This window comes from Enterobacter chuandaensis, from assembly GCF_003594915.1.
GTDB lineage: Bacteria > Pseudomonadota > Gammaproteobacteria > Enterobacterales > Enterobacteriaceae > Enterobacter > Enterobacter chuandaensis.
In genome coordinates, this window is the sequence record NZ_QZCS01000002.1 from 229556 (window position 1) to 287226 (window position 57671).

50 protein-coding genes, 1 tRNA gene and 2 pseudogenes (2 of these 53 running past the window's edge) are annotated in these 57671 nt (G+C 57.2%); 26 read left to right on the top strand and 27 right to left on the bottom strand.

The window, feature by feature from the left end:
• Positions 1-249, top strand: partial view of a LysR substrate-binding domain-containing protein gene (locus tag D5066_RS04290; protein ID WP_119915162.1) — the final stretch only. The gene continues 633 nt to the left of window position 1, outside the view; 249 of the gene's 882 nt are visible here — the last part of the coding sequence; its start codon lies beyond the left edge, outside the window; it ends in the stop codon at positions 247-249.
• A 438-nt stretch (positions 250-687) separates the two neighbouring features.
• Entirely contained in the window at positions 688-1143 is a 456-nt protein-coding gene (locus D5066_RS04295; protein WP_047052886.1) for a hypothetical protein, read from the top strand.
• 272 nt (positions 1144-1415) lie between these two features.
• On the opposite strand, the gene D5066_RS04300 is transcribed toward D5066_RS04295, so the two are convergent.
• Positions 1416-2102 carry a retron system putative HNH endonuclease gene (locus D5066_RS04300; RefSeq protein ID WP_244288125.1) on the bottom strand — a complete coding sequence of 229 codons (687 nt, stop codon included), beginning with the start codon at positions 2100-2102 and terminating at the stop codon, positions 1416-1418.
• 64 nt (positions 2103-2166) lie between these two features.
• Positions 2167-3405, bottom strand: a complete 1239-nt coding sequence (locus D5066_RS04305) for an AAA family ATPase (protein WP_119915164.1) — start codon at positions 3403-3405, stop codon at positions 2167-2169.
• 286 nt (positions 3406-3691) lie between these two features.
• Between D5066_RS04305 and D5066_RS23020 the strand changes: the two are divergent.
• Positions 3692-3778 (top strand): annotated as a pseudogene (locus D5066_RS23020) (AraC family transcriptional regulator); the annotation flags it as partial.
• Here the strand turns inward: D5066_RS23020 and D5066_RS04315 are convergent.
• On the bottom strand, positions 3775-4665 hold the full coding sequence (locus tag D5066_RS04315; RefSeq protein ID WP_119915165.1) for an oxidoreductase: 891 nt from the start codon (positions 4663-4665) through the stop codon (positions 3775-3777). The pseudogene D5066_RS23020 and the gene D5066_RS04315 overlap by 4 nt on opposite strands.
• Positions 4666-4770: 105 nt before the next feature.
• On the opposite strand from D5066_RS04315, the gene D5066_RS04320 reads away from it, so the two are divergent.
• Complete coding sequence (locus D5066_RS04320) at positions 4771-5892, top strand: YbdK family carboxylate-amine ligase (RefSeq protein WP_119915166.1); 1122 nt, start codon at positions 4771-4773, stop codon at positions 5890-5892.
• On the opposite strand, the gene D5066_RS04325 is transcribed toward D5066_RS04320, so the two are convergent.
• The 3 genes from D5066_RS04325 to D5066_RS04335 form a co-directional block, all read right to left on the bottom strand.
• Positions 5822-8977 (bottom strand): efflux RND transporter permease subunit, encoded by a 3156-nt coding sequence (locus tag D5066_RS04325; RefSeq protein WP_119915167.1) that lies wholly within the window; start codon positions 8975-8977, stop codon positions 5822-5824. The genes D5066_RS04320 and D5066_RS04325 overlap by 71 nt on opposite strands.
• 9 nt (positions 8978-8986) lie before the next feature.
• Positions 8987-10048: an efflux RND transporter periplasmic adaptor subunit gene (locus tag D5066_RS04330; protein ID WP_119915168.1), complete on the bottom strand. Its 1062-nt coding sequence runs from the start codon at positions 10046-10048 to the stop codon at positions 8987-8989.
• A gap of 71 nt (positions 10049-10119) precedes the next feature.
• The gene (locus D5066_RS04335) at positions 10120-12828 is read right to left on the bottom strand and encodes a cation-transporting P-type ATPase (protein ID WP_119915169.1); all 2709 of its coding nucleotides are present in this window, start codon (positions 12826-12828) and stop codon (positions 10120-10122) included.
• Between the two features lie 478 nt (positions 12829-13306).
• Between D5066_RS04335 and D5066_RS04340 the strand changes: the two genes are divergently transcribed.
• Positions 13307-13555 (top strand): DUF1158 domain-containing protein, encoded by a 249-nt coding sequence (locus D5066_RS04340; RefSeq protein ID WP_041910998.1) that lies wholly within the window; start codon positions 13307-13309, stop codon positions 13553-13555.
• Here D5066_RS04340 and D5066_RS04345 read toward each other — a convergent pair.
• Positions 13541-15109 carry an alpha/beta hydrolase-fold protein gene (locus D5066_RS04345; protein ID WP_119915170.1) on the bottom strand — a complete coding sequence of 523 codons (1569 nt, stop codon included), beginning with the start codon at positions 15107-15109 and terminating at the stop codon, positions 13541-13543. The genes D5066_RS04340 and D5066_RS04345 overlap by 15 nt on opposite strands.
• A 123-nt stretch (positions 15110-15232) precedes the next feature.
• Here D5066_RS04345 and D5066_RS04350 point away from each other — a divergent pair, with 123 nt between their 5' ends.
• Positions 15233-17377 carry a TonB-dependent siderophore receptor gene (locus D5066_RS04350; RefSeq protein WP_119915171.1) on the top strand — a complete coding sequence of 715 codons (2145 nt, stop codon included), beginning with the start codon at positions 15233-15235 and terminating at the stop codon, positions 17375-17377.
• Between the two features lie 73 nt (positions 17378-17450).
• Here the strand turns inward: D5066_RS04350 and D5066_RS04355 are convergent, their stop codons facing one another.
• Both D5066_RS04355 and D5066_RS04360 read right to left on the bottom strand, forming a co-directional pair.
• Positions 17451-17792, bottom strand: coding sequence for a RamA family antibiotic efflux transcriptional regulator (locus D5066_RS04355; RefSeq protein ID WP_028012253.1), 342 nt, complete (start codon positions 17790-17792; stop codon positions 17451-17453).
• A 32-nt stretch (positions 17793-17824) separates the two neighbouring features.
• Entirely contained in the window at positions 17825-18928 is a 1104-nt protein-coding gene (locus tag D5066_RS04360) for a RomA family MBL fold metallo-hydrolase (RefSeq protein ID WP_119915172.1), read from the bottom strand.
• A 191-nt stretch (positions 18929-19119) separates the two neighbouring features.
• On the opposite strand from D5066_RS04360, the gene D5066_RS04365 reads away from it, so the two are divergent.
• From D5066_RS04365 to nfsB, 3 genes are all read left to right on the top strand, one after another.
• Entirely contained in the window at positions 19120-19710 is a 591-nt protein-coding gene (locus D5066_RS04365) for a TetR/AcrR family transcriptional regulator (RefSeq protein WP_080327983.1), read from the top strand.
• A complete protein-coding gene (locus D5066_RS04370; RefSeq protein ID WP_080327984.1) occupies positions 19700-20068 on the top strand; it encodes an MmcQ/YjbR family DNA-binding protein in 369 nt (122 codons plus the stop codon). Before D5066_RS04365 ends, D5066_RS04370 begins: the two co-directional genes overlap by 11 nt.
• A 120-nt stretch (positions 20069-20188) precedes the next feature.
• Entirely contained in the window at positions 20189-20842 is a 654-nt protein-coding gene (gene nfsB, locus D5066_RS04375; RefSeq protein ID WP_119915173.1) for an oxygen-insensitive NAD(P)H nitroreductase, read from the top strand.
• A gap of 27 nt (positions 20843-20869) precedes the next feature.
• Here nfsB and D5066_RS04380 read toward each other — a convergent pair whose 3' ends face one another.
• Complete coding sequence (locus D5066_RS04380) at positions 20870-21472, bottom strand: hypothetical protein (RefSeq protein ID WP_119915174.1); 603 nt, start codon at positions 21470-21472, stop codon at positions 20870-20872.
• A gap of 153 nt (positions 21473-21625) precedes the next feature.
• Positions 21626-22495 (bottom strand): helix-turn-helix transcriptional regulator, encoded by an 870-nt coding sequence (locus D5066_RS04385; RefSeq protein ID WP_119915175.1) that lies wholly within the window; start codon positions 22493-22495, stop codon positions 21626-21628.
• A gap of 107 nt (positions 22496-22602) precedes the next feature.
• Between D5066_RS04385 and D5066_RS04390 the strand changes: the two genes are divergently transcribed.
• Together D5066_RS04390 and D5066_RS04395 are read left to right on the top strand one after the other, a co-directional pair.
• Complete coding sequence (locus tag D5066_RS04390) at positions 22603-24039, top strand: MFS transporter (RefSeq protein WP_119915176.1); 1437 nt, start codon at positions 22603-22605, stop codon at positions 24037-24039.
• A 65-nt stretch (positions 24040-24104) separates the two neighbouring features.
• On the top strand, positions 24105-25349 hold the full coding sequence (locus D5066_RS04395; protein WP_080327991.1) for a mechanosensitive ion channel family protein: 1245 nt from the start codon (positions 24105-24107) through the stop codon (positions 25347-25349).
• On the opposite strand, the gene D5066_RS04400 is transcribed toward D5066_RS04395, so the two are convergent.
• From D5066_RS04400 to D5066_RS04415, 4 genes are all read right to left on the bottom strand, one after another.
• On the bottom strand, positions 25350-26321 hold the full coding sequence (locus tag D5066_RS04400) for a LacI family DNA-binding transcriptional regulator (RefSeq protein WP_119915177.1): 972 nt from the start codon (positions 26319-26321) through the stop codon (positions 25350-25352).
• Between the two features lie 75 nt (positions 26322-26396).
• Positions 26397-27539, bottom strand: a complete 1143-nt coding sequence (locus tag D5066_RS04405; RefSeq protein ID WP_119915178.1) for a Gfo/Idh/MocA family protein — start codon at positions 27537-27539, stop codon at positions 26397-26399.
• Positions 27532-28557: a sugar phosphate isomerase/epimerase family protein gene (locus D5066_RS04410; RefSeq protein ID WP_119915179.1), complete on the bottom strand. Its 1026-nt coding sequence runs from the start codon at positions 28555-28557 to the stop codon at positions 27532-27534. Before D5066_RS04410 ends, D5066_RS04405 begins: the two co-directional genes overlap by 8 nt.
• A 15-nt stretch (positions 28558-28572) precedes the next feature.
• Entirely contained in the window at positions 28573-29808 is a 1236-nt protein-coding gene (locus tag D5066_RS04415; RefSeq protein WP_119915180.1) for an MFS transporter, read from the bottom strand.
• 205 nt (positions 29809-30013) lie between these two features.
• Here D5066_RS04415 and D5066_RS04420 point away from each other — a divergent pair, with 205 nt between their 5' ends.
• Both D5066_RS04420 and D5066_RS04425 read left to right on the top strand, forming a co-directional pair.
• Positions 30014-30376 carry a type II toxin-antitoxin system RelE/ParE family toxin gene (locus D5066_RS04420; protein WP_119915181.1) on the top strand — a complete coding sequence of 121 codons (363 nt, stop codon included), beginning with the start codon at positions 30014-30016 and terminating at the stop codon, positions 30374-30376.
• A complete protein-coding gene (locus tag D5066_RS04425; protein ID WP_080327997.1) occupies positions 30364-30663 on the top strand; it encodes a helix-turn-helix domain-containing protein in 300 nt (99 codons plus the stop codon). The genes D5066_RS04420 and D5066_RS04425 overlap by 13 nt, the downstream gene beginning before the upstream one ends.
• A 316-nt stretch (positions 30664-30979) precedes the next feature.
• Here the strand turns inward: D5066_RS04425 and pheP are convergent, their stop codons facing one another.
• The 5 genes from pheP to D5066_RS04450 form a co-directional block, all read right to left on the bottom strand.
• Complete coding sequence (gene pheP / locus D5066_RS04430; RefSeq protein WP_119915182.1) at positions 30980-32368, bottom strand: phenylalanine transporter; 1389 nt, start codon at positions 32366-32368, stop codon at positions 30980-30982.
• A 102-nt stretch (positions 32369-32470) separates the two neighbouring features.
• Complete coding sequence (locus D5066_RS04435) at positions 32471-34444, bottom strand: PhoX family protein (protein ID WP_119915183.1); 1974 nt, start codon at positions 34442-34444, stop codon at positions 32471-32473.
• 127 nt (positions 34445-34571) lie between these two features.
• The gene (locus D5066_RS04440) at positions 34572-36755 is read right to left on the bottom strand and encodes a TonB-dependent receptor (protein ID WP_119915184.1); all 2184 of its coding nucleotides are present in this window, start codon (positions 36753-36755) and stop codon (positions 34572-34574) included.
• Between the two features lie 152 nt (positions 36756-36907).
• Positions 36908-38128: a cytochrome P450 gene (locus tag D5066_RS04445; RefSeq protein ID WP_119915185.1), complete on the bottom strand. Its 1221-nt coding sequence runs from the start codon at positions 38126-38128 to the stop codon at positions 36908-36910.
• Between the two features lie 88 nt (positions 38129-38216).
• Positions 38217-38293, bottom strand: a tRNA-Arg gene (locus tag D5066_RS04450).
• A 278-nt stretch (positions 38294-38571) separates the two neighbouring features.
• Between D5066_RS04450 and D5066_RS04455 the strand changes: the two genes are divergently transcribed.
• The 3 genes and pseudogenes from D5066_RS04455 to fimZ all read left to right on the top strand — a co-directional run bounded on the left by D5066_RS04455 (position 38572) and on the right by fimZ (position 41457).
• On the top strand, positions 38572-39270 hold the full coding sequence (locus D5066_RS04455; RefSeq protein ID WP_119915186.1) for an EAL domain-containing protein: 699 nt from the start codon (positions 38572-38574) through the stop codon (positions 39268-39270).
• A gap of 24 nt (positions 39271-39294) precedes the next feature.
• A pseudogene (locus tag D5066_RS04460) lies at positions 39295-40012 on the top strand (helix-turn-helix transcriptional regulator).
• 812 nt (positions 40013-40824) lie between these two features.
• Positions 40825-41457, top strand: coding sequence for a fimbria biosynthesis transcriptional regulator FimZ (gene fimZ / locus D5066_RS04470; RefSeq protein WP_045328457.1), 633 nt, complete (start codon positions 40825-40827; stop codon positions 41455-41457).
• Between the two features lie 51 nt (positions 41458-41508).
• Here the strand turns inward: fimZ and sfmF are convergent, their stop codons facing one another.
• The 6 genes from sfmF to fimA all read right to left on the bottom strand — a co-directional run bounded on the left by sfmF (position 41509) and on the right by fimA (position 47520).
• Entirely contained in the window at positions 41509-42030 is a 522-nt protein-coding gene (gene sfmF / locus D5066_RS04475) for a fimbria assembly protein (protein WP_119915187.1), read from the bottom strand.
• 9 nt (positions 42031-42039) lie between these two features.
• Entirely contained in the window at positions 42040-43047 is a 1008-nt protein-coding gene (fimH, locus tag D5066_RS04480) for a type 1 fimbria D-mannose specific adhesin FimH (protein ID WP_119915188.1), read from the bottom strand.
• On the bottom strand, positions 43040-45601 hold the full coding sequence (locus D5066_RS04485) for a fimbrial biogenesis usher protein (RefSeq protein ID WP_119915189.1): 2562 nt from the start codon (positions 45599-45601) through the stop codon (positions 43040-43042). Before D5066_RS04485 ends, fimH begins: the two co-directional genes overlap by 8 nt.
• A 14-nt stretch (positions 45602-45615) precedes the next feature.
• Positions 45616-46308 carry a type 1 fimbria chaperone FimC gene (gene fimC / locus D5066_RS04490; RefSeq protein ID WP_119915190.1) on the bottom strand — a complete coding sequence of 231 codons (693 nt, stop codon included), beginning with the start codon at positions 46306-46308 and terminating at the stop codon, positions 45616-45618.
• A gap of 34 nt (positions 46309-46342) precedes the next feature.
• Positions 46343-46888 (bottom strand): type 1 fimbrial protein subunit FimI, encoded by a 546-nt coding sequence (gene fimI, locus D5066_RS04495; protein WP_119915191.1) that lies wholly within the window; start codon positions 46886-46888, stop codon positions 46343-46345.
• Positions 46889-46956: 68 nt separating this feature from the next.
• Positions 46957-47520, bottom strand: coding sequence for a type 1 fimbrial major subunit FimA (gene fimA / locus D5066_RS04500; protein ID WP_080328009.1), 564 nt, complete (start codon positions 47518-47520; stop codon positions 46957-46959).
• A gap of 310 nt (positions 47521-47830) precedes the next feature.
• Between fimA and folD the strand changes: the two genes are divergently transcribed.
• The 5 genes from folD (at position 47831) to D5066_RS04525 (ending at position 52337) form a co-directional block, all read left to right on the top strand.
• Positions 47831-48697 (top strand): bifunctional methylenetetrahydrofolate dehydrogenase/methenyltetrahydrofolate cyclohydrolase FolD, encoded by an 867-nt coding sequence (gene folD / locus D5066_RS04505; protein ID WP_119915192.1) that lies wholly within the window; start codon positions 47831-47833, stop codon positions 48695-48697.
• Position 48698: 1 nt separating this feature from the next.
• Positions 48699-48911 (top strand): ribosome-associated protein YbcJ, encoded by a 213-nt coding sequence (gene ybcJ, locus D5066_RS04510; protein WP_045356450.1) that lies wholly within the window; start codon positions 48699-48701, stop codon positions 48909-48911.
• Positions 48912-49142: 231 nt separating this feature from the next.
• Positions 49143-50642: a PTS transporter subunit EIIC gene (locus tag D5066_RS04515; RefSeq protein WP_039273257.1), complete on the top strand. Its 1500-nt coding sequence runs from the start codon at positions 49143-49145 to the stop codon at positions 50640-50642.
• Between the two features lie 83 nt (positions 50643-50725).
• Entirely contained in the window at positions 50726-51742 is a 1017-nt protein-coding gene (malI, locus tag D5066_RS04520; RefSeq protein WP_119915193.1) for a Mal regulon transcriptional regulator MalI, read from the top strand.
• Between the two features lie 73 nt (positions 51743-51815).
• Positions 51816-52337 (top strand): metal-dependent hydrolase, encoded by a 522-nt coding sequence (locus D5066_RS04525; RefSeq protein WP_080328013.1) that lies wholly within the window; start codon positions 51816-51818, stop codon positions 52335-52337.
• Between the two features lie 87 nt (positions 52338-52424).
• Here D5066_RS04525 and cysS read toward each other — a convergent pair whose 3' ends face one another.
• On the bottom strand, positions 52425-53810 hold the full coding sequence (gene cysS / locus D5066_RS04530; protein ID WP_119915194.1) for a cysteine--tRNA ligase: 1386 nt from the start codon (positions 53808-53810) through the stop codon (positions 52425-52427).
• Positions 53811-53985: 175 nt separating this feature from the next.
• Between cysS and ppiB the strand changes: the two genes are divergently transcribed.
• From ppiB to mnmH, 5 genes are all read left to right on the top strand, one after another.
• Positions 53986-54480 carry a peptidylprolyl isomerase B gene (gene ppiB / locus D5066_RS04535; RefSeq protein ID WP_000256009.1) on the top strand — a complete coding sequence of 165 codons (495 nt, stop codon included), beginning with the start codon at positions 53986-53988 and terminating at the stop codon, positions 54478-54480.
• Positions 54481-54483: 3 nt separating this feature from the next.
• Positions 54484-55206, top strand: a complete 723-nt coding sequence (gene lpxH / locus D5066_RS04540; protein ID WP_119915195.1) for a UDP-2,3-diacylglucosamine diphosphatase — start codon at positions 54484-54486, stop codon at positions 55204-55206.
• Positions 55207-55325: 119 nt separating this feature from the next.
• Positions 55326-55835 (top strand): 5-(carboxyamino)imidazole ribonucleotide mutase, encoded by a 510-nt coding sequence (gene purE / locus D5066_RS04545; protein WP_119915196.1) that lies wholly within the window; start codon positions 55326-55328, stop codon positions 55833-55835.
• Positions 55832-56899 (top strand): 5-(carboxyamino)imidazole ribonucleotide synthase, encoded by a 1068-nt coding sequence (gene purK / locus D5066_RS04550; RefSeq protein WP_119915197.1) that lies wholly within the window; start codon positions 55832-55834, stop codon positions 56897-56899. Before purE ends, purK begins: the two co-directional genes overlap by 4 nt.
• A gap of 84 nt (positions 56900-56983) precedes the next feature.
• Positions 56984-57671, top strand: partial view of a tRNA 2-selenouridine(34) synthase MnmH gene (mnmH, locus tag D5066_RS04555; protein WP_119915198.1) — the 5' portion only. The gene runs 383 nt beyond the window's last position; 688 of the gene's 1071 nt are visible here — the first part of the coding sequence; it begins with the start codon at positions 56984-56986; its stop codon lies off the right edge, out of view.

Sequence of the window (57671 nt, forward strand, 5' to 3'; positions counted from 1 at the left end):
TGCGAGCGGGCCGGAATAAACGTGCAGCGCGCATTGCAGTCGTCGCAGCTTTCGTCGTCCCTGAGCATGGTCTCCGCCGGCGGCGGGTTCGCGCTGGTACCGAAATCCATGGCGGCCATTTCGCCGCCGAATGTCACCTATCACGCGCTGAGCTCACCGGAGCTTTATACCGATATCGCGCTCTGCTGGCGGCGCTTCGAACGTTCGCGAACGGTGAAGCGGTTTCTGGCGATGATGAGCGAGGGGTAGCTACGGTGCGGCTGTGCCCGGCGGCGCTGCGCTTGCACGGGCCTACGGTTCGTGTCGCGGGTTGGTTGGCTTGTTCGCGGTTTTGTAGGCCGGGTAAGGCGTAGCCGCCACCCGGCAATGCCCTTCTGGAAGCCGCCTCGCAAACTTTTAAGCAACCTTATGTAATTCAGGGTTATCCCCTTTCCTTCCTTTTTTCACCGCCGTAAAGTGCCTGCGTTGCGGTACATCCGTAACCGGGCGTAGGAACCCGTATAACATGGCACGACAATTATTTTTGTCGCGACAGCGCTCATCCCGTTAAAATACGGTCGCGCTGGCGGAGCAACCGAAAGGTTGGCCGCTTTGTCATGTGCGGTATTCCTACCTCCGTCAGCGCTACCACCCATGAGCGTAGGAACTTATGTGGTGGTCTGGAGTATGTTTAAAAAGGAAAATCACATGACAACTATCCCTTCCCTGTCTTACGCGCTTTCTGAGGAAAGTGCTGTTCATCATCTTCTCCTCCTGCAACTGCCTGAGTCTGCGGATCTCTTTGAACTGGCTGACGCCTGCACTGCGTATGTGAGCGTGCTGGTTGAAACGGACGACACAGTGACATTCACCACGCTTTGCGAGCGACTGCTGGCTGCGCTGAAGCGGCTGCGCGAGTGCTGTGACTCAGAACTTCCGCCGTATCTGGTTGAACGGCTCATTGCCGGGGAAAAGATCGCCTCCTGCGTGCCGGAATGCTGGCAAGAAACGGCGCTACAGGTGGACTATGCCGTGGCGTTAACGCTGGCAGTAATGGGCGGGACGTTGCCTGCGAGCGTGGCGAAAGAGCTCACCGGGCTGTTGCATGATATGGTCTGGCTGTTGGCGGAGTTTGTGAAAGAGCCTTATATAACGGCGCACTGAGGCGGGTGATGGGAGGCCGGGGTTCTGCTGGGTAAAAAAGCAGGACTTCGGCCTTACTAAAAGTACAGAGTTGTTTGTTGAATGTCCGTTAAGAGCGAGGAGCAGACGCTAGCACTAATCTTTTAACAATGAAAAAACACTAATAAAGCCATGATATTTCATTGTGTTTATACCTCGTTACTCTGCTTTTAGTTTTCTAATAAAAGCGGAAAGTGAAAGATGTCTTTCCGCAACCCAGCTCTGCCCTACTCCTCAGCCGCACCTAGAGATCTTCACAAGTTTTCGCTAGTGTATTCCTGCAGACGTCGCTTGGCTTCCTGATATATTTCAGAATTAGCGAGCAGATAGGTGCAAAAGTTTGAGAGTCTCGCGCTAGGCTGCGACAGCTCTTCAATCGTGCGTAGCGCATCGTTTATCTTTCCTGCTCGTTTTTGCTTATTTGGTGAAGTACGTGCTAGGTCAAACTCTTCCATTGCCTCACGGATGTCAGCTTCAAAAATGCGAAAGCTTACTAAAATATCTCCTCTTGCCGAAAAAAGTCTTTTGTCCGACAATCCACACACTTCAATGGTTTTTTTTGCAATGTCATGATTGACCCCTGCTTTGGGCTCAATCATTATATCTGTATACGTAAAACAATCACAGGGGTCAAGATCATAAGGGTTTATTATTGGCTGTTGCTGCGTGTCGTGATTAAGTTTTTTGTTATTACATGCCTTACAACTATAAAGGAGGTTTGTCCACTCAAAGGCTTTATTCGTATATATAGATTTTGGATGGAAGTGTTCAACCTCAGCAAAACCAGTTTCTGCAGGGATGCCTTCGCAAAAAGCACATTTATTAAAAGAACTTTCTTTCAGTGTGTTACGTATATCATCATGACGATAATGCTTTAATGCTGCCTCTTTTTCAGGGGCTGGTATTTTCTTGTACTCATTATACTTATCGACCAGTTCCATAATACACTGGGTCCATGCTGCTCGATTGTCACATAAAATCTGTGGTTCAGGTGGTCTAATCAATTTAATCATTTGCTTTTGCCTCCATGCCTGCTATGCGGGTCTTGAGTATGATTAACACCGCATCACCCGGATGGCTGATAGATTCAAGGCGGGCGTAGTTTTCTTTGAGAGCATCAAGGTTATTCTCCTTGATGTTTTCATAGCAAGATTTCACCAGCATTTCATAATCTTTATTGTCAAGACTTATCACGCCCATTAGCTCAGTCAAAATTAAATCGGTACTCCAACCTGAATATGCTTTATCCGAAGTTTGAAATTCATATATTTCATCCGGATATGATGGTGGAAGCATGATAATTTCATTTTCTTTCGCTGAGGCTAAAAGATGGGGAGAGTGAGTTGTCACAATGAATTGTATATTAGGGAATATTGCCGCAATGCCTTGCCTTACAGTCAACTGCCATTCCGGGTGAAGGTGATTGTCCAGCTCATCTATTAGCACAGTTCCACATGCTGTTGTTACATCTCTTTCACCTACTGGTAAGCAAGCTTCTATCCATTCAAATATTGCAATAATAATGTATAAAATGGCCTGAAACCCTGATGAAAGTTCCTCAAGGAAGCATTCTTTTCCATAAATTGAAAATACAGGCTCAAGATCACGACCCGTCTCTAAATACTGAAATTCACTGTTGAATGGCCCAATTATTGGTAACGATTTGATCAAGTGCTCCCAGTTTGCCTTTTCCTCTTCCGCCCAAGATTTATCAATAACAAAGTATCGATTAATTAGCCATTGCTTTATGTCTCGCGAAGAATTATTGTAAAGAGAGTTTAATGCATTATTACAATACTCGTTAATGCTTCCTTGGCTGTCTTTCTCTCTGGTAACACCGTTTATGGTTTTATAGGCAATTTTTCTCTGTGCACCGATAACTAAGGGCGGTAGTTTGTATCTAGTTTTAACATCACTAACATGTAATGACTGACGACCCTCTTCAGAAGGCGGGGTTATATAAATGCGTAGCTGGTCACCTCTATATTTTTTGGCTCGTAAAAACCCCGGACCTAAACCGAATCTATATCTTTCATCATATTCGCTTACATCTATCCAGTACTCACTATCATCTTGGTGCCTGGAATATTCACCATTCCAGTTTAAACAGTGCGCAATGGCTGCAAGAATAGATGTCTTACCGCAACCATTAGGGCCTGTGATAAAGTTAAACCGGTCATTAAATTTAACATTAACTTCAGGAAATCGTTTAATGTTTTTAACATGCAATCGTTCTATCGGCATTATTCATTCCTTAAATGATGTAACAAATTAATATAATAAAAAATCAAAGATACGATATATCTTAGAAGTTCAATCGCAACATTTTACACTAAACCACGCCTTAATGTCTGGGTGGAAATGACAGAGAGCGTTGAATACTATGTGGTCTTTGTGACTCAACAAGTTTGATATGAATCTGCGTTATGTTGATTAACAGGACTAAAGTTAGCAACGTCCGCTTCTGGCACAGAGCGGACATTCATATTCATCACCCTTCCTCTCTATCGGCCCGCCGCCACTCTCAGGTATGAATGCGTTCATCACCATGTTCCGAAAAGCGATGGGCAGCACGCCCGCCCACTACTTTGCCGAACGGAAAAACAGCGGCCGTTAGCCAGGCCCCTCGCTCCCCGCCGCCAGCAGCGGCACCACTACCTCGCTGATGGGCACCGAAATCCCGTGCTTACGGCCGTAGCGCTGAATCACGCCGTTGCGGATATCCCACTCCATCGGGCGATCCGCCTGACGGTCGGCGAGGATCGACGTGCCAAGGTCCTCAGGCGCACGCTGGAAGTTCGCCATGATCTCCTGGGCCACCGCATCGTCCAGCGTCGCCCCCTCGGCGCGGGCGACGGTAAGCCCCTCGCGCAGGTAAGCCAGCGCAAGCTCGGTGATATCCTCGCGCCTGAACATCCCTGCGCGGCGGTTGGCCAGCACCATCAGCCCGGCGACCGCGTTTTGCAGCAGCTTGCGCCAGGCGACGGTGGCGAAGTCTGCCGAGAGCTCAACCGCGCAGCGCGTACCGCGAAGCGCCTCAACCACCCGCTGCGCCTGCGGCACGTCCGGCAGCGTCAGGCGCGGCTTCGCCCGCAGCCACACGGAGGCATCCGGCTCGCGCTGGGCCGGGAACCAGACCACCGACGGCAGCACCGTCGCGCCATTGACCAAAGGCTCAAGCTGGGCTTTTTGCTCCACGCCGTTTTGCAGCGCACAGACCACGGTGTGTTCATCGCACAGGGCCCGCAGCCATCCGGCGCTGTCGACATTTTGCGTCGTTTTTACCGCCACAAAAACGAGATCGACGGGGCGCGTAATGACGGACGGATCGGTCAATACCGGACCGGGCACGACAGTTTCGCCCTCGTCGTGGCGCAGGCGCAGTTCCGGATGCGCAGTGCGTCCGCACAGCAGCGGCGTGCGGCCCGCGTCATGCAATACCGCGGCAATGGTGGTCCCGATTGCGCCAGGCCCAATCAGCGCAATCACTGGATTGTCAGACATGGTTAACTCCCCTTTTCGCTAAGCCTGCTAACAGTTATACCACCCTGAAAAGTGAGCGCCACGTCGTTGTCTATACTCAACACACAACAGACAACGGAGTGCGCCATGCCTTTACCTGATTTTAAGTCCTCTGAACCTTTTACCCTCGGCATCGAACTCGAACTGCAGGTGGTTAATCCGCCGGGCTACGATCTGAGCCAGGACTCGTCCGCCCTCATCGCCGCCGTCAAAGACGAGATCAAAGGCGGCGAGGTTAAGCACGACATCACCGAAAGCATGCTCGAAATCGCCACCGGCGTGTGCCAGACCATCGACCAGGCGGCGGCGCAGTTCTCGGTGATGCAGCAGAGCATCCTGCGCGCAGCGGCGGAGCAGCATATCCAGATCTGCGGCGGCGGAACGCACCCGTTCCAGAAGTGGCAGCGGCAGGAGGTGTGCGACGACGAGCGCTATAACGTCACGCTGGAGCGCTTTGGCTACCTGATTTTGCAGGCGACGGTGTTCGGCCAGCACGTGCACGTCGGCTGCCGGACCGGGGATGACGCCATTTACCTGCTGCACGGCCTGTCGCGCTTCGTGCCGCACTTTATCGCCCTGGCGGCCGCCTCGCCGTACATGCAGGGCACCGACACAAAGTTCTCCTCGTCGCGGCTCAACATCTTCTCAGGGTTCCCGGATAACGGCCAGATGCCGTGGGTTAACAGCTGGCAGGAGTTCGAGGGGCTGTTCCGCCGCCTGAGTTCAACCAGCATGATCGACAGCATTAAAGATCTGCACTGGGACATCCGCCCCAGCCCGCACTTCGGCACCGTGGAGGTGCGGGTGATGGATACGCCGCTGACGCTCGGCCACGCGATTAACATCGCCGGGCTTATTCAGGCGACGTCCCACTGGCTGCTGACCGCGCGGCCCTATAAGCATCAGGAAAAAGATTTTCTGCTCTACCGCTTTAACCGTTTTCAGGCGTGTCGCTACGGGCTGGAGGGGATCCTGACGGATGTGCACACCGGCGAGCACAAAACCGTGGCGGAAGACATTGCCTGGCTGCTGGAGCAGGTTGCGCCGTCGGCCGAGAAGCTCGGTGCGGCGAGCGCGATAAATGAAATTGCCCTGCTGTTAAAGCAGGGCAAGAGCGAGGCGCAGCGCATGCGGGAGTTTATTGCCGACGGTGGCTCGCTGATTTCTCTGGTGCAGAAGCACTGCGAGCTGTGGGCGACGAGTCCGTAAGGCCGTGGCCCCACTCGCGCAGGCGCTGGAACAGCACGAACAGCGCGGGGATAAACATAATCCCCACCACCGTCGCCACCAGCATGCCGCTGAACACCGTGGTGCCGATGATGCGGCGGCTCTGGGCACCCGCCCCGGTCGCCAGCATCATGGGCAATACGCCGATGATGAACGACACGGCGGTCATCATCACCGCGCGGAAGCGGCGCGATGCCCCTTCCCGCGCGGCATCGACAATCTCCATCCCGTCCATCCGCCGCGCGCGGGCGAACTCCACGATAAGAATCGCGTTTTTCGCCGCTAACGCGATCAGCAAGACCAGGCCAATCTGCACGTACACGTCGTTGGCGTAGCCCGCCATCCATAGCCAGAGCAGCGCCCCGCCGATGGCGAACAGCACCGAAAGCATCACGCTCGCCGGGAGCGTCCAGCTCTCATACTGGGCGACGAGGAACAACCACGCCATCACCACCGCCGCCAGCACGATCCATATCGCCTGATTGCCGGTCTGCTGCTCCTGATACGACATGCCGCTCCAGGCGTAGTCGTACCCGGCAGGCAGGCTCTGCGCCAGAATTTCGCCCATCGCCGCCATCGCGGTGCTGCTGCTTACCCCTTCCGCTGCCGAACCGCTTACCGATACCGACGGGAACTGGTTGTACTGCTGAATAAATGGCGCGCCGACGGTCGGCGTGATGGTGACGAGGTTGCTCAGGCGCACCCGCTCGCCGCTGTTGCTGCGCACGAACAGCTCGCTGATTTGCTCCGCGCGCTCACGCCACTGCATTTCGTTCTGCATTACCACGTGGTAGACGCGGTTGTTGACGCTGAAATCCCCGGCGCGGGTGCCGCCGAAGGCGGTTTGCAGGCTGCTGAAGATACGCGACACCGGCACGTCGAGCCGGGCCGCACGCTCGCGGTCAACGGTTAACGTCAGCTGCGGCACGTTGCTGCTCCAGGTGGTGAACACGCGGCTCAGCTGCGGATGCTGGTTGGCTTTTGCCAGCACCTCACGCGTGACGCGCTCCAGCTCCGCCGGGCTCTGCCCCGCCTGCGCCTGAATGCGCAGGTCGAAGCCAGAGGCATTGCCCAGCCCCGGCAGCGTCGGCGGCGCGAAGGTCATGATGGTCGCTTCCGGCAGGGCCAGCAGCTGGCGCTGCAGGGTGCCCATCACTTCATCCAGCGGCGGGCGCTCGCTCCAGTCTTTCAGCATGATGGAGATAAACGCGCCGTTCGACGCGCTGGTGCCGTTGAGGATGTTAAACCCGGAGACCTGAATCACGTCTTCCACCGCCGGGTTTTTAGCGATCAGCTCGCGCGCGGTGTTCATCACCGCTTCGGTGCGCTCCAGCGAGGCCGCCTCCGGCAGCTGGACGCTGGCGAAGAAGTAGCCCTGGTCTTCCTGGGGCAGGAAGCCTTTCGGCATCGACATAAAGCTGAACGCCACCACGACCGCCGCGCCCGCGGTGGCCAGCAGCGCCAGCCACGGACGCAGGTTTAATACGTTCACGATGCGGGTGTAGAAACCGCGCGTGGCGTCCAGCCCACGGTTAAAGGCGCGATAGACTGCTGCAGGTTTCTCCGGGCGCGGGCGCAGCAGCATCGCACACAGCGCGGGCGTCAGGGTCAGCGCCACCAGGCTTGAGAGCGTGACGGCGGTGGAGAGCGTCACCGCGAACTGGCGGTACAGCTCGCCGACAATCCCCGGCAGGAGCGCCACCGGCACAAACACTGCCAGCAGCACCAGCGTCGTCGCGATGACCGGCCCGGCAATCTGGCGTAGCGCCAGCGCGGTCGCCGCCGTGCGGCTCTGCCCTTCCGCGATCAGCGTTTCGACGCTCTCCACCACCACGATGGCGTCATCCACCACCATGGTCAGCGCCAGAATAATGGCGAACAGGCTCAGCGTGTTGGCGGAGTAGCCGAGCGCGTAGAGCACCGCAAAGGTGCCCACCAGCGATACCGGAATGGCGAGGGCGACAATCAGCGTCGCGCGCCAGCTTTGCAGGAACAGGGATACCACGACTACAACGGCCAGCATGGTCAGCGCCAGCGAGACGCCAATCTCTTTGATGGTGGCGGCAACGAACGAAGTGGTGTCGAATTTAACTTCATAGACCAGGTCGTCCGGGAAGCGCGTCGAGAGGCGATCCAGCTCCGCGCGCACCGCGTCGGCCACGCGCAGGGCGTTAGCGGACGGCGTAGGATAGATGCCGAGGTAGGCGGAGTCATGCCCGTTCAGCTGTGCGCCGGAGCTGTAGCTGCGCGAGCCAAGCTCGATGGTGGCGACATCCTTCAGGCGCACCAGCTGACCCATCTCGCCCGCACGGATGATGATGTCGGCAAAGTCTTCGGCCTGGCTTAAGCGCCCCAGCCCGTTGATGGTCAGGGTCTGCTGCTGGCCGTTAAACACCGGCGGCGTGCCGACCTGGCCTGCCGCCCCCTGCACGTTCTGCTCGCGCAGCGCCTGCGCCACGTCGTCGGTGGTGACGTTCAGGGCGTTCATGCGGTCCGGACGCAGCCAGATGCGCATGCTGTAGTCGCGCGCGCCAAACATCTGCACCTGCCCGACGCCCGGCAGGCGTGACAGCGCCTCACGCACCTGGGTACTGGCGTAGTTGCTGACGAACAGCGGCGTATGGGTGTTGTTCGGTGAGTAAAGACTTACCCCCATCATCAGGTTGGTGGCGCGCTTGCGCACCTGCACGCCGTTTTGCTGAGCCTCGGTTGGCAGCTGCGCCAGAGCCTGCGACACGCGGTTCTGCACGTCGATGGCGGCGAGGTCCGGGTCGGTGCCCGCCGCAAAGGTAATGTTCAGGCTGTAGCTGCCTTCGTCCGAACTCGTGGACTCCATATAGAGCATGTGATCCACACCGTTCAGCTGGGTTTCCAGTGGCGTGGCGATGGCCTCCGCCACGTCAGACGAGCTGGCGCCCGGCCAGCTGGCAGACACGTTTACCACCGGCGGCGTGATCTGCGGGTACTGCTCCACCGGGATAATCCTCAGCGCGATGGCCCCCAGCAGGGTAATGACTAGCGCAATCACCATCGCGAAACGCGGGCGTTTGATGAAAAACGTCAGCATGATGGCTCCTTAATTGAGTATCTGGACGGCAGCGCCGGGCTGCACGCGCTGCGCGCCGTCAGTAATCGCTCGCTCACCGGGCTTCACGCCTGAGGCAATCTCGAACCGCTGGCCGATCTGCCCGGTGACCTGCAGCGGACGCCTTTCGGCCTTGCCGTCGGCGTTAACCACCCAGGCGAAGAACCCGGCGCCGTTCTGCTGGACCGCGGTGGCGGGTAGGGTCAGCACCGGCTGCTCGCTGGCCGGGCGCAAATACACGTTTACGTTGCCGCCGGGCAGGAGCTGATGACGCGGGTTGGCAAACTCGGCGCGCAGCATCACGCTGGCGGTCTGCGGATCGATGCGGTTGTCCACGGACGTCAGCTCGCCGCTGACGTGCTGGCCGTTGCTGTCAATGAATGCCTGCCAGGCCTGCTTCATGGCACTGATATCCGCATGCTGTCCGGCTTTGGTGGCAAATGCGCCCTCTTCCAGCGCAAAGGCGATGCGAATGGGATCGAGCTGCACGACCTCCACCAGCACGCCGCTGGCAGGATTCACCAGGCTGCCGACGTGGAACTGGCTGTGCCCCACGCGGCCGTCAATCGGCGAGGTGATGCGGGTGTAGTTCAGCGTGACGCTGCGGGTATCGAGCCGGGCTTTCGCCTGCTCCAGTGCGGCGCTCGCCACGTCCCGCTGCATGCGGGCGTTATCCACGTCGTGACGGCTGATGGCGTTGCTGCTGCCCAGACTTTCAAAGCGGGAAAGCTGCTGCTGCGCCTGACGCAGCGTGGCTTCGGCGCTTCTCACTTCGGCCTGCGCCAGGCGCAGGGCGGCGCGCGGCTCGGCGTCGTCCAGCTCGAACAGCACGTCGCCTTTTTTCACGTACTGCCCGTCGCGGAAGTGGATTTGAGTGATCACGCCTTCCGTACGCGCGCGCAGCTCAACGGTGTGGATAGCTTCGACGCGGCCCGGGATCTGGCGCTCGGCGGCATGGACGGTCTGCTCCACGGCGGCGACGCGAACGGGAATGGCGGCGAATGCGGATTGCAGCGTGCAGGCGAGGAGTGCGAACAGGAGCGGGAGTTTCATTACGAAGTACCTCAGTGTTTTCCCCTCACCCTAACCCTCTCCCCAAAGGGGAGAGGGGTGTGGGGTCTTTGTTATGCAGCCTTACGGAACCTGCGGGTCAGTCGCTTCTCGATTTCGACGACGAAGAACATCACGCCCGCCACCGCCAGAGTCACAAACCAGTAGCGCAGCGGTAGCGCTTCGGTACCGAACAGCATCTGCATAAACGGCAGGTAGATAATCGCCGCCTGGAGCAGGAACAGCACGCCCGTCACCAGCCAGATCCCTTTGTTCGCCAGCAGGCCGCGGTTCAGGGAGAACCCTTCGGTGTTGCGGCAGTTAATCATATACACCCACTGGGCGCAGACCAGCATCTGCAGCAGCACGGTGCGGATGAACTCCGCGCTGTGGCCGCGCGGGGCCAGCCAGGCTTCCAGCGCAAAGGCGGCGATGGCAATCATGGTGCCGACGAAGGCCACGCGCCACACGGCGTAGGCGTCCATCACGTGCTGCCCGGTCTGGCGCGGCGGACGGCGCATGATGTTGTGCTCTGCAGCCTCAAAGGCCAGACCGAAGGAGAGCGTGGCGGAGGTGGCCATGTTCATCCACAGAATCAGCACTGGCGTCAGCGGAATAATGTTCCCCGCCAGCAGCGCAATCACAATCAGCAGACCCTGCGCCAGGTTGGTCGGCATGATAAACAGAATGGTCTTCTTCAGGTTGTCGTAAACGCGACGCCCCTCTTTCACCGCGCTGGCGATGGTGGCGAAGTTATCGTCCGTCAGAACCATGTCCGCCGCCTCTTTGGTCACCTCCGTCCCTTTGATGCCCATCGCGATGCCCACGTCCGCCTGACGCAGCGCCGGGGCGTCGTTCACGCCGTCACCGGTCATGCCGACGATTTCGCCTTTGTCCTGCAGCGCTTTCACCAGGCGCAGCTTATGCTCCGGGCTGGTACGGGCGAAGATGTCATACTTCACCGCCGCTTCCGCCAGCGCGGCGTCGTCCATTTTCTCCAGCTCGTAGCCGGTGACCGCCTGCTCGCTGTTGGTGATCCCCAGCATCTGGCCGATGCTCATCGCCGTCTGCGGGTGATCCCCGGTGATCATCTTCACGCGGATCCCCGCCTGCTGGCAGGCGTTAATCGCATCAATCGCTTCCGGACGCGGCGGATCCATCATCCCGGCGATGCCGAGGAAGATCAGGCCGTGGCTCAGGTCATCGTGGGTCAGTTCCTGCTCGCCGTTAGCCGGCTTAAACGCCGCGGCGACCATGCGCAGCCCCTGACGCGCATAGCGCTCCATCTCGCTTTCCCAGTTCGCGCGGTTGAAGGCTTCCGCGCCGTTGCGGGTCTGCTGCTGAGCGCAGAGGGCGAATATCACATCCGGCGCGCCGGTGATCAGGATCTGCTCCTCACCGCCAATCTGGTAGTGGGTGCTCATGTACTTATACTGCGAGTCGAACGGGATCTTGTTGATAAGCGTGGTCATGACAGGCTCGAGGCTGGCCTTCGCCGCCAGCACCTTCAGCGCCCCCTCGGTCGGCCCGCCGGTGATGCCCCACAGGCCGCGCTCGTCCTGAATCAGCTGGCTGTCGTTACACAGGTCGATGGTGCGCAGGTACTGCTCCAGCACGGTGCCCGGCTGGATCTGCACCGGCTCGTCGCTGCCTTCCAGGTAGATGTTGCCCACCGGCTCGTAGCTGTTGCCGTCCACGCGGTAGCAGGCGTCGGCGGTGATGATGGCTTTTACCGTCATCTCGTTCATGGTCAGGGTGCCGGTTTTATCCGAGCACACCACGGTCATCGCGCCCAGGGTTTCAACCGTCGGCAGCTTGCGGATAATCGCCCGCTTGCGCGCCATCGCCTGTACGCCCAGAGAGAGGATGATGGAAATAATCGCCGGCAGACCTTCCGGTACGGAGGCCACCGCCAGGCTGATCAGAGAGAGCAGCAGTTCGCCCATTGGGATCTCGCGGAACACCAGGCTGAAGACGAACAACGCGGCCATCATCGCCAGAATAATGGCGAAGATCGCTTTACCCAGCTTGTCCATCTGCACCAGCAGCGGCGTGCGGTGCTTTTCGATACCCGCCATCATCTGGTTGATGTGGCCGAGTTCCGTATCTTTACCGGTCGCCGTGACCACGCCGACGCCGCCGCCCGCGCTCACGGTCGTTCCGGAGAAGACCATATTGGTGCGGTCGCCCAGCGGTAATTCACCGCTCAGCGGATTCGTGTGTTTATCCACCACGGTGGATTCACCGGTCAGAATCGCCTCTTCCACGCGTAAATTATGCGCTTCAATTAAACGCATATCCGCCGGAATACGATCCCCCGCACGTAATACAATAATATCGCCCGGGACTATTTCAGTCGTCGGTATAGTTTCATGGTTGCCGTTACGAATAACACGCGCCTCGCTGGAGAGCATATTGCGAATACTCTTCAGAGATTTTTCCGCGTTGCTTTCCTGAATATGGCCAATTAAGGCGTTGATTACCGCCACGCCCAAAATAACCAGCGTATCGACCCAGTGGCCCATTACCGCCGTTAATACCGCGGCGGCCAGCAGGACATAAATCAGGACATCGTTAAAGTGGGCAAGAAAACGCAGCCAGCCCGGCTTGCCTTTTTTCTCCGGTAACGCGTTCGGGCCCTGTTTCTGCAGACGCGCCTGCGCTTCTGTACGGTCCAGACCGCTGGCCTGGCTCTGCACGTGGGTAAGCACCTGCTCTGCAGTCTGCTGGTATGCCAGCCCGCCGGAAGGCGGCACGTTCGAGGACAATTTTTTTTCGGTCATCGTATTTTTCCTTCAATATCCGGTGAACAGAAGCCTGAAATCCTTTCTGGCTTAAATAAATTGATTTTAATGTCTTGCGGTTAAAATTGATCTACCGCAATATATTTACTGCTGGGTTATTCAGAATTGATTAAAATTATTTCGACGCGCTGATTTTTACAAAATATTTCTAAACCAACGCTAAACGAGGGGGAACCATGTTTGGTATTTATCGCGGACGACGCCTGGCGTTATACATTGTCGCAGCCATTGTTATTGCGACGTTAATTGGATACAGCACATATATGTTTGTAAAATTATTTTCGTGATAAAGACGTTTATTTACATAACGCGATATTAATATGAATGTCGGGTCGTGTTTTGTTATTTATTCGCAAAATAATACCTGCGTTTTATTCAATTACGCCTGAGTGGCTGATATTGCTTTACGTTACAGGATGCCGGACAATGACATTTTTAACTGACGATTAACATTACGATGAAACACCCGTTAGAATCGCTGCTGACTGCGGGGGGCATTTTATTGATGGCCCTGATCTCTTGCTTACTGCTGCCCGCGCCGTCGCTGGGTCTGGTGCTGGCGCAGAAGCTGGTTCAGACCTTTCATATGGTCGATCTCAACCAGCTCTACACCATTTTGTTCTGCGTGTGGTTTTTACTGCTCGGCGCCATCGAATTCTTCATCCTGCGTTTCGTCTGGCGCCGCTGGTTTTCACTGGCGTCGTAGGCCGGTAAAGTCGCGCATGCCGTGGATCAGCGCTTCACACCAGGCCGCATAGTCGTGGCCGCTGGATGAGGGATGGAAGCTGACGCGGTACCCTTTCTCGCGCAATACCCGCTCGAAATCCTGCGTGGTGCGATAGATCCCCCCGCCCGGCCCCGTGGTTTCAAACTTTCCGGCCTGCAGCCAGAAGCGGACCGGATACGGCGGCGACTGCTGGTACTGGCGCGTCAGCCAGCCGGGCGCTTCGCCTTTCGGTGCCCACCAGTACGATCCAGAAAGACTCAGCACGTTGCCAAACAGGCGCGGGTAGCGCAGCGCCACCCATGAGGAGGCAATGCCGCCGTAGCTCGATCCCGCCAGCACCGTTTTCTGCCGCTGCACCGCGATGCCCTGCCCGCGTAACCACGGCAGCAGCTCGTGCGCCATAAAGTCGGCGAAATCCGGGTTCGGCGGCAGCTCGTTGCCGCGACGGGCGTGATCGAGGCTGTCGATAAACACCACGTTGACGGGCGGGAGATGGTGGCGGCCTATCAGGCCATCCAGCACGTTGGCAAAATGGTACTCGTCCTGATAAACCTGCCCGTCGAAAAGGATAAGCGTCCAGCGCGCAGGCTGCGTGCCACGCGGTTTGTAGATCGTCACCTCGCGGGAATTACCGAGGATTTTACTGGCGATGCTCTGGCGGCTTAACGATCCGTGGCGCAGCGGCTGGGCCGTGGCCTGCACGGAGCAATAGCGTGCCGGGCTGAGATCGAGCAGCGAATAGCGGTTCCAGCGATCCGCCTTCTGTTGACCAAAGGTGTTCGGGTTAAGCGGATCGGCCTGGGCGCTTACCAGAATCGCGCGGCGTTGGTCGCGTGAGGTCCCCTCAACGATCGGCACATCGGGCGCGAGCTTGTACTGCATCACCGTGTCGGCGGGCACCACGTAGCTGCGAAACCAGACGTCGCTGTTGCCAAGGCGAAACAGCGGATCGTGATCCCCCGCCGGGGAGCCGAGAATAAAGACGTTATCCCGGGCGCCGCGCCACAGGAAGGTGACGCGCTTATGTTCTGCGTCTACCGGCTCCACCATCGGCGTTCCTTGCTGAATCTGTGCCTGCCAGAAGGCCTCGGTACTGCCACCGGCAACCACCGTTTTTGCCAGCATCTGAAGCGTCGGGCTTTCAGGCGTCAGCATCTGTACGCGCGGCAAAGCGGAAGTTTCTTTCATCCGCCACCGAAAGCGCCAAGGCTTACCCGCTTCACCGCGCAGCATCAGAGAGGTACCCTGCTTCACCGGCAGGGCAAACAGCAGCGTGTGTTCGCCATCCGCTGGCCCGCTTTCGATCAGCGTGCGGATGTTTTGGTTTTGCCCGTCCAGCAGACGCGCGTCCGTCACGCCGTTGAGCGTGGCGGAAACATAATTTTCACCCAGTTCAGGGAGTAAAAAGCAGACTTCACCGCTGGCATCAAATTTTCCCTGAATGTCTCCCCGCAGGGAGGACTGCTCGCATACTGCCGCCACGGCGGGCAGCGCCCCCATCCCTACCAGCAACCCACTCCATACCCTCTTCATTACCGCTTGTTCCCAGACGAAATTTGTTACCAACGCTAATGCAAATGGTAATAATTTGCAATATCATCTAGCGCGTTTTACCGGTGTTTTTATGGCGATAGCAACCAAGGATGTGTATAAAACATGTTTAAAAATAATAAGATAATGCAGCTCTGGCTGCTGAGCCTGGCCACGGCCAGCGTGGCAGTACAGGCAGAAACCACTGAAGAAACCATTACGGTGACGCAGGGAATGAGCCAGGAGCCGACCGCGCCCGTGAAGGGGATTGTGGCGACGAAAACCCTCTCTGCGACAAAAACCAGCGCGGAGATCGTTAAGACGCCGCAGTCGGTCTCGGTGATCACCCGCGATCAGATGAACATGCAGGACGTGACGTCCGTATCGCAGGCGCTGCGCTATTCGGCGGGCGTGTTTACCGAGTACCGCGGCTCATCGAACCGTAACGATGAGGTATTCGTGCGCGGCTTTAGCTATGTGCCGAAATTCCTCGACGGCCTGAGCTTCGGCGCTACGGCCTCGTCCCAGACGGGCGCAATTGATCCGTGGTTACTGGAGCGCGTGGAGCTGGTACGTGGTCCGGCGTCGGTTCTGTTTGGCCAGGTGAATCCGGGCGGGTTAATCAGCATGACCAGCAAACGTCCAACCGCGGAGCCTATTCGCAACGTGCAAATTCGCACCGGCAATAACGATCTGGCAGAAGCCGCGTTTGATTTCGGTGGCAGGCTCAGCGACGATGGCCGCGTGCTGTATCGCGTGAACGGTATTGCCCGCACCCAGCATAATCAGGTGGACGATTATAAAGAGACGCGGATGGCGATTGCGCCTGCCATCACCTGGTACCCGAACGACCAGACCCGCTTTACGCTGCTGACCAGCTACCAGAAGGATCCGGATGCGGGCTACCGCAACTTCCTGCCCGCCTACGGCACGGTTAAAAGCGTCGACGGGAAATACATCCCGCGCGACTTTAACGTCAGCGATCCAAATTACAACCAATCCTGGCGCGAACAGACAACGATCGGCTACGAGCTGGAGCATCAGTTCGCCGACGACCTCACCTTCCGCCAGAACGCACGTTACGCCGCTATCAGGCAAAAATACCGTTACCTCGTTTACGCCAGCAGCACGGCCAACAGCCCGGTATTAACGCGACGCGCGCAGCATGAAGAACGCACCACCAACGAGTTCGGCCTGGATAACCAGCTGGAGTACCTGCTGGAGACCGGCAGCGTCGGCCACACTCTGCTCAGCGGGTTCGACTACAAGACCAGCAAAGATAAACAGCTGCTGGCACGCGGGAGCGGTTCGCAGTACAACCTCGACTGGACGAACCCGGTGTACGGCGTGAACGTGGATGAAAGCACCTTCAAAACCGCCTCTAACGAGCAGCAAAATCTCGATCAGATGGGCCTGTACCTGCAGGATCAGATGAGCTGGAACCGCTGGGAGTGGCTGGTGTCCGGACGCTACGACTGGAGCGAAGTGCGCACCCGCGACTTCACCGACAGCAGCCTCACGCAGCAGAACGACAGCAAATTCACCTGGCGAACCGGCCTGCTGTACGCGTTCGACGCTGGCCTGTCGCCATACGTCAGCTACAGCACCTCGTTTGAACCAAACCTGCAAACCAACCGCGCGCCGGGCGTTGCGCCCTTCAAGCCGACCACCGGGGAGCAGACCGAGATTGGCCTGAAGTATCAGCCGGTCGATACCACGCTGATGACTCTCGCGCTGTACGATTTAACCCAGGACAACGTGGCGACCTACAACAGCGCCGAAGGCTGGTTCGAGAACGCAGGCAAGGTGCGTTCAAAAGGCGTTGAGGCGGAAATCCACTCCACGCTGATGGACAGCATCAACCTGATTGGCTCGTACACCTACACCGACGCGAAAACCAAAAGCACCACGGTGGCGGGCACCGAAGGCAAAACGCCCGCGCGTATTCCTGCGCATATGGCATCGGCGTTTGCCAGCTATACCGTTCCGGGCGGTGCGCTGAAGAGCCTGACCGCAGGCGTGGGGATGCGCTACATCGGCACCAGCTACGGCGATGCGAAGAACACCTTCAAGGTGCCGTCGGTGGATCTGTATGACGCAATGGTGAGCTACGATCTGGGCGAGATGAACCGCAGCCTGAAAGGGGCGAGCGTGCAGTTTAACGTTAATAACGTGGCGGACACGAAGTATGTGGCGTCGTGCGCAAGCGATACGGCGTGCTTCTACGGGATTGGCCGCACGGTGACGGCGACGGTGAATTATCGCTGGTAAACATGGTGCGATCTGCCCCCTCACCCCGGCCCTCTCCCCAAAGGGGCGAGGGTTAGGGTGAGGGGAATGTATTTCAGTGTGCCCGACTGTGGTTCTCTTTGCGATACGCACCCGGCGGCTGATGGAAGGTGCGGGTAAAGATGCGGGTAAACGTCTGCTGCGATTCAAAGCCGTAGCGCAGGCAGATTTCGTACACGCGTTCGTCAGATTCACGCAGGTCGCGCGCCGCCAGCAGCAGCTTGCGTTCGCGGATGTAGCGTCCCAGACTTTCACCTTTGTATTGCATAAACAGCCGCTGCAAATGCCACTTCGAATATCCCGCGTGGCGGGCAATCTCTTCGATACGTAACGGCTGGTGCAGGTTGTCATCGATCCATTCGACAATCGTATCAATGACCTGAGCGGAAATCGTCATACTGCTCTCCCCCTCTGCTTCTCGGTTCAACATTATTCCCACCACTCGCGAAATTGTTGCGTGCTATCGCTCACCCGGACCGGTTCACCCAGCTCCGGCGTCAGCAGCCGATAATTTTTGTCCTTGCTGGCCCGCGCCAGCTGGATCAGCGGATCGTTCCACGTATGCTTCGCCAGCACGAAACGTCCGTTATGCCCCGGCACCACCGCTTTCGCGTTGAGATCCGCCGAGGCCTGCGCCGTCTCATCCGGCAGCATGTGGATGTACTTCCAATCCTGGTCGTACTGACCGTTTTCCATGATGGCTAAATCCACCTCGCCAAACTGCTCGCCGATGGACTTAAAGTGCGGGCCGTAGCCGGAGTCACCGCTGTAGTAAACTTTCTGCTCTGGCGTGACGAACATAAAGCTGCCCCACAGGGTCTGGTCGCGCTTAATGCCGCGCCCGGAGAAGTGTCGCGCGGGCAGCACGTGCACCGTCAGCGCATCGCCGATCTGCACCGACTGGTTCCAGTCCCGCTCGTCAATAATCTCCGGGTTCATGCCCCAGTAGCGCAGGTGTGAACCTACGCCGAGCGGCGTGACCACGCGCTTCACCTTCGGCAGCAGCGCCCGGATGGTGGCGTAATCCAGATGGTCGTAGTGATCGTGCGAGATAATCAGCAGGTCGATTTCGGGCATGCTCTCCGCGCGCCACGGGTACTCTCCCGCAAACGCTTTATTGAGGAACGAGAACGGCGCGGCGTAATTACCCAGGACCGGGTCGATCAGGATGCGTTTTCCCGCCAGTTGCATATACCACGAGGAGTGGCCGAGCCACACCAGCGTATCCTGCTCCAGCGGCAGGCTGGCAAGATCGGTTTTCACCAGCGGCAGCGGCTGTGCCGGGCGGGCATTTTCGGTTTTACGGGTCAGGAACTGCCACCACGCTACCAGCATATTTTGCTCACCGGTGAAGCCCGGCGTCGGCAGCGTATTGTGGAACTTCCCGTCGCGATAGTGCGGGGAGGCTTCTACACCGGAGAGCTGCTCACCCTGCGGTGGCTGGCCAAATCCGGCGTTCAGAATAAAAGGTAAACTCGCAGCTGAAGCAATAATCATGACAAGCACCACGCAGATGAATAGAGGCTTTTTCATTTCCTGACCCGAGTACGCGACCCGTCCGATGGTTTACGCGGGTTGAACTTGATTATGAGTGAGTAAGCACTCATTATTAGATATGATGAATATATCGTCAAGACGTTTTCGATCTTTGACATTCCGCGTTGCAGCGGTATGAACCACATGCTTCAATACGTTTTTTTACAATTGACAAGGGGGAGAATTGAGTGGCACGTCCGAAGAGTGAAGATAAAAAACAGGCCTTACTGGAAGCAGCAACCGCTGCGTTTGCGCAGTCAGGGATTGCGGCCTCAACGGCGCTCATTGCCCGGAACGCGGGCGTCGCTGAAGGCACTCTGTTTCGCTACTTTGCTACCAAAGACGATCTGCTGAATGCCCTCTACCTGCACCTGAAGCAGGATCTCTGCCACACCATGCTGACGAACCTCGATCGCACCATCACCGAGCCAAAAGAGCATACCCGTAATATCTGGAACAGCTATGTGGACTGGGGCATTCGTCACCCTGTCGCACATGCGGCGATCCGCCAGATTGGCGTCAGTGAAAAACTGAGTGCTGAAACGGAACAGGCAGTGAAAGAGATGTTCCCGGAACTCCATGAGCTGTGCCGCCGCTCGGTGCGTCCGGTGTTTATGTCAGATGAATTTAAAACGTTTGGCGATGCGCTTTTCTTATCGCTGGCCGAAACCACCATGGAATTTGCCACCCGCGATCCGTCCCGCGCCGCTAATTTTAAAGCGCTGGGTTTTGAGGCCATGTGGCGCGGGCTTGCTCAGGAAGATAACGATGGACAGTAAATCCCTGCAGGCGCACGCAAAACGCGTGGCGCTGGAGATGCCTTTCACCGAACACTGCTGGCCGTTCGGCCCGGAGTATGACGTGTTTAAAATCGGCGGGAAAATTTTTATGCTGATGGCCACTGCGCACGGACGCCCCCACGTAAGCCTGAAATCCGACCCGGAAAAATCTTTGTTAAACCAGCAGATTTACCGTGGCGTTGAACCGGGCTATCACCTCAATAAAAAGCACTGGATTTCGCTCTACGGCACCGAGGACATCACGCCTGAACTGGTCACCGACCTGATCGCGGATTCGTGGAATCTGGTCGTCGATAAGCTACCGAAAAAAGATCAAAAGTGGATACGTCCGGCCTGATTGTTCGTTTGTGCCGAACAGTATAACCGCTCGAATCGCACTTATCTTTTGCCGCTTCGCGCGGTAATCTGCTCTCCTTTCGCGCCCGCGCACGGGCGAATTTCATCACCAGGAGTTGTTATGGATATCATTTCTGTCGCCCTGAAACGCCACTCCACCAAGGCGTTCGACCCAACCAAAAAACTGACTGCTGAAGAAGCAGAGAAAATCAAAACCCTGCTGCAGTACAGCCCGTCCAGCACCAACTCCCAGCCGTGGCACTTCATTGTAGCCAGCACCGAGGAAGGGAAAGCGCGCGTGGCGAAATCCGCTGCGGACACTTACGTCTTCAACGAACGCAAAATGCTGGATGCTTCTCACGTGGTGGTGTTCTGCGCGAAAACCGCGATGGACGATGCATGGCTTGAGCGCGTTGTCGACCAGGAAGAAGCCGATGGCCGTTTCAACACCCCGGAAGCCAAAGCCGCGAACCATAAGGGCCGCACCTACTTCGCCGACATGCACCGCGTGGATCTGAAAGATGACGACCAGTGGATGGCGAAACAGGTTTACCTGAACGTCGGCAACTTCCTGCTGGGCGTGGGCGCGATGGGTCTGGACGCCGTGCCAATCGAAGGTTTCGACGCCGCTATTCTCGACGAAGAGTTTGGTCTGAAAGAGAAAGGCTTTACCAGCCTGGTGGTGGTCCCGGTTGGGCACCACAGCGTGGAAGATTTTAACGCCACGCTGCCGAAGTCCCGCCTGCCGCTGAGCACGATTGTGACCGAGTGCTGATTTTGACGGGCCGCTGCGTGCGGCCCGTTACGTTTTACTGATGACCAGCCTGCGATGCGGATGGACATCGCGATCGTTGCCCCAGGCAAAGGCAATCCAACGCTCTTCCAGCTCAGCGTAAGAGTTTACGGGCGTTAACGTCCATGCTTCTCCCACCGTACCGTCTGCCACGCTTATGCGATAGTTCATGGTAAACGCCCAGTCGATCATGCGCAGCCAGAACCGCTGTCCGTCTCCCGTTTGCTCGCTATCCGAAACAACAATGTCGTATTCGCTTAACAGCCACTGGAAAAATAATTGCGGTAATCCGCTTATCACGCGTTCGTGGACGGCGCGTGGCGTACGCCACACCATCACCTGCGTAGCAGCACCGTGGGGAAAGGTAATTTCTTTATGAAACTCAAGCTTGACGGCATAGGCCGTATACGGCTTACCGTCGTCGGTAGTCACGAGACGGTATTCGTCGCCATAACGGGATTTTAAGAGCCGGTAGCCGACAGGCAGCAAAAAACCCGGCAGATGAAAATCCACCGTACCCCGCGCCAGAAACGCTTCGGTATGTTCGACGTTTCGGGAGATAAGGCCGAGTTTTTGGCTGAAGTCAGCGGAATCAATCATCAGTGGCGACATCGGTGGTTTCTCATTCCGTGAGTATAAACGACTTAACATCTCATCGAAATGATGTCGATTCAGTCGGTTGGTTTAATTTAAACCTCACCTTATACCTGTCTCATCGACTTAGCAGTATCGGCAGTGATTCCCTGAAAGCGCCTCGCAAAAAACCTACTTCCCCTGCTCCGCCAGCCATTCCATTGCCCTCTCCCCCGCCTCATCCACCGGGAGATAGACCAGCAACCTCGAGCCGTTTCGCGGTGCGGAGTACCAGTACATCTGCTGCAGCGTAAAATCCCCCAGCTCGGGATGGGTAAACAGCTTGAGCTGGTTCTCCACGCCGCGCACGTCGTTGCGCTGGTGCCACAGGGTTTTGAACTCTTCAGACACCGCAAAGAAGCGCGCCAGTTTCGCTTCCCACAGCGGGTCACCCCGGTGCTCCGCCATTGCCGCGCGGAAATAGGAAACGAAAATCGGCAGCACGTCGTCACGCTTGCCGAGCCGCGCGCGCCACGCTGGGTGGGTGAGGAACAGGTAAATACAGTTGCGGTCTTCCGGCGGGATGTCAATGAAATCAACGCCCATCAGATGCCCGAAGCTGTCGTTCCAAGCCACGATATCGAAATTGGGCTTCTGGATGCTGGCGGGTTTAGGCAACAAAGTATCGAGCAGGCGACGGGTGCCTTCGCTGATGCCCTCGCAGCAGACCGCCTGCGGCGCTTCTCCCGGCGGCAGGCCAGCGAGCACGAAAAGATGCCGGGCCTCGGTTGGCGTGCACTGCAGCGCTTTCGCGATGGCGGCCATCACCGCGCTGGACGGGTTGACGTCCCTGCCCTGCTCCAGCCAGGTGTACCAGGTCACGCCGACGTCCGCGAGCATCGCCACCTCTTCCCGGCGCAGCCCAGGCGTGCGGCGGCGACCGCTGCGCGGCAGGCCGAGACGCTGCGGATCGAGGCTTTCACGGCGTGCGCGCAAAAATGCCCCCAGCTGTTTTCGGGTGTCATCCTGAAGTGAGGTGACGGGTTCAGACATCAAGGCCATAAATCCCCCTGCATGGTAGTGCCAGTACCAGTATAAGCAAGAACTGGTACCCGTTTATCAGATGGTTGATGCTACGACCATCTGATGAATGACGCAATGGAGTTCCCATGAATACGTCTGTTGTTTCACCGGGCCGCGCAGGCCTGATATTGCTGTTAACCGGCCAGATGCTGCCGCTGATTGATACCTCCATCACCAACGTGGCGCTGGATTCCATCACCCACTCACTGCATGCCAGCGCCACCGAGCTGGAACTGATTGTCGCCCTCTACGGCGTGGCCTTCGCCGTCTGTCTGGCGCTCGGCAGTAAGCTGGGGGATAACTTCGGTCGCCGCCGCCTGTTTATGTGGGGCGTAGCGAGTTTTGGTCTGGCCTCGCTGCTGTGCGGCATGGCGGGCAACATTGAGCAACTGCTGGCAGCGCGCATCGTTCAGGGCGCGGGGGCTGCGCTCATCATGCCGCAGATCCTTGCCACGCTGCACGTCACGTTAAAAGGGACCGCTCATGCGAAAGCCATTAGCCTGTTCGGCGGCATCGGCGGAATTGCGTTTATCGTCGGCCAGATGGGAGGCGGCTGGCTGGTGTCGGCGGATATCGCCGGGCTGGGCTGGCGTAACGCCTTCTTTATTAACGTGCCGATTTGTCTGATGGTGCTGGCGCTGAGCCGTCGCTACGTGCCGGAAACCCGCCGCGATACCCCGTCACGTATCGACTGGACCGGCACCGTGCTGCTGGCGATCGTTCTCTGCTGCCTGCTGTTCCCGATGGCGCTCGGCCCACAGTGGCACTGGTCGTGGCCGCTGAAGGCCGCGCTGGTGGCCATTATTCCACTGGCATATTTAATGGTGCTGAACGCGCGCAAAAAAGAACGTGAAGATGCGCACCCGCTGATCCCGCCGCGTCTGATGCAGCTCAACAGCATCCGTTTTGGCGTGCTGATCGCGATGCTCTTTTTCAGCGTCTGGTCCGGGTTTATGTTCTGCATGGCGCTGACAATGCAGACCGGCCTGGGGATGGCGCCGTGGCAGTCCGGGAACAGCTTTATCGCCCTGGGCGTGACCTACTTTATTTCCGCGTGGTTCGCGCCGCGCCTGATTGCCCGCTACAGCACCAGCACCATTCTGCTGACGGGACTGGCGATCCAGATTATCGGCCTGCTGGCGCTCATCGCGACGTTCCGGATTTGGGGCGTGTACAACACCGCGCTGACGCTGGCCCCGGCGACCGGGCTGGTCGGTTACGGGCAGGCGCTGATTGTGAACAGCTTCTACCGCATAGGGATGCGCGATATTCAGCCTGATGACGCGGGAGCCGCGAGCGCCATTCTCAGCACGCTGCAGCAGGCTGCGCTGGGGCTTGGCCCCGCCATTTTCGGCGCGATTTTGCTGCACGGGCTGCAAAATTATCATGGGGATTATACGCAGGCGATCAACCTCTTCCTGGCGGTGGAAACGGGCCTGATGGTTATTCTGGCGCTGGCGACGCTGCGCATGCGTCATCGTCTCTGCCTGCCGGTAGTGAAGGTCTGTGAGGCCGCCAAATAACCCTGTGAATTTGCATAATAGATCCGCAGCCGCCATTATGGGGCTGCATCAATACAGGAGACGTTATGCAGGAATTAATTGCTCAGGTTGAAGAGTTAGGGATTGAAATTAATCACACCACCTCTTTAGTGATTATCTTTGGTATTATTTTTCTTACTGCCCTCATCGTTCATTTTATTCTTCATAAAGTAGTGCTTCGCGCGTTCGAGAAGCGCGCGCAGGCCAGCAGCCATTTATGGCTGCAGATCATTACCCAGAATAAGTTATTTCACCGTCTGGCCTTTACCCTGCAGGGGATAATCGTCAACGTTCAGGCGGTTCTGTGGCTGCAAAAAGGCAGTGAAGCCGCGGAAATGCTCACCACCTGCGCGAAGCTGTGGGTGATGGTGTATGCCCTGCTCTCCTTCTTCTCGCTGCTGGACGTGATTTTCAATCTGTCGCAGAAAATGGCCACCGCGTCGCAGCTGCCGCTGAAGGGGATCTTCCAGGGCATCAAGCTGGTGAGCGCCATTCTGGTAGGGATTTTGATTATCTCCCTGCTGATCGGCCAGTCCCCGGCGATTCTCATAAGCGGTCTGGGCGCCATGGCCGCCGTGCTGATGCTGGTCTTTAAAGACCCGATACTCGGGCTGGTGGCGGGGATTCAGCTTTCCGCCAACGATATGCTCAAGCTCGGCGACTGGCTGGAGATGCCAAAATACGGCGCTAACGGTACGGTGACGGACATCGGCCTGACCACCGTGAAGGTGCGCAACTTCGATAACACCATCACCACCATCCCGACGTGGGCGCTGGTCTCCGATGCCTTTATCAACTGGAGCGGGATGTCTGCCTCCGGCGGGCGACGCATTAAGCGCAGCCTGAATATCGACACCACCAGCATTCATTTTCTCGACGAGCAGGAGCAGCAGAAGCTGATCCAGGCGAAGCTGCTGAAGCCTTATCTGGCCGCCCGACATGAGGAAATTAACCTGTGGAACCAGCAGAACGGTGAGGGAGAATCGGTATTAAACCTGCGCAAGATGACCAATATTGGCACCTTCCGCGCCTACCTGAATGAATATTTGCGCAACCACCCGCGCATTCGCAAGGATATGACGTTAATGGTGCGCCAGCTCGCGCCGGATGCCAACGGGCTGCCGATTGAAATATACGCCTTCACCAACACGGTGATCTGGGCGGAATATGAAGAAATACAGGCGGATATTTTCGACCATATTTTTGCGGTGGTGGATGAATTTGGTCTGCGTATTCACCAGTCGCCAACCGGGAACGATATTCGCTCCTTGGCGGGCGTTATCGCGAAATAATCAGGTGCTGGCGCGGGAAATAAAGCGCCAGTCCATCATGACCCTTTCCGTGGGCGCATCCGGGTTGTCGATCTTATTTAACAGCAAATCGACCGCCTTGCGCCCGATATCCCGCGACGGCTGCTCAATGGTGGTCAGCGAAATCATGTCCGCCAGTTCGGTGCCGTCAAAACCGACAACCGCAATATCCTCCGGCACGCGTAGCCCGGCCTGCTGAATGGCGCGCAGCGCGCCCGCCGCCAGGGTATCGGAAACGGCAAACACCGCGTCCGGTGGATTCTCTTTCAGTAGATTTTGCATCGCGACCATCCCGGCGCGCGAGCTGAGATCGCTCGCGTATTCCACCGCCTGATACTCCAGACCCTTCAGGTGGATCACGCTCTTGTAGCCGCGCTCGCGCAGACGGGCATATTTGTAGCTGAGATCGTGGTTGATCATCGCGATGCGTTTGTGGCCGCCGTCGGCCAGCTGGCTGACCGCGTGTTGTGAAGCGTCCACATCATTGATGCCAACGCAGGAGACCGCGCCCGCATCGGCGTATTCGGCGCACTGCACCCACGGCGCGTTGCCAATTAGCGCGGCCAGTTCTGGCAGCTTCGAGAAGGCGTCCATGGTGATAATGCCGTCGACGATTTTGCCGGAGAGCAGGCTCAAGCCCGAGCGGGAGCGCTCGATATCCGATCCGGAGTTGCAGAGCAGAATGCGGTAGCCGTTTTTCTCGGCCTCTTCTTCAATGCCCTTCACAACCTCGGCGCAAAACGGGTTAGCGATGTTCGACACCATCACCAGGATCATATAGCTGCGGGCGGTGCGCAACTGACGGGCCAACAGGTTCGGCTGGTAGTTGCTCTCCTGGATCGCCTGCAGGACGCGCTCGCGGTTTTTCGCCTTCACGGTGTCGCTGTTGTTGAGCACGCGGGAAACCGTCGCCACGGAGACCCCGGCAAGCTGAGCGATTTTCTGAATTGACATAGCGACGACACATCCTGCGGTTAGCGTTTTGTGCAGGCTACCATAAAATGGTTGCCCGGCGAACCGGGCAACGCGTCATTGCGCCACGCGCACCCAGCGCTGCTGCTGATGGCTTTTCACTATCGCATCAATGATATACATCACGTTTGCGCCGTTGTGAAACGTTGCAAACTGCGGCTTATCCGGCATCGCGCCCGCCTGCACGGCGCGGTAAAACTGCACCATCATATTTTTGAAAGCGTCGGGCCAGCCTTCAATATGCCCGCCGGGGAAGTGGGCGCTGTCGGCAACGTCAGGGTTCATCAGGCCCGGATCGTCGGTGAGCGTCTGGTTGGCCTGCGCGCGATGGCCGATCCACAGCTGCTGCGGATTCTCCTGATCCCACGCCACTGACCGCTCGCTGCCGTTGATCTCAAACATCAGGCGGTTTTTACGCCCGGCGCTCACCTGCGAGACGCTAAAGCTGCCTTTACTGCCGTCGTCAAAGCGGAACAATACCGAGCCGAAGTCCTCGGTAGTAACCGGTTTGTCTTCATACTCCGCCTGCTCGTCGTGGGAGAAGGTTTGATTCCCGCCCTTGCTGGCTCTGCGCGTCGGCCAAACGATGGCGAGATCCGCCATCACCTCGGTAATGCGCCGCCCGGTGACGAACTGCACCGTGTCACACCAGTGGGAGCCGATATCCGCCACCGCGCGCGATGCGCCGCCCAGCGCGGCATCCACGCGCCAGTTGTAGTCGGTTTCCAGCAGCATCCAGTCCTGCAGGTAGCTGCCGTGCGAGGCGAACAGCCGCCCGACGCTGCCCGCACGCATCATACTCGCCGCCTGGCGCACCATCGCAAACTGGCGATAGACAAAGCTGACGCCGTGTACCACGCCCGCCTGCTCCGCCAGCGCCACCAGCTCGCGCGCCTCGTCCGGGGTCATGCACAGCGGCTTTTCGGAAAAGACGTGTTTGCCCGCGCGCAGGATCTGGCGGTTAATCTCCGCGTGCAGGTGGTTCGGCGTGCAGTTGTGCACCACGTGCAGATCGGGGTGCGCCAGCAGTTCCTCGGCGCTGCCGTAGGCATGGGGCACATTCAAGGCTCGCGCCTTTTCCTGCGCCTGAGCCAGCGTGCCGTCGCAGAGCGCCACAACCTGCACAAAACCGAGACGCCGCAGCGCCTCGATATGCGCCGGGCCGATAAACCCGCTGCCGATAACCCCGACGTTAATCATGCTTGCCTCCAGCAGCGAAATCATCAAACGCGCGTCCGGAAACCGGAATGATGTGGCGGCGGATAAATTCGCTGCCTTCCCGCGCGCCGGTTTCGCCGTCCTTCAGGCAGCACTCCCACTCCAGCACCGCCCAGCCGTCATAGTCGTACTGGGTCAGCTTGCTGAAAATGCCCTTAAAGTCGATCTGCCCGTCGCCGAGCGAACGGAAGCGACCGGCGCGGTTGATCCACGGCTGGTAGCCGCCGTAGACACCGCTGCGCCCGCTGGAGCGGAACTCCGCATCCTTCACGTGAAACGCCTTGATGCGCGCGTGGTAGATGTCGATAAAGGTCAGGTAGTCCATCTGCTGCAGCAGCATATGGCTCGGATCAAAGAGAATGTTGCAGCGCGGATGGTTATCCACCAGCGCCAGAAAACGCTCGAAGGTCACGCCGTCGTGCAGATCTTCCCCCGGATGCAGCTCAAAGCAGACGTCCACGCCCTGCTCGTCGAAGGTATCCAGAATCGGCCGCCAGCGGGTTGCCAATTCCTTGAATGCATCCTGAAAACGCTGCTCATTGTGCGGCGGCCACGGGTAGAAAAACGGCCAGGCCAGCGAGCCGGAGAAGGTGGCGTGCGCTTTCAGGCCTAATCTGGCCGAGGCAACCGCCGCCTGCTTCAGCTTTTCCGTCGCCCACGCCCGGCGGGCCGCATCATTACCGCGCACGGACGCGGGCGCGAAGTGGTCAAACGCGTCGCTGTAGGCCGGGTTTACCGCCACGAGTTGCCCTTCCAGATGGGTCGACAGTTCGCTGATGACCAGCCCGTGCGCGGCCAGCCTGGCGGCGATGTCATCGCAGTAGCTCTGGCTCTCCGCCGCTTTCTCCACATCAAAAATATGCGGATGGTTGCAGGGGAGCTGCACCGCTTTGTAACCCTTTGCAGCCGCCCATCCTGCCAGCCCGTCGAGGTTATTAAACGGCGCTTCTGCGCCAATAAACTGCGACAGAAAAATGCCGGGTCCTTTTATCGTCCTCATACCACCTCCTGAACGTTACGCCTTGTCATCGTCATACTTAAACGTGAGAAGGAAAATTAGCGCGATCGCCGCGGCAGCCACCGCCGGGATCCACCAGAATGTCACCCACGCCTGCGGCACGGTCTGCCCGGCCACCAGGCGGTTATAAAGCGCGCCAGAGATCTGCGAGCCGAGCAGCATGCCGATGCCGTAGGTGAACATCACGATCATGCTCTGCGCCTGGCCTTTCACCTTTTCGCCCGCCACGCGGTCGGTGTAGATAAAGCCGACGACAAAGAAGAAATCGTAGCAGACGCCGTGGAGCAGAATGCCGAGGTATAGCAGGATGCGCCCCTCCTCGCTCACGCCCAGTGCGAACATGGCGTAACGCACAAACCACGCCAGCATGCCGATCAGCAGCATGACCTTCACGCCCAGACGGCGGAACAGCAGCGGAATGACCAGCATGAAGAAGATTTCCGACATCTGCCCGAACGACATGGCGGTACTGACGTCGGCAATTCCGGCATCCGCCAGATACGAGGCGGTGTAGGCATAGTAGGTGCCGAGCGGAACGGAGATCAGCATCGCGCAGACGGAGAAGACGAAAAAGTGGCGGGTTTTGAGCAGCGCAAAGGCATCCGCGCAGAAGAGATCGCGCACCTTCACCGGCAGGCCTTTCGCCGGGGCAGGCGTGTGCGGCAACGTCAGGCTGTAAAGCGCCAGCAGCACGGAGCTTATCGCCGCCACCTGGAAGATGGTGACGCTGGACGCCACGCCGGTGACGCCGATGAAAATGCCCGCCACGATCCAGCCGATGGTGCCGAACACGCGTACTACCGGGAAGGTTTTATCCACGTTCGCCAGGCTGTGGAACGCGATGTTATTGGTCAGCGCCAGCGTCGGCATGTAGCAGAGCGTGTAGCCAAACAGCAGGCCAATCAGCAGCGCGCCGTTTTCGGCAATCAGCGCCCCCGGCACAAACCAGAGGATGGCCGCGCCCGCCAGGTGCATCACCGCCATCACCTTCTGCGAGGCGAAGAAGCGGTCCACCAGCATCCCGAGCACGAACGGCGAGAGAATGGAGGCAATTGGGCCAGCGGAGAACGCATCGCCAATCAGCAGAGACATGTTGTGCTGGGTCATCACCAGGCCGAGCGTAACCGACCAGCTACCCCAGATAAAAAACTGCAGAAACATCATCAGCGACAGACGCGGCACCAGCAGCCGGTGCTGCGCTATGGCCTTTTCACTACTTTCAGTTGACACCATGATAAGCCTCACCCGGAAAAAGTAATCGATTACAAAACAGTTCAGATAAAAAGTAATCGATTACAAAATAAAGATCCTGTGGATCGAAACAGATTTGGGAGAGGGGTCACGATAAAGATCGCTGTATGACAAAACGAGGCATTTTGATTGTCGATATAGCCAATAGGCTATAAAATGATACCGCGAGGAAGCTACAGGAGAAACGATGTGGAATGTCGAGACAACGGACAGATTTGACGAATGGTTCTTTGAACAAACAACAGCATTAAAAGAAGATGTACTGGCGACGATGCATATTCTTGCTGAATTTGGCCCGACGCTTGGGCGACCGTACGTAGACACCGTGAAGGCTTCAGCCTATGCGAACATGAAAGAGTTACGGATTCAACATGCGGGAAATCCCATCAGAGCCTTTTTTGCTTTTGATCCCGACCGTAAGGCAATTGTGCTCTGTGCTGGCGACAAAACCGGTTGCAATCAAAAACGGTTTTATAACGAAATGATCACGCTGGCTGACGTTGAGTACAGCAGACATCTGGCGGATAAGGAGGCCATATGGCAACGCTAAAAGAACTGATGGCACAACAAAGCGCGGAAAGTCAGGAGCGTATTGCGGCTAAAGTTGACGTGATGCGCAGAATTGTTGCCCTGAACCAGCTGCGGGAAGAGCTCAATGTTTCCCAGACAGAGCTGGCCGAGGCAATGGGGGTAAAACAACCCACTGTGGCAAAAATCGAACAGCCGGGAAACGATCCCCGGCTTTCAACGCTCAAGCGCTATGTCAGTGCGCTCGGCGGTGAAATGAGCATTGATGTGACGTTACCGAATGGGAAACGGATCGCGTTTCAGATTTGATACTGCACGTTCAAAGCCGGGTGCGGCCTGGTGCCCTCACTCCGGCCCTCTCCCACAGGGCTGAGGGATCCCCAGTAATTTATAAGCAGAAGCAATAACGTTGTTTCAGAACGAGTTAAGTCTTTCAGCGATGCCCTGGCACGTTCACCGGTCATGTCCTAACAGAGCAGCAAGGAACGTGAAGTGAACGGAATGACCACCAGAGCCGTATGTTCCCCCTCACCTCAGCCCTCTCCCTCAAGGGAGAGGGGGTCGTCCGTGCTGGCATTATTTTGTGGGGGAACCCTCAGCCCACAGGGAGAGGGAGAAAAGCAGATCACTTTTTTCGGGATAATTTAAACGCAATAAACAGGAACACCACCCACACCGGCAGCAGCATCGCCGAGAGACGCATCTCCTCCATGGTGCACATCAGCACCAGAATCAGCCCCAGGAATGCAATACAAATGTAGTTCCCCGCCGGGTAGAGCAGCGCTTTGAACTGCGTCTCACGACCCTTTCGGCGCATCGCGGCGCGGAAGCGCAGGTGCGCCAGGCAGATCATGATCCAGTTCAGCAGCAGCGTGGCGACAACCAGCGCCATCAGCAGGCCAAACGCCTCTTTCGGCAGCAAATAGTTAATCAGTACCACCAGCGAGGTGATTGCGCCGGAAAGGAACAGCGAGTTGACCGGCACGCCGCGACGGCTGACGCGGGTAAGGAACTTCGGCGCGTTGCCCTGCACGGAGAGGCCAAACAGCATGCGGCTGTTAGAGTAAACCCCGCTGTTATAAACCGACAGCGACGCCACGAGGATAACGAAGTTCAGCGCCGAAGCGACCACGTTACTGTTCAGATCGTGGAAAATCATCACGAACGGGCTGCTGTTGGACTTCACTTCCACCCACGGGTAGAGCGCCAGCAGTACCACCAGCGAGCCGATGTAGAACAGCAGAATACGGTACACCACCTGGTTGACCGCTTTCGGAATGCTTTTGTGCGGGTCGCGCGCTTCGGCAGCAGTGATGCCAATCAGCTCCAGCCCGCCGAAGGAGAACATGATCACCGCCAGCGACAGGATCAGCCCTTTCCAGCCGGTCGCCAGGAAGCCGCCGTGCTGCCAGAGGTTGTCGATAGTCGCCCGCTCGCCGCCGTGGCCGGAGAACAGCAGCCACAGACCAAAGCCGATCATACCGATAATCGCCAGCACTTTAATCAGCGCAAACCAAAACTCAGTTTCACCGTAAAGACGCACGTTGACGAGGTTAACGGCGTTAATGATGATGAAGAAGGCCGCCGCCCAGATCCACGTCGGCACGTCCGGGAGCCAGTACTGCATATAAATGCCTGCGGCGGTCAGCTCTGCCATCCCCACCAGCACGAACATCACCCAGTAGTTCCAGCCGGAAAGGAAGCCTGCGAACGGGCCCCAGTATTTATAGGCAAAGTGTGCGAAGGAGCCTGACACCGGCTCTTCAACGACCATCTCGCCGAGCTGGCGCATGATCAGGAAGGCGATAATCCCGGCGATAGCGTAACCCAGCAGAACCGCCGGACCGGCCATCTGAATAGCGGGGCCGATACCGAGAAATAGCCCAGTACCGATTGCGCCGCCGAGGGCAATTAACTGAATATGTCGATTTTGCAAACCACGTTGCAGCGTCGGATTCTGATCCGACGAAGCTTCAGCGCTACCATGGCCTGAAGCGGATGACGCGTCTTTCACGCCCTACCCCTGTCTCTTTTTTAGAAGGGGCACGTTTTAACACTTCATGCTGGTGGTAGCAAGCTTAACGCCGGGCCAGCGCATGCGCCCGGCGCGTAAACGTCACGACCCGATGATGCCGCCGTCCGCTTTGGTAATCACCACCGTTGACGAACGCGGGCGTCCGTTCGGGCTGGCGTCCGGCCAGTTGGAGACGGCGCGCGGATTGGCCGGGTCGGTAATATCATCCCCGCCCTCCCCCGGGTGCTGAATGTTGATAAACAGCGTCCGGTTGTCTGGCGTAAACGCAATGCCGGTGATCTCACACCCGCGCGGCCCGGTCAGAAATCGGCGATACTCGTTGGTGCCCGGAATGGTAGCTACCATCTGATTATTGCCCATCCCCTCGTATGCTTTCTTATTGATGGTGCTGGAGGAGACGTCGGTCTGGATCCACAGCACGCCCTGGTGATCGAAAGAGAGTCCATCAGGACTGCCGAATGCCGCGCCCTGCATGGAGCCTTTGGCCTTCGGATCGTCGCCGTCGGTGCGTCCGGCCATCACCAGAATATCCCACTTAAAGCGTGCGGCAGCAGGGTCTGCTCCGTCTTCGTGCCAGTGCATAATATGACCAAACACGTTGTTGGCGCGCGGGTTGGCGGCATCCACCGGCGCCTTCCCCTCTTTTCCGCGATCGCTATTGTTGGTGAGCGTACAGTAGACGCTGCCGCTGGCGTGCGGATCGACGGCTATCCACTCCGGACGATCCATTTTGGTTGCCCCCACCGCGTCGGCCGCCAGGCGGGTTTTAATCAGCAGATCGCCCTGGCTTTCAAACCCTTTGCTCTTATCCAGACCGTTTTGCCCGAAGATAAGCGGCAGCCAGTCGCCGCTCCCGTCCTCGTTGAACCTGGCGACGAACAGCGTGCCGGAGGTCAGCAGCTGCATATTGGCTTCACGGTTCGCGGGATCGTATTTTTTATCCGAGACGAACTTATAGATGTACTCAAACTTCTGGTCGTCACCCATATAGACCACCACGCGGTTATCGGCCGCGAGCGTGACGGCCGCCCCCTCATGCTTAAAGCGGCCCAGCGCGGTGTGCTTGCGCGGCGTGGAGGTCGGGTTATAGGGATCGATCTCCACGACCCAGCCGAAACGGTTGGGTTCGTTAGGGGTTTTATCGACGCTGAACCGCTCATCCACCTCGTTCCAGCGGTAGGATTCATCGCTGTCGCTGATGCCGTAGCGTTTTTCCAGCGGGTTGCGATCGGCTTTTTTGACAAAAATATCCGACCAGTTCTCCTCGCAGGTGAGATAGGTACCCCACGGCGTATGGCCGTTAGCGCAGTTTTGCATGGTGCCCAGCACGCGCTCCCCTTTCGGGTCGGCGGCGGTTTTCATTAAGTCCTGATGCCGCGCAGGGCCGGTAAGCTGCATCGGCGTATTGACGGTGATGCGGCGGGCATAGGAGGACGGGCGTACCACCTGCCAGTCGCTGCCGGTTTTTTTCACTTCCACCACCGACACGCCCATCGCGTTCTGCCCCTTGCGGGCCTTGTCGAGGCTCCAGTTCGCCGTCCCGTCGGTAAACAGCATTCCGTTGTCGATGTATTCATGGTTCAGCGCCAGCAGGCCATGCTCCGGGTTGTGCGCCCCCTGCGGCAGGCTAAACCACGCCATCCCGTCGTGGTGCATGCCCGCCTGCACGGCCTGTTCGTCCGTGGTGTTGCTGGCGTCCGGCTTAAAGGCCGGCATGTTGCCCTTGATCCCCGTCGGCTCACCCCAGCGATAGAACGGGCGGGCAATATAGCCTTCCGGCACCCTGACCGTATCCTCCGTGGAGACGTCAATGCTGGTAAAGCCCAGGGAAACCGCCTTTGCCAGCGCGGAAGGCTTCGATACCGCGGCAACGGCATTTTCGGGTTTGATCAAAAAGGGGAATGAAACGGCAGCCCCCGCCACGGCGCCCATCTGGAGAAAACGGCGGCGGGAGAGGAACATCTCTGCAACCTCGGAGAAAACCGGGTTGGCGCTGCGGTTAGCGATGTCGTCGCGATGTTCTTTTTTAAATACGGATTTGAGGGGTCTGCCCATAGCGGCTTCCTGTCATTGGCCAAGAGGTAAAGAGTTGGCGACCAGTGTAAGAAGCTTTTATTACAATTTTATAACACAGTGACGGAAGGATGGGGGCATCCGTGCCCCGGATAACGAGGTGGAACGCTTAGAACTCGTAGCCAACCGAGACCTTAAAGGTACGCGGTTCGCCCTGAGTGATGTAGGTACCGGAGTCGTCCACGCTGGCCCAGTAGTTCTCATTGGTCACGTTGTCGATGCCCGCGCGCACGGTCATCTGGTTTGCGTTGTGGTTCACCGCGAAGCGATAGCGCATGCCCAGATCCAGCGTGGTGTAGCTGTCGAGCTTTTTGGTGTTCGCCAGGTCAGCATACTGCGTGCCGGAGTGGTTCACGCGCGCGGTCGCCGTCAGGCCGTCAACCGGCTTGATGTCGTACTCCGCGCCCAGCACGGCGTAGAAGTTCGGAATGCCGATCGCATCGTTGCCCTGGTTCACGCCGTTTTTAGTTTTGGTCAGCTCCGCCTGCAGCCAGGTGGCGCTGGCGTTCAGACGCATCCCGAGCATCGGCTCGCCGAAGACGTTCAGCTCCACGCCACGGTTACGCTGCTCCGCATCCAGGCCGTAGTGATTGTTAGCATCGAGGATCGCCGACGGCATTTTGATCTCAAACAGCGCCAGAGAGCCGCCCACGCGCCCGAAGTCCGCCTTCACGCCCACTTCATTCTGCTTAGAATGAACGATGCCGGTGCTCTGGCCGTAGTTGGTGGCGGTGTTAGGTGCGGTTTTGCCCGGCTGCAGCGCTTCGGTGTGGTTAGCGTAGAGGGAAATTTCCTCCCACGGTTTGTAGACCACGCCATAGGTTGGCATCCAGCGGCTGCCGTCGAAACCATCCGCTTCGTTCTCTGCGCCGGTAATTTTGTTATACCCGCGAACGACCACTTTCTGATGGCGCGCGCCTGCGGTGAACAGCAATTTGTCGTCCAGCACGCCCAGCGTGTCGCTCAGCAGCCAGCCCTGGGTGCGGGTGCGCCCGCTGGTCAGCGGATCGCTGTATTTACCGCCGGAGCCGTTGAGGTTGGTGCTGTCCGGCATATCGACGCCGGTGTTGTGGTAGATGTTGGTGATCGGGTTATCCTTCGTCGCCGACATTTTCCACGCGATTTTTTCGTTTTTGGTCATTGCGGAGTACCCGACGTTCACCTTGTGCGAGATGAAGCCGGTGTTGAAGTTACCGCGAATGCCCGCCATGCCGCTGACGGAATCGCTGATACGGTTGGTATCAAGACGGCTGACTACCGCATTACCGCTTTTATCCATCAGCTTCGGCGCACTGTAGATCCCTTCTTCATGCGCGTGCTGCGCACCCAAGCCGGTATAGGCCGTCCAGCTATCGGTGATGTCGTACTCGCTGCGCCACATCCCGAACTCGTTTTCGATGTCGCTGTAGGCCCACTTCTGCGAGAAATTCCGATCGTTTTTCGGCGGTTCAGGCACAAAATCCACCGCCGAGATGTTGACGCTGGTCGGGCTGCCGTGGAAGGTTTTTTTCTGATAGCCGAGGTCCAGCGAGGTGCGGAAGCGGTCGCCTTTATAGTCCAGACCGGTGGAGAGCAGCGTGGTGCGGCGGCGGTCGTTCGGTACGCCGGTTTCCCCTTCACGATGCACGAGGTTCACGCGCGCGCCAAACTGGTCGCTATCTCCAAAGCGACGGCCCGCATCCAGCGTGGTGCCAATCTGGGAGTCCGAGGTGTAGTCCACGCCCACTTTCGCCTGCGGGGTGTCGCCCGCGTGTTTCGGCTCAAGGTTGATCATCCCGCCCACGCCGGAGCTTGCCGCGCCGTTCATCAGCGAGTTGGCGCCTTTGAAGATCTCGATGCGGTCGACCATCTGGGCATCCACCACCTGACGCGGCAGTACGCCGGACAGGCCGCCAAAGGTCATGTCGTCACCGTCAAACTTCAGGCCGCGAATGCGGAAGGTTTCCGCGCTGTTGCCGTACCCCTGAACGAACTGCACGCCCGCGTCGTTGGCGACTACGTCGGCAATGGTTTTCGCCTGCTGATCTTCCACCAGCTTCGAGGTGTAGCTGATGATGTTGAACGGCACGTCCATGGCGTTCTGCTGGCCGAGCATCCCCATACGCCCGCCGTTCGCCACCTGTCCGTCAAGGAAGGCCGGTACCAGTTGGTCGCCACCGGGTTTGAAGTCGCTGGCAGGTGCTGACTGCACAACGATGGTGTCCTCTTTTTTTTCCTCCGCCGCGTAAACGGAATGTGTCGCCGCGCCAACGGCAAGCGCCAGCAGCGTTTTGTGCATGATGGTGTTGTTCATAGTTAACTCATTTTAAAGTGCGCGCAAAAATAGCCCGTTGTCGGGCCTTAGAATGTATTGGGTGCAATGCAAATGAGAACTATACGCATTATCTATGCTTTGGCAAGCGCAAATGAGTGCGTGATAAGGGGGATCGCCTTCGTCATTATCGCTTAGATAATTTTAACCGGCAGCGTCTCCAGCGTGCGGAGAATCAGGCTTCGATTCGACCATTTCGCGTCTCCGTCCAGAGAGATCGTCCCGCGTTCGCTTAAGGCCATCGCCAGCGTTTCAGCCTGACACTGCGCCAGCAGTTGTCCAATACACTGGTGTACACCGGCTCCAAATCCCAGCTGTCGCTGTGCGTTCCTGCGGCCGGGAATAAAGCGCCCCGCCTCTTCAAAGACGCTTTCATCCCGATTCGCCGAACCGAGGCATAACAAGATGTTATCCCCGGTTTTAAGTTCGCGCCCCAGAAACTGCACGGGAGACACAACCCTTCGCCTGCCCATCTGCAGCGGAGACTCAAAGCGCATGGTTTCACTGACGATATCTTTCATCCGAAGAGTATTATTTCTGACGCTTTCCTGTAATTCAGGATGCTGTGCCAGCATATACACCAGGTTTCCGGTTAACGCTTCGCTGGTTTCACTGCCGCCGATAAGCATCGTGACGCAGTCGGTGCTAAAGCGCGCGGCAAGCGCATCCCGATCGCCGCCATATCCTTTCAGAAGGCTGCGATAAAAAAGCGAGTCGTAACCCTGTCTGTGCGCCTGCGCGAGTTGTTGAAAACTGTCATCCAGACGGGAAAGCGCCACGATCAGCCGCTCAAGTCCCTCCCGATCGATGGCGCTGGGATCCAATAAGAGCCGGATGGCATTTTTTTCTTCTTCTACCACCTCCTGCTGCGCTTCCGGCAGGTTGAGCCAGGCGGTAAACAGTTTCCCCCAGAGCGGCGCAGCTATCTGGCGTATACCGTCAAAAGGGCCGGCGGCCGTTAAATCTGCCACCACTGAATGCGACTCCTCAGAAACAAGCCGGGTTAACGCCGCCCAGGATTCGCCGGTAAAAAGAGCCTGCAGCGCCTGACGGTGCGCACGATGCACATTCCCGTCTTCAAACAGCACAATGCCGTACAGAACGCCCCGCAAAGGGGGAGACAGGCTGAAGCACTGTTTTTCCATTTCGGTATGAACATCTTCAGGTATGCCAGAAGAGACAAACGCCCGCTCTTTTAGCGCCTGATAAACATCCTGATAGCGGGTAAGCACCCACGTTTTACCGATTCTCGCCACCGGCTGGTGGTGTCGCATATGGTGATAGACGTTATGAAGATTTTCCTGAAAGACAGGTGAGGCGGGATTAAACCGAAGTGCTTTGTCGACATATGCCACAGGTGAACCCTCATTACAGGATTAATCACCTTTCAGTAAAGCAGGGATGTGTTTCAGTTCAAATATTTCAGAAAAGGGAAAGGCTAAATGGCACGCCCTGTAGGATTCGAACCTACGACCTACGGCTTAGAAGGCCGTTGCTCTATCCAACTGAGCTAAGGGCGCACTGAGAAGAGTGTACTTCGCGGTGGTGAAACGCGAAGAATTATACGGTCAATGACAGGTGAGTCAACGCCTTTTCCGTTTTCAGGGTCAATTACCGCTAGCCGATTGTAAATACGGCTATTTTCTCAGCATTTCTCGCCGTTTCATCGTAAAATTCAGCGCTGCGAAAAGGCTTAGTTGCATTTAAGTAACGCCTGCTGTTTTCCTGAGCGTCGGCCCGTCACACTAGCGTGAGGTTTCCCGGCCGCGTGAAGGCTGACAGTTAACAGGACAATGGAGTGACAGCGCAAAACCTGATCGATACGCCTTCCTGGTTAGACTATTTTTCGCAGGACATCGTCGGCATCAAACTCGAGCCTATCGTCGCCCTCTCCTCACAGCGTCAGGCGGGCGTGGAGGTGCTTAGCATCCTGTCCGCAACCCAGTGCAGCGAAGATTTTTTCCGCCACCAGTCCGCAGGCTGGTCAATGACGCTGCTCGACGCACAGCTTGCGGCATTAAAAAATACCCCGCACGGTAATAACCTTTTTATTAATCTGCCGATAACCGTCCTGACAGAGCCCGCGTCTTTTCAGCGGCTTATCGCTCTGAAAACCGGGCCGCTGAATATCGAACTGGTCGACTCCCTTGTTTTTCTGACGTTCCCTGCCGCACAAAAGCAGAGCGTTATTCAGAACCTGCTGCAACTTAAAGAACAGGGGCACCGTATTTGGCTGGATGACATTGACGAAATCGTCGTGCAGCCGTTTTTATCCTGTCGATTACCGTTAAGCGGCATCAAAATTGATAAGAACGCTTTCTGGCGTTTGCGTGCCACGCCCGCGCTGAGGCAACTGGTTTCACATTGCTTTCAGCTGGCCGGGAAGGTGCTCATCGAAGGTATTGAGACTGAACGCGATCGTACCCTGGCGCTGCAGGCAGGCGCAGATCTCGGCCAGGGGTATTACTGGCCGTCCTGGACATGGCCGGAGGATTAAAACGCCATTTCCAGGAGGGAGACCATGCGAATGACAGTGCGCCGTTACCGGCGGCGGCGTACAGGAAGTGATGCACTGGGATTTACGCACTCGCCTTTTGCTCCCCCCCTTTTTCGACCGACTCGAATTTTTGAGCCAGTCCATCAGCCAGCCTCGCAAAACTGACGCCCCGTTTATCATTCTGGTGACGGAGGATCATTACCTGCGCACCGGCTTTCTCAACGGGCAGTTTCCCCTGAGCAGCTGTTGCGACTACGCGACGCTGGAGGATGCGCTGAGCGCCCAGACACAATGGCCTTCGGCCCGTCTGGTGGTGGATGTTGAAAGCCGTACCACCGGGCTTCTGGAGAAACTGGACCAGCTGAGAAGGCATAGCCTGTATCCACCTTTCCTGACGCCGTGGCTGTTGGTCCGGGCAGATAATTATGACACCCGCCTCTTTTGCAAGGCGGCAGGTCCTTTCCACGTGCTCGAACGCCAGATCAACGCCGCAGGACTTCAGCACAGTCTGATGGACACCCGCCCCCCGCTGGGTTCCGAAAAAGAGTGGTTCTCCCGCAACGAATGGCCCATCCTCCAAGAGCTTGCCCGCGGCAGGACGTTACGTCAGATTGCCCTTCTGCACAATCGCCCCTATAGCCGCATTATCTACCGTCTCAGCTGCATTCTGCTGAAGCTTGGGCTGAGCCATCGCCAGGAATTGTTACACCTTCTTAATAACCTCTCAGACTGCCCGTTTTAATCGATGCCCTAACCCCTTATTTCCTAAAGCGCTTTAGGAATTTACTTACCTTTGTTGTTAATATTTTGTTAAGTTTTAACAATAAAATCGAATTTATAACTATTCCTAATTTATAGGCTTGTACCACGCGAAATGTCACAGAATGAATAAACGGCAGCACTTTCCTCCATCCGTTAAGCGAATGCAGAAGGCGTTAACAAGATGATAATGATGTAAAAACAAGCAGCTTCACTTCACTCTCCTGGAGCGGAAAGCGAAGCAGATAGCATCTTCTCCTGTACGAGTATGGCGCGGCACGGTTACAGCCTGAGGTCTTTCAGATGAAGGCAAGGCAACCTGCGAGAGCAATTTTTCGCCTCGTTGCCCCGGATTCGGGCTGCAAAACAGCCCTCTCTTTTGTTAACAATTAAGCAACATAAAGAGACATCTGTTATTTTTTGTTATTACATAAAGATGAAAAGATGCGGTAAATGGGATAACAGGATATTTCAGCTAAATTTAAAAAGGTAGCCATTCAGATCCAGAAGATAATACAAACCAATAAGGGACGTATAATTTACAGGGTTTTCGGAAAAAACTTACTCTGTATAATAAGATGCGTACCAAATCTGAATAAGAAAAACCTTTTTGCCAACACCAGCCAAATGAGATGACCGCGCTGAGGCACCGTTCTTTTCATTACGTAAACAAGGATGCTTTCGCTCTTTCCAGGGAAATACTACGGTATAGGGATCTGCACTTTATATCCTTCCGGCATTTCGAGAGTTTTACAAAACTCTGCATAACGCTTTTAACAATCTGAGGCATTAAAAATGAAACCGGCATCCGTTATCATTATGGACGAACATCCTATCGTCAGAATGTCGATAGAAGTCCTGCTACAGAAAAATAAAAATATCACAGTCAAGCTTAAGTCTGGCGATAGCCATGAGGTTCTTGACTGTATTCGCAATCATCCTATTGATTTGGTGATCCTTGACATCGAACTCACGGGTACAGACGCCTTCTCTTTACTCAAGAGAATCAGAAACTTAAACAAAGATATTAAGGTTCTGTTCCTCTCATCTAAATCAGAGTTATTTTACGCGGGGCGTGCGATTCGCGCCGGAGCCAACGGCTTTGTCAGTAAGCGAAAAGATTTGGGTGAGATCTACAATGCCGTAGAGATGATCCTGATGGGCTATTCTTTTTTCCCGTCGGAAACGCTGAATTTTATAAACCACCTGGGTTCAGGAAAAGGGATGGCAGTGGATATGCCATTATCGAATCGCGAAGTCACGGTATTACGTTATCTGGCGAATGGATTATCCAATAAAGAGATTGCTGAACAGCTACTGTTAAGCAATAAGACCATTAGCGCGCACAAATCCAATATTTACTCCAAGCTGGGCGTACAAAGCATTGTTGAATTAATTGATTACGCCAAAGCACACGAGCTGCTATAACCTGAATTCACTTCCTGCAGTTTATCCGAGATGCAGGGAGTGCGGTCAGTGCTAATTATAATTAATCATAAAAGTGGCATCCGCATCGGCCCGTCCGGGCTGAGGGTTATCGGCAGTGGCAATATAATTGGCATAGAACGACAGTACCGCATTCCCCTGCGCATCAACCGTGACCGGTTGGCTGGCCTGCTGCAGAGCCAGACGCGTTTTATCCGCATCCCTGATCTCCACAGCGACGTGGCTTGCCGTGCTGGCGTCATTTAGCGCCAGTAAGCCGTTATTGCTCCCGTCAGCTTTACCTGAAAACGTAATCGATGCCGCACCGGGCGGACAGCCGGTCAGCTTCAGCGTGAAGGGCATAGGCTGCGTGCGGCTCCCCGTGGTGTTGAGCTGCTTCGTGGGCCAGGTGCCCAGCGTGACGGTCTTGTCGCTGTCGCTGCCCTCTGCCACGCAGGTGAAATCAACAATATTGCCGTAGAGCCGAATGTTAATTTCGCCCAATGCGGTCTCCGCCCGAGCCTGAGTGCAAAGCGCAAGGAGCGCCACGGTGATAAAACGGATCCCGTTTCGCATATCGGCTCCTTAGTCGTAATCCACGCGCAGGTAGCCGCGCGAGGTGAAACGCCCTTCCGCTGGCTTATTGCCCGTCACGCTCACCGGCCAGACCCGGATCCCCACCTGCGCCTGCGCACTATCGTCGAGACGGAACGGGATTTTGCTCGTCAGGTTGTTAGGCGTGAGCGGTGCCCCGCTCTCGTTGGCAATGATGAACCCCACGTCCGGGTTATCCGAGACCAGCACATTATCAGAGACTTTTTCCGCCTCGACGCGCATCGTCAGCATGGCGTTTGCCTCCACATTAGTGCATTTAATCGCGATGGTTTTGCTCTGTGATGAGACCCTCTCCGGCTTGTTACCCACGCCCGCCTTGCTGAACAAAGAGGCGCCAATGTCGCCGAAATCAAACTCCACCACGTTACCGGCATTAATGGCGCAGCTTTGCGGCACCTGAATGGTTCCGCTGTAACTGATGGTATAGACCGGCGTGGTTAACGGATCGGATGAAGTCGTGGTGACGTAAACGCGGAACATGGTGGCACGCGGGATCACCACCATATTGATAAAACGCCGGGTCACTTTCAGGCGGAAGACCAGGCTGGAGTCCTGCACGCCAAACGGTTTGTTTTTGGAGACATTTGGGTGGCTCCCCATCTGGATATAGCTTTTTGGCGGATAGAACACCCCCGCATAGCTGTCGGTGATTTTCATGGCCCCGTCCAGATAGTCGTTAAGCTTCAGATACTGGTAGCCATCGCTGGTCCCGGTGATCGGGTAATCGGTCACATAGCTACGTTTGGTGGTATTCCCGACGGTGCCCTTCGGGCAGACAGCATTCACGCCCACCCACTGCGATTTTTCGCTGAGGGTGACAATCTGCCCGACCTGGTTATTCGAGCTGTTGAATTTATCCGTCAGGTCGTAATGCACTTCCGTCGGTACGCCCTTTTCGTTGACGCACACGGTGGCGAAAGCCTGTGTCGCGGGCAGGAATGCCAGAAGCGACAAAGCAAAGATATGGATTTTACTCACAGCGGATCCCCTTAAGTGTGATCGCCTGTTGCAGGCTCTGTTCAGGCAAGCTGTACGGCGCACGGCACTGGGACTGCGCCCCGTCGCCCCACTGGACCAGCAGTTCGCCCTCCAGCGGCAGCCCACTCAGGTAAATTTGCCCGTCATCCCCCACCATGCTGGTAACGCCGCTTTTGGTCTCACGCACCACCGCGCCGAACGGTACAGGCTGGTTACCACGCGTCACCGTCAGCAGGGCGCGCACGCCAATGCGGGTGTCAAAGCTGGCGCGGACCAGCGCGCCTTTGGTCGGCACCACGCTGCTCACGTTATTTTCGATATCGGTGTTGTTGCTCATGGTGTTGGTATCCAGCGCCACGCGGTTATAGCGGTAGACGGTGGCATACGGCATCACCGCGTAGCCTCGCCAGTCGGTCTTCACGCCGGTCTGGTTTTCCACGCTGACGCCCGAAGCCCCCGGCGCTTTGATCAGCACGTTGGTGTCGCCCAGCGGCTGGCTGAAGGTAACCCCGTCGGCGTGGCCGACCACCCCGCCGGAGAGCTGCCAGTTGAGATCGTGCTGATCGCGTGAGTAGTTGTAGCCCACGCCCAGCGTGCCGTAGGTCGCCTGCCAGTTGGCGCTTGCGCTTCCGCTTGAGCCATTGGTGCTGGCGTGTCCCTGGGTCACGCTGTAGTTCAGGTTGCGGTCCTCCAGCAGCGTGCCGCTGACGCCGGTTTGCCAGCTTGTGTCGCCATCGCTGTTTCGGCTGGCGGATGCGGTGGCATAGGCGCGGTCAATTGCACTGTCACGGCGATAGCCCTGACGGGTAAAGAGGCTGAACGGCACGGAGACGTTAAACGACGCGATCCGGTCGGTACCGTCTATCCCAACGGATTTGTTCCACGACCATGACAGGGAGTAATTGATCCCCTTCACGCCGCCCGCATAGCCCAGCTGATACCAGAGGTTCGTCTCGTCAGTTCCCCAGTAGGTCTGCTCGCTACCGGAGATATAGACCGAGCCGTAGTCACCGAGGGACTGAGAAACGTTAAGCTGAAAGCGGCCTTTTTTATTCCACGTCAGGTTGTGATAGCTCTGCACGTCAGGAACATCGTTATCGTCCTTGCTGTCGGCGTACTGATAGCCTTCCATTGAGCGCCAGGCTACGTCATCGAGGGTGTAAAAGCCTTTTGTGGAGTAGCGGTAGCCCAGCAGTTGAAAGTTGGTGCCAAATCCGTTCAGCGATTTTGCATAGAGAAAACGCAGCGACTGCCCTTCATGTTTGCTGTCGTCCGCGAGCTGGCTGCGGGCGTGGGTGATATCGACGGAGACCGCCCCCCAGTCACCGAGGTTTTTCCCGGCCCCGACGGCCACTGCGGTATAACGTGATGCCAGCTGCGTGCCGCCATACAGCGTAAAACCGTTGGCAAGACCGGTAATCAGGGTGCCCTGAGTGAAGAACGGCGTGTCCTGATCGCTGTTACCGCTGCGGTAATCCCCCGCCACCAGGTCATATTTCCAGCGTCCTTCACGCTGCAGGAGGGGCACCGTGGAGTACGGCACGGTGTAGCGCTGCTGGCTGCCGTCTTTCTCTTCGACCGTTACCTCCAGGTCACCGCTGGAAGAGGTCGGGTTAAGATCGGTGATGGCGAACGCGCCGGGCTGGACGTAGCTTTGATAGATAACGTAGCCGTTCTGGCGAACCACCACTTTGGCAGGCGTACGGGCAATACCGCGCACGGTCGGGGCGTAGCCCTGCAGGCTGTCCGGGTACATGCTGTCGGACGAGAAGAGCCGCCCGCCGCGAAAACCGACGCTGTCGAAAACGTCGTTCCCGGTGTTGCTGTCGCCCAGCACCAGCTCACTTTTCAGCGGGATAACGGTGCGCTGCGCCCAGGTGCCAATATTCTGCCACTCGCTGCGCCGCTTCCCGTTATTTTGCGTGTAGCGCCATGCGCCGTTGTTACGTAAACGCCAGGCACCGTAGTTCAGCCCGCTCTGGAGGTTCAGATAATAGCTGTCGTCTTCGCTTCCCCGGTTGCCCGTAAAACTGTAGTTCACCAGCGCGGCGGGGATGCCTTCATCCCACTGCTCCGGCGGAATATAGCCGCGGGCGCTGTTCTGCATCGCCACCTGCGGCAGGCTGACGTTCAGACGCAGCGAGGCAAAGTTGAATGCCGTTTCGCTGCCGGGAATGGCCGTGGTCAACGGCACGCACGTTTCGCCCTGTACGTTAGCCAGCTCGGGAAATGCCGCAACGTTGACGCCAAAGCGATCGAGCATCGCGCGCGTAATGCACGGTGACAAACCGCCCGCCACCGGCGGCGTGTTCTCGGCCTGCTCAAAGCGCACGTCCTGGGTGCCGATAAATTCATCGTTACGCCAGATATCCACACGATAAACGCCAGGTGCCTGCTGGTGTCCTTGTTCAAAGCGCGACAAATCCGCCACGCTGGCGGTGTCGTCGGACAAAAAGGCCGGGTTGAAATAGCTTTCGCTCCAGCCAGCCTGTGGCCAGAGCGCTGCCATCAGCGCCAGTGCAACCGGGCAGTAACGCCCCTGGTGGTTTTTCATCGCCCTGACTCTGCTCACAGGTTGACGCTACGCGCCGGTGTAATGGCACCGTAGTCGTTCACGCTCTGCCAGGAGAGCGTGCCGCTGGCACCGGCCGGAAGGATCTGCTGCGCCGAGTTCTTTGGCGCAATCATCAGGTTATCTACCGTCTGCCCGCCCAGCTTCAGATTGACCAGCGTGATGTAATACGGAGAGGCGTTGCTGACTTTGAGATGGTTGCCCACGCGCTCAAAACGCAGCTGAGATAACGCCTCCTCCGGCTGCATCGCCAGGTTGTTCGGGCGCACAAACAGCTTGATGCGCGAGAGGATCGCCAGCTGCAGCACGTTATTGTTTTCCGTTTTCGCTTTGTTCACTGACGGGATCGCCTTCACGTTCATGTAAAAAAGCGATTCGCGATCGGCGGGCAGCGCGGGCCCGGCGTAAATAATACGCAGCGTGTTTTCACTGTTCGGCTCGCTGACGAACAGCGGCGGGGTGACGGCAAAGGTTTTTTCTTTTTGCCCGCTGGCATTTTCGATCCACGCGTTAATTAAATAACGTTCTTGTTTGTTGCTGTTGGTGATCGCCAGCGACGTTTGCTTTGCATCCGCCGGGTAAATAACGCGCGTGGCCCCCAAGGCAATACCGCCGGAAGCATTCGCGCATGCGGAAACCATCATTAAAATAAACGATAAAATCAGTCCTGGTTTAATTAATGTCTTCATCAAAACCGTACCTTTAATAATGTGTTCGCAGGTGTTATGGATAAATCAACGTAAACCAGACATCCGACTGAATATTGCCTGGCACGAGGTGTTCGGAAATAGCCCGATAGCGGGCGCTGAAATGAAACGCGAGCTCGCTGGTATTCACCGGCAACCAGCTGACGGCCGTGGCATTCGGGATAATCTGGCGCTGTTGCTCATCAAAAAGCGCCAGCCCCACGCCGCTGCTGGCAGGCGTTTCTCCTGGCCGCGATGTCGCCAGAAAAACCTGCGGATCTTCCGCGGGCGTTACGCCCTGAAACTGGATCCCCACGGTGCGCGAGACATCTACGCTGCAGTCCAGCAGCCGCACGGTAAAAGGCACGTTAACCGTTGAAAAGCTGCCCACACCGGAAAATGAATTGGTTCGGTACTGTCCCATGTCGATGCGCATGTTCTGGCTGTCGGGCGCCACGGCACAGCCGCCGTTCACCAGCTCACCACGAAGATGCACTTTGCCACCTTCGATCACCACGGTATGCGCCGATGCCGGATAAGCCATCGCGAGGGTTAACAGCAGTAATAGTCCAGTCCTTGTCATCCTTCGTTCCTGGCAGTAGCGTATGACGGGCCTCGTCCCTGAGGCCTGAACATCCCTGTGCGTGGGAATTATTCGTATTTCATTACGAAGGTGGCGTCAGCGTTCGCCTGGCCTGGCGCGGTGGTCGCAGCCGTTGATTTATAACGCGCGGTGAATTTCAGGGTGTTCGTCCCTTCGATCAGCGTCTGCGCCGCAGAGAAGGTCGCGCCGTCCGGGGTCAGCACGCTGGATTTGCTGTCGAGGATCTCGATACCCACGCCTTTCGCGGTGTTGTCGTTGTTACCGGACGTCACGGCCAGCAGGGTTTTGTCGGTCGCGTCGATCTGGCCGGTGAAGGCAACCGCTGCAGTTTTGGCTACCTGCGGGTCGCAATCATTCAGTTCAATGTTGAATGGAATATTAGAAGTGGTGTCGCCCACTTTGGTGAATTTCGCGGTACGATACTGGCCGAGATTAACCGTCTGCTCAGAAGAATCGGTATTTACTGAACAAGCAGCATTAACCAGCTCACCTTTAAAATGCACGGTACCGCCATTTACGGAAACCGGCGTAGCTGGATCGGCAGCATTAGCGGCACCCGCGACCAGGGCCAGTGAAGCAATAACAGTAGAAGCAATGTTGCTGAGTTTCATGTCTATTCCTTTAAAATGTAAATAACCCTTCCCGCGTGAAAGCGGGAATAAGAAATACGTTCAATTGATTCATTGAAAGCTTATTTCGGAGGAGACAAAGTAGCTCAGGATATGAATTTTAAATATGTCAAAACGCTGCCATTTCGCCAGGTCACATCCTAATCCCGCCTAAGAAATTGACCATCGTTTAAGAAGGGTTTTTTCGCCTCACGAATGAAAACTCGTAAAGGGTGACTGACAGCGGCGCTCGCTTCTGACAAAATACAGGCAATCCCCCCTTTCAAACGTTACAGACGGAATCTTCTCTCTGATGGCAGCAAAGATTATTGACGGTAAAACGATTGCGCAGCAGGTGCGCTCTGAGGTCGCGGAAAAAGTGAAGGCGCGTAAAGCTGCCGGAAAACGCGCCCCCGGGCTGGCCGTTGTGCTGGTTGGCAGCAACCCGGCATCGCAGATTTATGTCGGCAGCAAACGCAAAGCGTGTGAAGAGGTGGGGTTCGTCTCCCGCTCTTACGATTTGCCGGAAACCACCACCGAAGCGGAACTACTGGAACTTATTGACACCCTGAATGCCGATAACGAAATCGACGGCATTCTGGTTCAGCTGCCGCTGCCTGCGGGCATCGACAACGTGAAGGTGCTGGAGCGTATCGCACCGGACAAAGACGTTGACGGTTTCCACCCGTACAACGTGGGCCGCCTGTGCCAGCGCGCGCCGCGCCTGCGTCCTTGCACCCCGCGTGGCATCGTGACGCTGCTGGAGCGCTATAACATCGACACCTACGGTCTGAACGCCGTGGTTATCGGTGCGTCCAACATCGTGGGCCGCCCGATGAGCATGGAGCTGCTGCTGGCCGGCTGCACCACCACCGTGACCCACCGCTTCACCAAAAACCTGCGCCACCACGTCGAGAACGCCGATCTGCTGATCGTTGCAGTGGGCAAGCCGGGCTTTATTCCGGGCGAGTGGATCAAAGAGGGCGCGATTGTCGTGGACGTCGGGATTAACCGTCTGGAAAACGACAAAGTGGTCGGCGATGTGGTGTACGAAGACGCCGCCGCGCGCGCGTCTTATATCACCCCCGTACCGGGCGGCGTAGGCCCGATGACCGTAGCAACCCTGATTCAGAATACTTTGCAGGCATGCGAAGAGTACCACGACGTAGAGGAAGCGTAAGATGGCCACATTTTCATTAGGCAAACACCCGCACGTTGAGCTGTGCGATCTGCTCAAGCTCGAAGGCTGGAGCGAAAGCGGCGCGCAGGCGAAAATCGTTATCGCCGACGGGCGGGTTTTAGTCGACGGCGTGGTGGAAACCCGCAAGCGCTGCAAGATTGTCGCGGGGCAAACCGTGAGCTTTGAAGGTCAGAGCGTGACCGTTACGGCCTGAGTCTCCCCTCACCCTAACCCTCTCCCCAAAGGGGGAGAGGGGATCAAAAATCCCCCCACATCCATCGCGGTTAATTATCGATCAACTTCAAATAATCACTATTTCATCTGTTGAAAGGTGAGAATTCAGTTGCGCGTTTTTCACTCTTTCCTCACGATAAGTAGAACGTTCTACTAAAACGTTCTACTTACAATAACAGCGTTTAAAAAGCGCTACTCGGGGGAAATCAGCATGAGTCTGATATCAGGGTTTGTTAAATCGCTGTCTAAGTTATCGATGATTGGTCGCGCCTTAATGCTGCCAATTTCACTGCTTCCCGCTGCGGGCCTGCTGCTGGCCTTCGGCGATAAATTCCACCTGCCGCTGATGATGAACGCGGGCGGGGTTATCTTTGATAACCTGCCGATGCTGTTTGCCATTGGCTCCGCCGTGGGTCTGGCATCGGAGTCCGGCATCGCCGCGCTCTCGGCGGCAGTCTCGGTGTTTGTCACTAACATCACCATCAGCACCGTGCTGAGCATCACGCCGGAAATGGCCTCTCAGGGCGGAAAATACGCCATGGTGGTCGGCATCCCGACGCTGCAGATGGGCGTTTTTGGCGGGCTTATCTGCGGGATCCTCGCGGCCTGGTGCTACAACCGCTTCCACACCATGCAGTTGCCGGAGTTCCTCGGCTTCTTCTCCGGCAAGCGTTTTGTGGCGATTGCAACGGCGTTTCTGTCGTTCCTGCTCGGCCTGCTGCTGCCGTATGTCTGGCAGCATATTCAGTCCGGGATTGACGCCCTTTCCGTGGTGGTGAACGGCGACAACCAGGCGGCTTCGACCTTTATCTTCGGTCTGGTAGAGCGCGCGCTGATCCCGCTCGGCCTGCACCATATCTGGTATCCGTCCTTCTGGTATTCGTTCGGGGATTACACCACCCAGGCGGGACAGGTGATCCACGGCGACCAGACTATCTGGTTCAAGATGCTGGAAGAAGGGGTGAAATCCTTCAGCAGCGATACCTACCAGAACGCCGGTAAGTTCATGCAGGGTGAGTTCCCGCTGATGCTGTTCGCACTGCCTGCGGCGTGCCTGGCGATGTACCACGAAGCGCACACGAAGAATAAGAAAATCGCGGCCGGTATTCTCTTCTCCGCAGCCCTCACCTGCTTCCTGACGGGCATCACCGAGCCGGTAGAGTTTACCTTTATCTTCGTGGCGCCGATCCTGTACGTCTTTAACGCCATCATGGCGGGCCTGGCGTACATGACCATGTACTTGCTGCATGCGCACATCGCCAAGTCGTTCTCGGCGGGCTTTATCGACTACCTGTCGTTCGGGATCCTGCCGTCGTTTAACGGCTATCAGACCAACTTCCTGAGCGCCATTATCATCGGTATCCCAATGGCGCTGATTTACTACTTCACCTTCCGCTTCGTGATCCGTCGCTTCGACGTGAAGACGCCGGGCCGTACGGAAGTGACCGCCAGTGCGAATGACAAGTCCGATTCCGAACTTGCCACTGAAATCATCGGCCTGCTGGGCGGCGCGCAGAACATTGATTCCGTCGGCTCCTGCATCACCCGCCTGCGTCTGGAAGTGGCGAAGAGCGATGCGGTGGACAGAGATGGGCTGAACGGGCTCGGCGCACGCGGCGTGGTCTTCGTCGGCGACAACGGTATACAGGTGATTTTCGGTGCCAGAGCACAGTTTATCGCCCAGACCATGTCCACCATGATCGGCAAATAATAAGATGCCTGAACGACACGTCTCCTGTACGCTGGGAGACGGGTCTTATCCGGCTGATAATCGGTAAATTTCAGGGAGCGGTTTTGAAGAAAGTCAGCATCATTGATGTCGCAAAGCACGCGGGCGTCTCGGTCTCTACCGTGTCGCTGGTGCTACGTCAGAAAGGGAAAATCTCAGAGGCGACGATCGGGAAGGTCAATGCCGCCATCACGACGCTGGGCTATGTTCATAACGTCGCCGCTGCCAACCTCCGCGCCAACACCTCCAATCTTATCGGCCTGATCCTGCGCGACTTCAGCGACAGCTTTTCCATCAAGGTGATGGCGAGCATCGTTCAGGAGCTGGAGAAACAGGGTTATATGGTTTTTCTCGGCCAGCCGCTGAACGACGGCGAACATCTGGAACGAACCCTGCTGTCGTTTAAGCAGCAGGGCGTCGCGGGCGTTATTTATCTCGCGTCAGACACCCATAACGCCGCGTTACCGGAGCAGATCCGCCAGTGCCCGCTGCCGCTGGTGGCGGTCTCGCAGTCTCTGCTCGACGAAAAATGCAATCTGGTGATGCGCGACAACCGCCAGGCGGCGAACCTGGCCGCGCGTTATCTTATCGAGCGCGGGCACCGCGCCATCGCCTATATTGGCGGACGCGAGGGCTGTCTTATCCGCGAGCAGCGCCTGCTCGGTTTTCGCAGCGCGATGACGCAAAACGGGCTGGTCTGGCGCGATGACTATTCACCGGCCTGCAGCGACGATACGCAGGCCGCTGCGATGGCAACGCGCCAGCTGCTGGAGAAAAACAGCTCCATCACCGCCCTGCTTTGCCATTCGCCGGATGCGATGATTGGCTCTATTTCCGGCATTCACCAGGTGGGCCGCACCGTGGGGAAAGACGTGTTCCTGACCCAGCAGGTAGCGCTGATTGGTTTTGAAGATATGCTCCACGTTAACCTCACCTCCCCGTCCTTCACCTACGTCTCATCGGCCAGTGACGAAACCGGGCGACAGGCGGCGGGGCTGATTATCCGCAAGCTGAAAGAGCCGGCTCTGCAAACCCAGCGCATTACCCTCTCCGGGCAGCTTATCGCGCGCGAGTCGGCGTAAATTCAGAATTTGACACAGGTTTGCTGCAGCGGATTCGCTGCTATATTTCCATGATTTGTCATGGATAATTGCGATGCCTACCGTTATCACTCACGCCGCTGTTCCCCTTTGCCTGGGCTTAGGTCTGGGAACGAAAACCATCCCTCCCCGCCTGCTGTTTGCCGGTATCGTGCTCGCCATGCTGCCGGACGCCGACGTCCTGGCGTTCAAATTCGGCGTTGCCTACGGGAATATTTTCGGCCACCGCGGCTTTACCCACTCCCTGCTGTTTGCCTTTGTGGTGCCGATACTGTGCGTGCTGACTGGACGACGCTGGTTCCGGGCCAGCCTGACGCGCTGCTGGCTTTTTTTAACCGTGTCACTGCTGTCGCACAGCCTGCTGGATTCGATCACCACCGGCGGGAAAGGCGTCGGCTGGCTGTGGCCGTGGTCAGATGAACGCTTTTTCGCACCGTGGCAGGTGATTAAGGTCGCGCCGTTTGCGCTGTCGCGCTACACCACGCCGTACGGGCATCAGGTGATTATCTCGGAACTGCTGTGGGTGTGGCTGCCGGGGGCGGTGCTGATGGGGTTGCTGTGGTGGCGACGGAGGTAAAAAAGCCGGGTGGCGGCTACGCCTTACCCGGCCTACGGTCGTGCTTTCGTAGGCCCGGTAAGCGAAGCGCCACCGGGCGTTGAGGACTTACTTACGACGCCAGGTCGTCCCCTGCGGACCGTCTTCCAGAATGATGCCCATCTCGGTCAGACGGTTGCGCGCCGCATCGGCCGCCGCCCAGTCTTTCGCCTGACGCGCTTCCAGACGCGCTTTGATCAACGCTTCAATCTCCGCCACTTCACCGTCGTCCGCCTGCGCGCCGCTCTGCAGGAACGCGTCCGGCTCCTGCTCCAGCAGGCCGAGCACGGAGGAGAGCTTGCGCAGATGAGACGCCAGCGCATTCGCCGCCGCCATATCTTCTGACTTCAGGCGGTTCACTTCGCGCGCCATGTCGAACAGCACGGAGTAGGCTTCCGGGGTGTTGAAGTCGTCGTTCATCACCTCAACAAAGCGCGCTTCAAATGCTTCGCCGCCCGCCGCAGGAACAGACCGGTCGGTGCCGCGCAGGGCGGTGTACAGACGCTCCAGCGCCGAGCGCGCCTGCTTCAGGTTCTCTTCGCTGTAGTTCAATTGGCTGCGATAGTGGCCGGACATCAGGAAGTAGCGCACGGTTTCCGCGTCGTAGTACTTCAGCACGTCGCGTACGGTGAAGAAGTTGCCCAGCGATTTAGACATCTTCTCGCGGTCAACCATTACCATCCCGGAGTGCATCCAGTAGTTCACGTACTCGCCGCCGTGGGCGCAGGTGGACTGCGCGATTTCGTTTTCGTGGTGCGGGAACATCAGATCCGAACCGCCGCCATGAATGTCAAAGTGGTTGCCCAGCTGCTTGCAGTTCATCGCGGAACATTCAATGTGCCAGCCCGGACGGCCTTCGCCCCACGGGGATGGCCAGCTCGGTTCGCCCTCTTTGGACATTTTCCACAGCACGAAGTCCATCGGGTTACGCTTCACGTCCACCACGTCCACGCGCGCACCGGCCTGCAGCTGATCCAGATCCTGACGGGAAAGCGCGCCGTAGGTTGGGTCCGTTGGCACGGAGAACATCACGTCGCCGTTTTCCGCTACGTAAGCGTGTCCGCGTTCGATCAGCTTTTCGGTGATCTCGATGATTTCGTGAATATGGTGGGTCGCGCGCGGCTCGCTGTCCGGACGCAGAATATTTAAGGCGTCAAAATCTTTGTGCATCTCAACGATCATGCGATCCACCAGCGCAACAAAGCTTTCGCCGTTTTCATTAGCGCGCTTGATGATTTTGTCGTCGATGTCGGTGATGTTACGCACGTACTTCAGGTTATAGCCCAGGAAGCGCAGGTAGCGAGAGACCACGTCGAACGCGACAAAGGTACGGCCATGGCCGATATGACAGTGATCGTAAACCGTAATACCACACACGTACATGCCGACTTCCCCGGCATGGATAGGTTTAAATTCCTCTTTCTGGCGCGTCATTGTATTAAAGATTTTTAACATCGAAGATTCCATGTAAACACGTGTGTGAGTTGTTTGTTCCCTATAATACCCATAATTCGGAATAGGATCAGCACACAATGCAAGGTGATCGCGTCCTGTGGTTATGCTATAACAAGCCCCTATATATGACCCGAAGGCGGGTCGACGTACCACAATAACGGAACAGGATGCAAAAATGGTTACTTTCCACACTAATCATGGCGATATCGTAATCAAGACCTTTGATGACAAAGCGCCTGAAACAGTTAAAAACTTCCTGGACTACTGCCGCGAAGGTTTCTACAACAACACTATTTTCCACCGCGTGATCAACGGCTTTATGATCCAGGGCGGCGGTTTCGAGCCTGGCATGCGCCAGAAAGAGACCAAAGAAGCGATCAAAAACGAAGCGAACAACGGCCTGAAAAACACCCGCGGTACGCTGGCAATGGCCCGTACTCAGGCGCCTCACTCTGCAACCGCGCAGTTCTTCATCAACGTGGCTGACAACGACTTCCTGAACTTCTCCGGCGAAAGCCTGCAGGGTTGGGGCTACTGCGTGTTCGCAGAAGTGGTTGAAGGTATGGACGTGGTCGATAAGATCAAAGCCGTCTCTACTGGCCGCAGCGGTATGCACCAGGACGTTCCTAAAGAAGACGTTGTGATTACAAGCGTGACCGTCAGCGAGTAATTCGTGGCGACACTCTTTATTGCGGATCTGCATCTGCAAACAGAAGAACCGGCGATAACCGCCGGTTTTCTGCGTTTTTTACGCGGTGAAGCGAAAAGCGCCGACGCGCTGTACATCCTGGGCGATCTGTTCGAAGCCTGGATTGGCGACGACGATCCTAACCCGCTGCACCGTGAAATGGCTGCCGCCATTAAAACGCTGGTGGATTCCGGCGTCCCCTGCTACTTCATTCACGGTAACCGTGATTTCCTGCTCGGCAAGCGCTACGCCCGCGAGAGCGGCATGACGCTGCTGTCGGAAGAGCAGGTGCTCGATCTCTATGGTCGCAAGGTGCTGATCATGCACGGCGACACGCTCTGCACCGACGATACCGGCTACCAGGCATTTCGCGCCAAAGTTCACACGCCGTGGATCCAAAAGGTATTCCTTACCCTGCCGCTGTTTATCCGCAACCGCATCGCCGCCAGAATGCGTGCGGGCAGCAAGGCTGCTAACAGCAGCAAATCCATGACCATCATGGACGTAAACCCGCAGGCCGTGGTGAGCGTGATGGAGAAGCATGGCGTCCAGTGGTTGATCCACGGTCATACCCATCGTCCTGATGTGCATTCCCTTATCGCCAACGGTGAACAGGCCCATCGCGTGGTATTGGGCGCGTGGCACACTGAGGGTTCGATGGTCAAAGTCACCCCCGAAGGTGTCGAACTGATCGCTTTTCCGTTTTAACCTTTTCTCGTCGTTTCGCCTGTTTCTCAGCCACGCAACCGTTTTCCTTGCCCGTATAACATGCTATTCTCTGTGCCCTCGAAAGCAGTGTGTTTCGCACCACAGGAGTTTTAAGACGCATGTCTTCCCGCAATAATCCGGCGCGTGTCGCCATCGTGATGGGGTCCAAAAGCGACTGGGCTACCATGCAGTTCGCCGCCGAAATCTTTGAAATCCTGAATGTTCCGCACCACGTTGAAGTGGTCTCCGCGCACCGTACCCCGGACAAACTGTTCAGCTTCGCCGAAAGCGCCAAAGAGAACGGTTACGAGGTGATCATTGCCGGTGCGGGCGGCGCAGCACATCTGCCGGGCATGATTGCCGCTAAAACGCTGGTGCCGGTTCTTGGCGTTCCGGTTCAAAGCGCCGCGTTAAGCGGTGTGGACAGCCTTTACTCCATCGTCCAGATGCCGCGCGGTATTCCTGTCGGCACGCTCGCAATTGGCAAAGCGGGCGCGGCGAATGCCGCCCTGCTGGCCGCGCAAATTATTGCGACGCACGATAAAGCGCTCCACCAGCGTCTGGCGGAGTGGCGTAAAGCCCAGACCGACGAGGTGCTGGATAACCCGGACCCGCGGGGTGCGGCATGAAGCAGGTTTGCGTCCTCGGTAACGGCCAGCTAGGCCGGATGCTGCGTCAGGCCGGTGAGCCGCTGGGTATTGCCGTCTGGCCCGTCGGGCTGGACGCCGAGCCGGAAGCGGTGCCGTTCCACCAGAGCATGATCACCGCCGAAATTGAACGCTGGCCGGAAACCGCACTGACCCGCGAGCTGGCGCGCCATAACGCCTTTGTGAACCGCGACGTGTTTCCGATCATCGCCGACCGTCTGACGCAAAAGCAGCTGTTCGACAAGCTCGGTCTTGCGACCGCCCCGTGGCAACTGTTGTCTGACAAAAGCGAATGGAATGACGTCTTCGCCATGCTGGGCGAGCTGGCGATCGTGAAGCGTCGCGTGGGTGGCTACGATGGCCGCGGCCAGTGGCGCCTGCGCGCGCATGAAACCACCGAGCTGCCGGACGACTGCTACGGCGAGTGCATCGTTGAGCAGGGCATCAACTTTAGCGGCGAAGTGTCGCTGGTTGGCGCACGCGGGCACGATGGCCGCACGGTGTTTTACCCGCTGACGCATAACCTGCATCAGGACGGCATACTGCGCACCAGCGTCGCCTTCCCGCAGGCAAATGCCGACCAGCAGGCGCAGGCGGAAGAGATGCTTTCTGCCATCATGCACGAGCTGGGCTACGTAGGCGTGATGGCGATGGAATGTTTCGTCACGCCGTCGGGTCTGCTGATCAACGAACTTGCGCCGCGCGTGCACAACAGCGGCCACTGGACGCAAAACGGCGCGTCCATCAGCCAGTTTGAGCTGCACCTGCGCGCCATCACCGACCTGCCGCTCCCGCAGCCGGTAGTCAACAGCCCGTCGGTGATGATCAACCTGATCGGCACCGATCTGAACTACGACTGGCTGAAGCTGCCGCTGGTGCATCTGCACTGGTATGACAAAGAGGTTCGAGCGGGTCGTAAAGTGGGTCACCTCAACCTGAACGACAGCGATACCGACCGCCTGAGCGCCACGCTGGAAGCGATGATCCCTCTCCTGCCGCCGGAATATGCGAGCGGCATTGTCTGGGCACAGTCAAAGCTTAAGTAAGACATCCACGCCGGGGAGTTGACCTTCCCCTTCCCCGGCGTACAATCCCCGCCCATTGCTGCTTAGTTTTCTTCTGGAATAACCATGAACGATGGAACGGACTATCGCGCGATCCTCGCGTCTGATACCCCTTTAATCGACGTTCGCGCGCCGATCGAATTCGCCCAGGGCGCGATGCCTGCGGCAGTCAACCTGCCCTTAATGAACGACGACGAGCGCGCCGCCGTCGGCACCTGCTATAAACGCCAGGGCCCCGAGGCTGCGCTGGCGCTCGGCCATAATCTGGTGAAAGGCGCGACGCGCGACGCGCGCATCAACGCCTGGCTGGAAGCCAGCCTTGCCCATCCTGAGGGCTATCTCTGCTGCGCGCGCGGCGGCCAGCGTTCACATATCTCGCAGGCCTGGCTGAAAGAAGCGGGCGTCGACTACCCGCTGATCCGCGGCGGCTATAAGGCCCTGCGTCAGACGGCGATTCAGGTGACCATTGAGCAGTCGCAAAAGCCGATGGTGCTTATTGGCGGCTGTACCGGAAACGGTAAAACCCTGCTGGTGAAGCAGCACGCACAGGGCATTGATCTGGAAGGGCTGGCGCACCATCGCGGATCGTCGTTTGGCCGCACGCTCACGCCGCAGCTTTCCCAGGCCAGCTTTGAAAATCACCTTGCGGTTGAGCTATTGAAAAAAGACGCCACGCGCTGGGTGCTGGAAGACGAAGGCCGGATGATTGGCTCCAACCATCTCCCGGAGTGCCTGCGCGACCGCATGGTTGACG

Coding starts and splice junctions, on each gene's coding strand:
- D5066_RS04295 (WP_047052886.1), top strand. CDS start 688: ATGACAACTATCCCTTCCCTGTCTTACGCGCTTTCTGAGGAAAGTGCT.
- D5066_RS04300 (WP_244288125.1), bottom strand. CDS start 2,102: ATGGAACTGGTCGATAAGTATAATGAGTACAAGAAAATACCAGCCCCT.
- D5066_RS04305 (WP_119915164.1), bottom strand. CDS start 3,405: ATGCCGATAGAACGATTGCATGTTAAAAACATTAAACGATTTCCTGAA.
- D5066_RS04315 (WP_119915165.1), bottom strand. CDS start 4,665: ATGTCTGACAATCCAGTGATTGCGCTGATTGGGCCTGGCGCAATCGGG.
- D5066_RS04320 (WP_119915166.1), top strand. CDS start 4,771: ATGCCTTTACCTGATTTTAAGTCCTCTGAACCTTTTACCCTCGGCATC.
- D5066_RS04325 (WP_119915167.1), bottom strand. CDS start 8,977: ATGCTGACGTTTTTCATCAAACGCCCGCGTTTCGCGATGGTGATTGCG.
- D5066_RS04330 (WP_119915168.1), bottom strand. CDS start 10,048: ATGAAACTCCCGCTCCTGTTCGCACTCCTCGCCTGCACGCTGCAATCC.
- D5066_RS04335 (WP_119915169.1), bottom strand. CDS start 12,828: ATGACCGAAAAAAAATTGTCCTCGAACGTGCCGCCTTCCGGCGGGCTG.
- D5066_RS04340 (WP_041910998.1), top strand. CDS start 13,307: ATGAAACACCCGTTAGAATCGCTGCTGACTGCGGGGGGCATTTTATTG.
- D5066_RS04345 (WP_119915170.1), bottom strand. CDS start 15,109: ATGAAGAGGGTATGGAGTGGGTTGCTGGTAGGGATGGGGGCGCTGCCC.
- D5066_RS04350 (WP_119915171.1), top strand. CDS start 15,233: ATGTTTAAAAATAATAAGATAATGCAGCTCTGGCTGCTGAGCCTGGCC.
- D5066_RS04355 (WP_028012253.1), bottom strand. CDS start 17,792: ATGACGATTTCCGCTCAGGTCATTGATACGATTGTCGAATGGATCGAT.
- D5066_RS04360 (WP_119915172.1), bottom strand. CDS start 18,928: ATGAAAAAGCCTCTATTCATCTGCGTGGTGCTTGTCATGATTATTGCT.
- D5066_RS04370 (WP_080327984.1), top strand. CDS start 19,700: ATGGACAGTAAATCCCTGCAGGCGCACGCAAAACGCGTGGCGCTGGAG.
- nfsB (WP_119915173.1), top strand. CDS start 20,189: ATGGATATCATTTCTGTCGCCCTGAAACGCCACTCCACCAAGGCGTTC.
- D5066_RS04380 (WP_119915174.1), bottom strand. CDS start 21,472: ATGTCGCCACTGATGATTGATTCCGCTGACTTCAGCCAAAAACTCGGC.
- D5066_RS04385 (WP_119915175.1), bottom strand. CDS start 22,495: ATGGCCTTGATGTCTGAACCCGTCACCTCACTTCAGGATGACACCCGA.
- D5066_RS04390 (WP_119915176.1), top strand. CDS start 22,603: ATGAATACGTCTGTTGTTTCACCGGGCCGCGCAGGCCTGATATTGCTG.
- D5066_RS04395 (WP_080327991.1), top strand. CDS start 24,105: ATGCAGGAATTAATTGCTCAGGTTGAAGAGTTAGGGATTGAAATTAAT.
- D5066_RS04400 (WP_119915177.1), bottom strand. CDS start 26,321: ATGTCAATTCAGAAAATCGCTCAGCTTGCCGGGGTCTCCGTGGCGACG.
- D5066_RS04405 (WP_119915178.1), bottom strand. CDS start 27,539: ATGATTAACGTCGGGGTTATCGGCAGCGGGTTTATCGGCCCGGCGCAT.
- D5066_RS04410 (WP_119915179.1), bottom strand. CDS start 28,557: ATGAGGACGATAAAAGGACCCGGCATTTTTCTGTCGCAGTTTATTGGC.
- D5066_RS04415 (WP_119915180.1), bottom strand. CDS start 29,808: ATGGTGTCAACTGAAAGTAGTGAAAAGGCCATAGCGCAGCACCGGCTG.
- D5066_RS04420 (WP_119915181.1), top strand. CDS start 30,014: ATGTGGAATGTCGAGACAACGGACAGATTTGACGAATGGTTCTTTGAA.
- D5066_RS04425 (WP_080327997.1), top strand. CDS start 30,364: ATGGCAACGCTAAAAGAACTGATGGCACAACAAAGCGCGGAAAGTCAG.
- D5066_RS04435 (WP_119915183.1), bottom strand. CDS start 34,444: ATGGGCAGACCCCTCAAATCCGTATTTAAAAAAGAACATCGCGACGAC.
- D5066_RS04440 (WP_119915184.1), bottom strand. CDS start 36,755: ATGAACAACACCATCATGCACAAAACGCTGCTGGCGCTTGCCGTTGGC.
- fimZ (WP_045328457.1), top strand. CDS start 40,825: ATGAAACCGGCATCCGTTATCATTATGGACGAACATCCTATCGTCAGA.
- sfmF (WP_119915187.1), bottom strand. CDS start 42,030: ATGCGAAACGGGATCCGTTTTATCACCGTGGCGCTCCTTGCGCTTTGC.
- D5066_RS04485 (WP_119915189.1), bottom strand. CDS start 45,601: ATGAAAAACCACCAGGGGCGTTACTGCCCGGTTGCACTGGCGCTGATG.
- fimC (WP_119915190.1), bottom strand. CDS start 46,308: ATGAAGACATTAATTAAACCAGGACTGATTTTATCGTTTATTTTAATG.
- fimI (WP_119915191.1), bottom strand. CDS start 46,888: ATGACAAGGACTGGACTATTACTGCTGTTAACCCTCGCGATGGCTTAT.
- fimA (WP_080328009.1), bottom strand. CDS start 47,520: ATGAAACTCAGCAACATTGCTTCTACTGTTATTGCTTCACTGGCCCTG.
- folD (WP_119915192.1), top strand. CDS start 47,831: ATGGCAGCAAAGATTATTGACGGTAAAACGATTGCGCAGCAGGTGCGC.
- ybcJ (WP_045356450.1), top strand. CDS start 48,699: ATGGCCACATTTTCATTAGGCAAACACCCGCACGTTGAGCTGTGCGAT.
- D5066_RS04515 (WP_039273257.1), top strand. CDS start 49,143: ATGAGTCTGATATCAGGGTTTGTTAAATCGCTGTCTAAGTTATCGATG.
- D5066_RS04525 (WP_080328013.1), top strand. CDS start 51,816: ATGCCTACCGTTATCACTCACGCCGCTGTTCCCCTTTGCCTGGGCTTA.
- cysS (WP_119915194.1), bottom strand. CDS start 53,810: ATGTTAAAAATCTTTAATACAATGACGCGCCAGAAAGAGGAATTTAAA.
- ppiB (WP_000256009.1), top strand. CDS start 53,986: ATGGTTACTTTCCACACTAATCATGGCGATATCGTAATCAAGACCTTT.
- purE (WP_119915196.1), top strand. CDS start 55,326: ATGTCTTCCCGCAATAATCCGGCGCGTGTCGCCATCGTGATGGGGTCC.
- purK (WP_119915197.1), top strand. CDS start 55,832: ATGAAGCAGGTTTGCGTCCTCGGTAACGGCCAGCTAGGCCGGATGCTG.